Annotated in this window: 49 protein-coding genes and 1 pseudogene (2 of these 50 running past the window's edge); 24 read left to right on the forward strand and 26 right to left on the reverse strand. The window is 72.6% G+C overall.

Annotated elements, in window-relative coordinates:
* Window positions 1–1,134, reverse strand: the 5' portion of a protein-coding gene (locus Q5762_RS03560; RefSeq protein WP_315890427.1) for a hypothetical protein. 108 nt of this gene lie to the left of the window's left edge; the window shows 1,134 of its 1,242 coding nt (coding positions 1–1,134); its start codon is at window positions 1,132–1,134; its stop codon lies off the left edge, out of view.
* Window positions 1,135–1,707: 573 nt separating this feature from the next.
* On the opposite strand from Q5762_RS03560, the gene Q5762_RS03565 reads away from it, so the two are divergent.
* Window positions 1,708–3,081, forward strand: a complete 1,374-nt coding sequence (locus Q5762_RS03565; RefSeq protein ID WP_315890428.1) for an MFS transporter — start codon at window positions 1,708–1,710, stop codon at window positions 3,079–3,081.
* Window positions 3,082–3,147: 66 nt separating this feature from the next.
* Here Q5762_RS03565 and Q5762_RS03570 read toward each other — a convergent pair whose 3' ends face one another.
* From Q5762_RS03570 to lnt, 4 genes are all read right to left on the reverse strand, one after another.
* Window positions 3,148–5,037, reverse strand: a complete 1,890-nt coding sequence (locus Q5762_RS03570) for a GAF domain-containing protein (RefSeq protein WP_315890429.1) — start codon at window positions 5,035–5,037, stop codon at window positions 3,148–3,150.
* 53 nt (window positions 5,038–5,090) lie between these two features.
* The gene (locus Q5762_RS03575; protein WP_315890430.1) at window positions 5,091–5,975 is read right to left on the reverse strand and encodes a 3-hydroxybutyrate dehydrogenase; all 885 of its coding nucleotides are present in this window, start codon (window positions 5,973–5,975) and stop codon (window positions 5,091–5,093) included.
* A 55-nt stretch (window positions 5,976–6,030) separates the two neighbouring features.
* Window positions 6,031–6,513 carry an NUDIX domain-containing protein gene (locus Q5762_RS03580; RefSeq protein ID WP_315890431.1) on the reverse strand — a complete coding sequence of 161 codons (483 nt, stop codon included), beginning with the start codon at window positions 6,511–6,513 and terminating at the stop codon, window positions 6,031–6,033.
* A gap of 61 nt (window positions 6,514–6,574) precedes the next feature.
* Window positions 6,575–8,176 carry an apolipoprotein N-acyltransferase gene (gene lnt, locus Q5762_RS03585; RefSeq protein ID WP_399494343.1) on the reverse strand — a complete coding sequence of 534 codons (1,602 nt, stop codon included), beginning with the start codon at window positions 8,174–8,176 and terminating at the stop codon, window positions 6,575–6,577.
* A 517-nt stretch (window positions 8,177–8,693) separates the two neighbouring features.
* On the opposite strand from lnt, the gene Q5762_RS03590 reads away from it, so the two are divergent.
* Window positions 8,694–9,818, forward strand: coding sequence for an O-antigen ligase family protein (locus Q5762_RS03590; RefSeq protein WP_315890432.1), 1,125 nt, complete (start codon window positions 8,694–8,696; stop codon window positions 9,816–9,818).
* A 3-nt stretch (window positions 9,819–9,821) separates the two neighbouring features.
* Here Q5762_RS03590 and Q5762_RS03595 read toward each other — a convergent pair whose 3' ends face one another.
* Both Q5762_RS03595 and Q5762_RS03600 read right to left on the reverse strand, forming a co-directional pair.
* Complete coding sequence (locus tag Q5762_RS03595) at window positions 9,822–10,397, reverse strand: hypothetical protein (protein ID WP_315890433.1); 576 nt, start codon at window positions 10,395–10,397, stop codon at window positions 9,822–9,824.
* Between the two features lie 60 nt (window positions 10,398–10,457).
* Window positions 10,458–11,243, reverse strand: coding sequence for an aspartate/glutamate racemase family protein (locus Q5762_RS03600; protein WP_315890434.1), 786 nt, complete (start codon window positions 11,241–11,243; stop codon window positions 10,458–10,460).
* A gap of 58 nt (window positions 11,244–11,301) precedes the next feature.
* On the opposite strand from Q5762_RS03600, the gene Q5762_RS03605 reads away from it, so the two are divergent.
* The 5 genes from Q5762_RS03605 to Q5762_RS03625 all read left to right on the forward strand — a co-directional run bounded on the left by Q5762_RS03605 (window position 11,302) and on the right by Q5762_RS03625 (window position 17,696).
* Complete coding sequence (locus tag Q5762_RS03605; protein ID WP_315890435.1) at window positions 11,302–12,708, forward strand: glycosyltransferase; 1,407 nt, start codon at window positions 11,302–11,304, stop codon at window positions 12,706–12,708.
* A 377-nt stretch (window positions 12,709–13,085) separates the two neighbouring features.
* Window positions 13,086–13,556 carry a DUF6643 family protein gene (locus tag Q5762_RS03610; RefSeq protein ID WP_315890436.1) on the forward strand — a complete coding sequence of 157 codons (471 nt, stop codon included), beginning with the start codon at window positions 13,086–13,088 and terminating at the stop codon, window positions 13,554–13,556.
* 37 nt (window positions 13,557–13,593) lie between these two features.
* Window positions 13,594–14,418, forward strand: coding sequence for an MOSC N-terminal beta barrel domain-containing protein (locus Q5762_RS03615; protein WP_315890437.1), 825 nt, complete (start codon window positions 13,594–13,596; stop codon window positions 14,416–14,418).
* 154 nt (window positions 14,419–14,572) lie between these two features.
* Window positions 14,573–15,181, forward strand: a complete 609-nt coding sequence (locus Q5762_RS03620; protein ID WP_315890438.1) for a hypothetical protein — start codon at window positions 14,573–14,575, stop codon at window positions 15,179–15,181.
* Window positions 15,182–15,263: 82 nt separating this feature from the next.
* The gene (locus Q5762_RS03625; RefSeq protein ID WP_315890439.1) at window positions 15,264–17,696 is read left to right on the forward strand and encodes a right-handed parallel beta-helix repeat-containing protein; all 2,433 of its coding nucleotides are present in this window, start codon (window positions 15,264–15,266) and stop codon (window positions 17,694–17,696) included.
* Here Q5762_RS03625 and Q5762_RS03630 read toward each other — a convergent pair.
* On the reverse strand, window positions 17,666–20,134 hold the full coding sequence (locus Q5762_RS03630; RefSeq protein WP_315890440.1) for a hypothetical protein: 2,469 nt from the start codon (window positions 20,132–20,134) through the stop codon (window positions 17,666–17,668). The genes Q5762_RS03625 and Q5762_RS03630 overlap by 31 nt on opposite strands.
* A 185-nt stretch (window positions 20,135–20,319) precedes the next feature.
* On the opposite strand from Q5762_RS03630, the gene Q5762_RS03635 reads away from it, so the two are divergent.
* The 3 genes from Q5762_RS03635 to Q5762_RS03645 are packed head-to-tail and all read left to right on the forward strand — an operon-like array spanning window position 20,320 to window position 22,186.
* On the forward strand, window positions 20,320–21,195 hold the full coding sequence (locus tag Q5762_RS03635) for a DeoR/GlpR family DNA-binding transcription regulator (protein WP_315890441.1): 876 nt from the start codon (window positions 20,320–20,322) through the stop codon (window positions 21,193–21,195).
* A complete protein-coding gene (locus Q5762_RS03640) occupies window positions 21,192–21,629 on the forward strand; it encodes an SRPBCC family protein (RefSeq protein WP_315890442.1) in 438 nt (145 codons plus the stop codon). The genes Q5762_RS03635 and Q5762_RS03640 overlap by 4 nt, the downstream gene beginning before the upstream one ends.
* Window positions 21,630–21,685: 56 nt before the next feature.
* Window positions 21,686–22,186, forward strand: coding sequence for an SRPBCC family protein (locus Q5762_RS03645; RefSeq protein WP_315890443.1), 501 nt, complete (start codon window positions 21,686–21,688; stop codon window positions 22,184–22,186).
* On the opposite strand, the gene Q5762_RS03650 is transcribed toward Q5762_RS03645, so the two are convergent.
* Window positions 22,146–23,276, reverse strand: coding sequence for a PLP-dependent cysteine synthase family protein (locus tag Q5762_RS03650; protein ID WP_315890444.1), 1,131 nt, complete (start codon window positions 23,274–23,276; stop codon window positions 22,146–22,148). The two genes, Q5762_RS03645 and Q5762_RS03650, sit on opposite strands and share 41 nt — an antisense overlap.
* Window positions 23,277–23,496: 220 nt before the next feature.
* On the opposite strand from Q5762_RS03650, the gene Q5762_RS03655 reads away from it, so the two are divergent.
* Window positions 23,497–23,877 (forward strand): hypothetical protein, encoded by a 381-nt coding sequence (locus Q5762_RS03655; RefSeq protein WP_315890445.1) that lies wholly within the window; start codon window positions 23,497–23,499, stop codon window positions 23,875–23,877.
* 231 nt (window positions 23,878–24,108) lie between these two features.
* Window positions 24,109–24,708, forward strand: a complete 600-nt coding sequence (locus Q5762_RS03660) for an ATP-binding protein (protein ID WP_315890446.1) — start codon at window positions 24,109–24,111, stop codon at window positions 24,706–24,708.
* Window positions 24,709–24,840: 132 nt separating this feature from the next.
* Here the strand turns inward: Q5762_RS03660 and Q5762_RS03665 are convergent, their stop codons facing one another.
* From Q5762_RS03665 to Q5762_RS03675, 3 genes are read right to left on the reverse strand one after another with little or no spacing between them, the layout of a single operon-like run.
* Window positions 24,841–27,393, reverse strand: a complete 2,553-nt coding sequence (locus Q5762_RS03665; protein WP_315890447.1) for an FtsX-like permease family protein — start codon at window positions 27,391–27,393, stop codon at window positions 24,841–24,843.
* Entirely contained in the window at window positions 27,390–28,184 is a 795-nt protein-coding gene (locus Q5762_RS03670; RefSeq protein ID WP_315890448.1) for an ABC transporter ATP-binding protein, read from the reverse strand. The genes Q5762_RS03665 and Q5762_RS03670 overlap by 4 nt, the downstream gene beginning before the upstream one ends.
* Window positions 28,181–28,471 (reverse strand): SHOCT domain-containing protein, encoded by a 291-nt coding sequence (locus tag Q5762_RS03675; RefSeq protein WP_315890449.1) that lies wholly within the window; start codon window positions 28,469–28,471, stop codon window positions 28,181–28,183. Before Q5762_RS03675 ends, Q5762_RS03670 begins: the two co-directional genes overlap by 4 nt.
* A 223-nt stretch (window positions 28,472–28,694) precedes the next feature.
* On the opposite strand from Q5762_RS03675, the gene Q5762_RS03680 reads away from it, so the two are divergent.
* On the forward strand, window positions 28,695–29,267 hold the full coding sequence (locus tag Q5762_RS03680) for a TetR/AcrR family transcriptional regulator (protein ID WP_399494352.1): 573 nt from the start codon (window positions 28,695–28,697) through the stop codon (window positions 29,265–29,267).
* Window positions 29,268–29,296: 29 nt separating this feature from the next.
* Window positions 29,297–29,888, forward strand: a pseudogene (locus Q5762_RS03685) (DUF4865 family protein).
* On the opposite strand, the gene Q5762_RS03690 reads toward Q5762_RS03685, so the two are convergent.
* Both Q5762_RS03690 and Q5762_RS03695 read right to left on the reverse strand, forming a co-directional pair.
* Window positions 29,866–30,630, reverse strand: coding sequence for a class I SAM-dependent methyltransferase (locus Q5762_RS03690; RefSeq protein WP_315890451.1), 765 nt, complete (start codon window positions 30,628–30,630; stop codon window positions 29,866–29,868). The pseudogene Q5762_RS03685 and the gene Q5762_RS03690 sit on opposite strands and share 23 nt — an antisense overlap.
* Before the next feature lie 177 nt (window positions 30,631–30,807).
* Window positions 30,808–32,034 (reverse strand): ROK family protein, encoded by a 1,227-nt coding sequence (locus Q5762_RS03695; RefSeq protein WP_315890452.1) that lies wholly within the window; start codon window positions 32,032–32,034, stop codon window positions 30,808–30,810.
* Window positions 32,035–32,718: 684 nt separating this feature from the next.
* On the opposite strand from Q5762_RS03695, the gene Q5762_RS03700 reads away from it, so the two are divergent.
* The 5 genes from Q5762_RS03700 (at window position 32,719) to Q5762_RS03720 (ending at window position 38,237) form a co-directional block, all read left to right on the forward strand.
* Window positions 32,719–33,960, forward strand: a complete 1,242-nt coding sequence (locus Q5762_RS03700; protein ID WP_315890453.1) for an MFS transporter — start codon at window positions 32,719–32,721, stop codon at window positions 33,958–33,960.
* Window positions 33,961–34,085: 125 nt separating this feature from the next.
* Window positions 34,086–34,217: a hypothetical protein gene (locus Q5762_RS03705; RefSeq protein ID WP_315890454.1), complete on the forward strand. Its 132-nt coding sequence runs from the start codon at window positions 34,086–34,088 to the stop codon at window positions 34,215–34,217.
* 124 nt (window positions 34,218–34,341) lie between these two features.
* Complete coding sequence (locus tag Q5762_RS03710; RefSeq protein ID WP_315890455.1) at window positions 34,342–35,022, forward strand: hypothetical protein; 681 nt, start codon at window positions 34,342–34,344, stop codon at window positions 35,020–35,022.
* 3 nt (window positions 35,023–35,025) lie between these two features.
* Window positions 35,026–37,371: a type VII secretion system-associated protein gene (locus Q5762_RS03715; RefSeq protein ID WP_315890456.1), complete on the forward strand. Its 2,346-nt coding sequence runs from the start codon at window positions 35,026–35,028 to the stop codon at window positions 37,369–37,371.
* Between the two features lie 119 nt (window positions 37,372–37,490).
* On the forward strand, window positions 37,491–38,237 hold the full coding sequence (locus Q5762_RS03720; RefSeq protein ID WP_315890685.1) for a maleylpyruvate isomerase family mycothiol-dependent enzyme: 747 nt from the start codon (window positions 37,491–37,493) through the stop codon (window positions 38,235–38,237).
* Window positions 38,238–38,271: 34 nt separating this feature from the next.
* Here Q5762_RS03720 and Q5762_RS03725 read toward each other — a convergent pair whose 3' ends face one another.
* The 3 genes from Q5762_RS03725 to Q5762_RS03735 all read right to left on the reverse strand — a co-directional run bounded on the left by Q5762_RS03725 (window position 38,272) and on the right by Q5762_RS03735 (window position 40,976).
* Window positions 38,272–38,937 carry a response regulator transcription factor gene (locus Q5762_RS03725; protein ID WP_315890457.1) on the reverse strand — a complete coding sequence of 222 codons (666 nt, stop codon included), beginning with the start codon at window positions 38,935–38,937 and terminating at the stop codon, window positions 38,272–38,274.
* Complete coding sequence (locus tag Q5762_RS03730) at window positions 38,934–40,178, reverse strand: sensor histidine kinase (RefSeq protein WP_399494356.1); 1,245 nt, start codon at window positions 40,176–40,178, stop codon at window positions 38,934–38,936. Before Q5762_RS03730 ends, Q5762_RS03725 begins: the two co-directional genes overlap by 4 nt.
* 90 nt (window positions 40,179–40,268) lie before the next feature.
* Entirely contained in the window at window positions 40,269–40,976 is a 708-nt protein-coding gene (locus Q5762_RS03735; protein ID WP_315890458.1) for a TetR/AcrR family transcriptional regulator, read from the reverse strand.
* A gap of 127 nt (window positions 40,977–41,103) precedes the next feature.
* Here Q5762_RS03735 and Q5762_RS03740 point away from each other — a divergent pair, with 127 nt between their 5' ends.
* Complete coding sequence (locus tag Q5762_RS03740; RefSeq protein ID WP_315890459.1) at window positions 41,104–41,565, forward strand: nitroreductase family deazaflavin-dependent oxidoreductase; 462 nt, start codon at window positions 41,104–41,106, stop codon at window positions 41,563–41,565.
* A 72-nt stretch (window positions 41,566–41,637) separates the two neighbouring features.
* Here the strand turns inward: Q5762_RS03740 and Q5762_RS03745 are convergent, their stop codons facing one another.
* Complete coding sequence (locus Q5762_RS03745; protein WP_399494359.1) at window positions 41,638–43,089, reverse strand: geranylgeranyl reductase family protein; 1,452 nt, start codon at window positions 43,087–43,089, stop codon at window positions 41,638–41,640.
* A gap of 165 nt (window positions 43,090–43,254) precedes the next feature.
* On the opposite strand from Q5762_RS03745, the gene Q5762_RS03750 reads away from it, so the two are divergent.
* Entirely contained in the window at window positions 43,255–44,619 is a 1,365-nt protein-coding gene (locus Q5762_RS03750; protein ID WP_315890461.1) for a dipeptidase, read from the forward strand.
* Between the two features lie 80 nt (window positions 44,620–44,699).
* Window positions 44,700–45,380 carry an MBL fold metallo-hydrolase gene (locus tag Q5762_RS03755; protein WP_315890462.1) on the forward strand — a complete coding sequence of 227 codons (681 nt, stop codon included), beginning with the start codon at window positions 44,700–44,702 and terminating at the stop codon, window positions 45,378–45,380.
* On the opposite strand, the gene Q5762_RS03760 is transcribed toward Q5762_RS03755, so the two are convergent.
* Both Q5762_RS03760 and Q5762_RS03765 read right to left on the reverse strand, forming a co-directional pair.
* Window positions 45,377–46,414, reverse strand: coding sequence for an NUDIX domain-containing protein (locus tag Q5762_RS03760; protein ID WP_315890463.1), 1,038 nt, complete (start codon window positions 46,412–46,414; stop codon window positions 45,377–45,379). The two genes, Q5762_RS03755 and Q5762_RS03760, sit on opposite strands and share 4 nt — an antisense overlap.
* A 430-nt stretch (window positions 46,415–46,844) precedes the next feature.
* The gene (locus Q5762_RS03765; protein WP_315890464.1) at window positions 46,845–47,774 is read right to left on the reverse strand and encodes an ROK family protein; all 930 of its coding nucleotides are present in this window, start codon (window positions 47,772–47,774) and stop codon (window positions 46,845–46,847) included.
* 129 nt (window positions 47,775–47,903) lie between these two features.
* Here Q5762_RS03765 and Q5762_RS03770 point away from each other — a divergent pair, with 129 nt between their 5' ends.
* The gene (locus Q5762_RS03770) at window positions 47,904–48,938 is read left to right on the forward strand and encodes a LacI family DNA-binding transcriptional regulator (protein ID WP_315890465.1); all 1,035 of its coding nucleotides are present in this window, start codon (window positions 47,904–47,906) and stop codon (window positions 48,936–48,938) included.
* A 42-nt stretch (window positions 48,939–48,980) separates the two neighbouring features.
* Here the strand turns inward: Q5762_RS03770 and Q5762_RS03775 are convergent, their stop codons facing one another.
* From Q5762_RS03775 to Q5762_RS03800, 6 genes are all read right to left on the reverse strand, one after another.
* Complete coding sequence (locus tag Q5762_RS03775) at window positions 48,981–50,798, reverse strand: protein kinase domain-containing protein (protein ID WP_315890466.1); 1,818 nt, start codon at window positions 50,796–50,798, stop codon at window positions 48,981–48,983.
* Between the two features lie 84 nt (window positions 50,799–50,882).
* Window positions 50,883–52,172: a DUF6986 family protein gene (locus Q5762_RS03780; RefSeq protein WP_315890467.1), complete on the reverse strand. Its 1,290-nt coding sequence runs from the start codon at window positions 52,170–52,172 to the stop codon at window positions 50,883–50,885.
* A 152-nt stretch (window positions 52,173–52,324) separates the two neighbouring features.
* Complete coding sequence (locus Q5762_RS03785) at window positions 52,325–53,287, reverse strand: electron transfer flavoprotein subunit alpha/FixB family protein (RefSeq protein WP_315890468.1); 963 nt, start codon at window positions 53,285–53,287, stop codon at window positions 52,325–52,327.
* Between the two features lie 59 nt (window positions 53,288–53,346).
* Complete coding sequence (locus tag Q5762_RS03790) at window positions 53,347–54,132, reverse strand: electron transfer flavoprotein subunit beta/FixA family protein (protein ID WP_315890469.1); 786 nt, start codon at window positions 54,130–54,132, stop codon at window positions 53,347–53,349.
* A 190-nt stretch (window positions 54,133–54,322) separates the two neighbouring features.
* Window positions 54,323–54,910 carry a flavin reductase family protein gene (locus Q5762_RS03795; protein ID WP_315890470.1) on the reverse strand — a complete coding sequence of 196 codons (588 nt, stop codon included), beginning with the start codon at window positions 54,908–54,910 and terminating at the stop codon, window positions 54,323–54,325.
* 197 nt (window positions 54,911–55,107) lie between these two features.
* Window positions 55,108–55,503 carry a thioredoxin family protein gene (locus tag Q5762_RS03800; protein WP_315890471.1) on the reverse strand — a complete coding sequence of 132 codons (396 nt, stop codon included), beginning with the start codon at window positions 55,501–55,503 and terminating at the stop codon, window positions 55,108–55,110.
* 237 nt (window positions 55,504–55,740) lie between these two features.
* Between Q5762_RS03800 and Q5762_RS03805 the strand changes: the two genes are divergently transcribed.
* Window positions 55,741–56,291 carry the 5' portion of a lysophospholipid acyltransferase family protein gene (locus tag Q5762_RS03805; protein WP_315890472.1) on the forward strand. Its footprint extends 172 nt past the window's final position, so 551 of the gene's 723 nt are visible here — the first part of the coding sequence; the start codon lies at window positions 55,741–55,743; its stop codon lies off the right edge, out of view.

Consider the following 56,291-nt stretch of genomic DNA (forward strand, 5'->3'; position numbering starts at 1 on the left):
TGGCTCACGCATCTGGCGCTCACACACGACGAAGTCCGCGTAGCCGGCTGCGCAGGACAGATAGACCATGTCGATCACATCATTCGGATTCCACTTGGTGCCACGGTTGAGATGGCGTTCATGCATCATCTCCCGATAGAGGCCCCATGCAGGCAGGACGCTCATGCCCTGAACCGGTCGCGAGACGCTGCCCCACTCCTGCAGCTGCACCGCCGTCAGCCCTGCGGCATAGGACTCTTCGGCCAGCTCCTTGTGAAGGTCGCGAAAGAGCCAGGCATCGATCGCTTTGCGCTTCTTCTGGGCGTCACCGTCCTGGGTGTCCAACCAGTCACTGAATCGCTGGTTGGCCGCGGTCCAGCCGGCCTCGGGACCGCGTTCGCCAGCCTCCGAATCCAGCATGAGGTCGATGAGCGTCGTCGCTGACAAGAGGGCCCCGTACTGGAACGCCTCCCGCGGAGAGAAGTCGGCAGGCGGCTGGGATGGCACATAGCCGCGCACGGCAGAGTGAACCCCGTTCGAAGCTAGCGTCACAACCGGCGGCACTGTCCCGCCGGACTCAATCCGCTCCCGGAACATCAACCGCAGTTCATCTCTCCAGACCTGCAGCGGGTCCCGCAACTGCCAACCTCCACTGAGCTGAAGCATGGACAAGCCCAGGCAGTAGCGTCCCTCAGCGTCAGACCATTTCGTCGTCTCGTAGTAGTGACCCGCAGAAAGAGGCAGGACGATCCGCCTCTCCGCCAGCCATCCCATGAGTCGTCGAGCGGCCGCCCGATCGGCAGCTCCGCCGCCACCCTGCCCCTGCAATACATCGCTAACGAGGCGCCACTTGTTCTGATCCAGGTAGACAGCCAGCCTCCCGTCCAGCTGCTCCGCCTGGCCGAAGCCAGGAAGCTCGAACACGATGCTGTCGCCCTTGCACGTCTCCGCCACCAGTCCTTCGAAGGTGGGCGGGTAGGCAATGCGGGACAGCAAGCTACTGGGTTCAAACATGGGAGCTTTAAGCGGAAAACGCGCTTCCTTGCCGTCGGACCTCGCCAGCACGAACGTCTCGGAATCCCGGTCAACCATGACCATCACCACGGACAAGTCGCCAGCGCTCTCCATCGGACCATCATGCTCGACGCCGGCCACCAGCCCAAGCGCACGATACGGAAGACCTCCACCAAGATTCGGTTCCATACCCGAACCCGACCAGCAACCTGGCACCCCAGCCCCTGTTGCCTCATTCCACGGACACACGGCTGGCGCTGGCAGATACCCGGAGCCCCTGTCACGAGCCGAGTCATGACTCCGCGGGAAGGCCAGCAGGGCCCCCGGGCGCCACCATCCACGACCAGCGGGTCCCCCGCTGCCGGTCGGGCACCGTCCGATCTGCAACACATACCGGAGTTCTACGCAGCGTAGTCAGCACCAAGTCAGCACGGGAGGGGTGGGAACGGGTGATGACGTGGGCTTTTTGTCAGCACCAAACCAGCACGGGAGTCAGCACGACACCTCCAAATCATGCCCGAATAGTGCAACTTGGACAGCCCCCTGCGCGGCCTCGTCGAGGCCGTCGCGGAGACCCCGGCACCGCCCCCATGGTGGTCACGCGCACTCCGGCCGATAGAACTATGGTGTCCCACCACATACGCCGGTGACCTGCGTGTTTCTACGGTGTGGCGACACGAAATCGTCCCCGTCACACGCCAGGAAGTGGTGCCGATGTCCTCCCCCGCGACCGCTCCACCAGCACCGTCCAACCTCCGTCGCATCGTCGCCGCGAGTCTCATCGGCACGACCATCGAGTGGTACGACTTCTTCCTCTATGGTTCCGCCGCCGCGCTGGTGTTCAACAAGCTGTTCTTCCCTGAGTCCGACCCGCTCGTCGGCACGCTCCTCTCCTTCCTCACCTACGCGGTCGGGTTCGCCGCGCGGCCGCTCGGGGCGTTGGTGTTCGGGCATTACGGGGACCGGCTCGGGCGTAAGAAGTTGCTGGTGCTCAGTCTGTTGCTGATGGGTGGCGCCACCTTCGCGATCGGGCTGCTGCCGACGCACGCGACCGTCGGGGCCGCCGCTCCCCTGCTGCTCACCGCGCTGCGGCTGGTGCAGGGGTTCGCGCTCGGGGGTGAGTGGGGCGGGGCCGTGCTGCTCGTCTCGGAGCACGGGGACGCCAAGCGGCGCGGGTTCTGGGCCTCGTGGCCGCAGACCGGGGCGCCCGCCGGGCAGTTGCTCGCGACCGGCGTGCTCTCCGCGCTGACCGCGCTGCTCTCCGACTCCGCGTTCCTGGCATGGGGCTGGCGCATACCGTTCCTGCTCTCCGGTGTGCTGGTGATCGTCGGTCTCTGGATCCGGCTCTCCGTCGACGAGTCACCCGTCTTCAAGGCCGCGCTCGCCGCCGCCGAGGAGCGCAAGTCCGCCGCCGCCCAGGTCGAGAAGATGCCGCTGGTCGCCGTGCTCAAGCACCACTGGCGGGACGTGCTCATCGCGATGGGCGCCCGCATGGCCGAGAACATCTCCTACTACGTCATCACCGCGTTCATCCTCGTCTACGCGACGACCCAGGTGGGCCTCTCCAAGCAGACCGCGCTCAACGCCGTCCTCATCGCCTCCGCCGTGCACTTCGCCGTCATCCCCGCCTGGGGCGCGCTGTCGGACCGGATCGGCCGCCGGCCGGTCTATCTGATCGGTGCGGTCGGTGTCGGCGCCTGGATGTTCCCGTTCTTCATGCTCATCGACGCGGGTTCGTTCGGTGCACTGCTGCTCGCCGTCACCGTCGGTCTGGTCCTGCACGGGGCGATGTACGCGCCGCAGGCCGCGTTCTTCTCCGAGATGTTCGCGACCCGGATGCGCTACTCCGGCGCCTCCATCGGCGCCCAGTTCTCCTCCGTCGCCGCCGGTGCCCCCGCCCCGCTGATCGCGACCGCGCTGCTCAGCGACTACGGTTCCTCGACACCGATCTCCCTCTACGTGATCGCCGCCGCCCTCCTCACGGTCGTCGCCATCGCCTGCGCCCGCGAGACCCGCCATCGCGATCTCTCCGAGGTCGCCGAGGACGCCGCTGCCGTCCCCACCACCGCCGTTCGCGCCGACGCCTGAGCGCCGTCGCCTCACCCAGGAAGGCGCCGGTCCCCCGTTTCAGGGGGCCGGCGTCTTCCCGTGCGCTCAGCGGGCCACCGCCGCCGACATCGCGTGCAGACGCAGGGCCAGTTGGATCTCCAGCGCGCGGGCCGGGGACTGCCAGTCCGGACCGAGGAGGCGACCGATGCGGTCGACCCGCTGGGCCACGGTGTTCACATGGACGTGAAGGTCGTCCTTCGTACGGGCCGGGCTCATCCCGCTCGCGAAGTACGCGTCCATCGTGCGCACCAGGTCCGTGCCTCTTCGCCGGTCGTACGCGATGACCTGGCCGATCGTACGGTCGACGAAGCCCTCGATGTCCCGGGTGTCGGCGAGCAGGAGGCCGAGGAAGCCCAGGTCCTCGGCGGCCGCGCCCTCGCCGGAGCGGCGCAGCAGGCGGAGGGCGTCCAGGCAGCGGCGGGCCTCCTCATAGGCGGAGGCGACCTGGCCTGGGACGGCGAGCGGTGCGGAGACGGGCGACGAGGCTCCCACCGTGACCGGTTCGCGCAGGGCTCCGCCGAGGTGTTTGGCGGTCTGCCGGGCCAGTTCGGCGGCGTCCTCGCCTGGGCCGAGCGGCAGCAGCAGGACCGTACCGCCGTCGCGTGCGGAGGCCAGGCCCTGCCGGGTGGCGGCCAGATGGGAGGCGGCCGACCAGAGGCGCTGCCGGTCCGCGCTCTCCCGTACTCCCGTGTCGGTCTCTCCCCCGGCACCCGCCCGGTCGATCCGGGCGGCGAGCACCACATGGGGCGCGTCGACGTCGGTACGGAGCCGGGCGGCGCGCTCGCGCAGCAGGCGGCGGTCGCGGTCGGGGGCGTCGAGGAGGTCGTCGAGCAGTTCGCCCCGTACCCGCTGTTCGGCCTCTCCTGCCGAGCGGCGGGCGAGCAGCAGCAGCGAGGTCACCAGGGCGGCTCGCTCCAGGGTGCGCTGGTCCACGGGGTCCAGGTCGGGCTGGCCGTGGAGGGCGAGGGCGCCGAAGGACTCGCCGCCCGCCGATACGGCGGCCAGCCAGCGGTCGCCGTCGCGCAGGGCATGCCCGTCGGCGAGGCGTGCGGAGGTGTGGCCGTCCTCGATGAACTCGACACGCCCGCCCAGGACTTCGGAGACGGCGTCGGCCACGTCATGGACCCCGCCGCCGTGCAGCACCAGTTCGCTGAGCCGGTCATGGACCTCGGAGGCACGTTCGATGACGCCGCTGTGCTCGCGGATGATGTCGTTGGCCCGCTCCAGCTCGGCCAGGGCCGAGCGGGTCTCGCCGAGCAGGTTGGCGGTGTCGATGGCCACGGCGGCGTGCGCGGCGAAGGAGCCGAGCAGCGCGACCTGTTCCCTTCCGAAGACCCGGGCCCGCCGGTCCGCGGCGAAGAGGACACCGATGACCTGGCTGCCCAGGGTCAGCGGGACACCGAGGATGGCGACGAGCCCTTCGTCACCGACGGCCGAGTCGATGGTGCGGGTGTGCTGGAAGCGGGCGTCGTCGAAGTAGTTCTCCGTGACGTACGGGCGGGCGGTCTGGGCGACGAGTCCGCCGAGGCCCTCCCCCATGCCGAGCCGGAGCTGCTGGAAGTGCGCCGAGACCGAGCCCTCGGTGACGCGCATGTACGTGTCGCCCGCGGACGGGTCGTTGAGGCTGAGGTAGGCGACCTCGGTGCCGAGCAGCGAGCGGGCGCGCTGGACGATGGCGCGGAGCACCGCGTCCAGGTCGCGCAGCCCCGCGAGGTCGTGGGCGGTCTCGAAGAGGGCGGAGAGCTCCGCCTCGCGGCGCCTTCTGCCCTCCAGCTCGGCCCGGACGCGCAGGGCGAGCTGCTTGGCCCGCTCCAGCTCGGCCAACGCCTCGGAGCCCGCGCCGCTCGCACGGGCGAGCAGCACGGGCCGGTCGTACGCCTCCACCGCGGCGCCTCGTGCGAGGAGCTCCAGGTAGGAGACCGGTTCTTGCGACATGGACACAGGGATACCTGCCGTACGGGTCGGAGCACCACCCCTGTGGATAACCGTCAGTGCGCGGTCCAGCCGCCGTCGAGGGTCAGGGAGGCGCCGGTGATGAAGGAGGCCTGGGGCGCGCAGAGGTAGAGCACCGCTTCCGCGACGTCCTCCGGTTCGATGAGCCGCTTGAGCGCCGAGTCCTTGAGCAGGACCTCGGTGAGGACCCGCTCCGCGGGGATGCCGTGGGCCGCCGCCTGGTCGGCGATCTGCCGCTCGACCAGGGGCGTGCGCACATAGCCGGGGTTGACGCAGTTCGAGGTGACGCCGTGCGGGGCGCCTTCGAGGGCGGCGGTCTTGGAGAGCCCTTCGAGACCGTGTTTGGCGGCCACATAGGCGGACTTGAAGGCGGAGGCCCGTAGCCCATGGACGGAGGAGACGTTGACGATCCGGCCCCAGCCCTGGCCGTACATGTGTGGCAGAGCGCCCCTGATCAGCCGGAACGGTGCCTCCAGCATCACGGTCAGAACTGTGTGGAAGACGTCCGGCGGGAACTCCTCGATGGGGCGGACCAGCTGCAGTCCGGCGTTGTTGACGAGGATGTCGGCGCCGGCCGCCGCCTGCTCGGCGGCGTCGAGGTCGGTCAGGTCCAGGGTCTGCGGCTCGACGGTGCCCGGCAGTCCGTCCGCGGCCTCGGCGAGCGCCGCCAGTCCGTCGGCGGCCCGGTCGACGGCTCTGACCCGGGCCCCCGCCGCGGCCAGCCGCAGCGCGCAGGCACGGCCGATGCCGCCGGCCGCGCCGGTGACGAGCGCCGTGCGGCCGGCGAGGTCGAGCTGGACGGAGCCGGGCGCCGGAACGGCTCCGGGGACCGCCGCGAGGGCCTGGGCGGCCGCTTGGGCCTGGACAGGTGGTGCCGGTACCTGCGCCGGTACGGGACCTGATGTGGTGGGGGCGCTCATGCTCCGCACTGTATGAAGGGCCCCACCCTCAACCGATGTGTGCTGAAGCCATACTTCAGCTGCTGGGCATGGGGTCGAACCATGTGGGTTCGTCGGCGAGCGCCTGTTCGATCCGGAAGTGCGAGAACCGCTTCATCTCCGGCAGGTCGTCCACCGCGAACCAGCCGACCTCCGTCGACTCCTCGTCGTTGACGCGGGCCTCGCCGCCGACCGCGCGGCAGCGGAAGGTGACGTCCATGAACTGGCACGTATCGCCGTTGGGGTAGACGACGGGCTTGCGCAGGGTCTGGACGATCACGACGCGCTCGGGCTCACAGCGCACGGCGGTCTCCTCGTACACCTCGCGGACGGCGCAGGCGGCCGGCTGCTCCCCCGGTTCGACGATGCCTCCGATGATGGACCAGAGACCGTTGTCCGCCCGCCGGCCGAGCAGCACCCTGCCCCGGTCGTCGAAGACGACCGCGCTCACGCCCGGCAGGAAGAGCAACTGGTGGCCGGCGCTGGCCCGGATCTCGCGGATGAAGTCAGGGGTACCCATGCCTCGACCCTATGCCCCGGTGGATCAAGCACCGTCGAGAGACGAAGCCCTCCCCGCGCTCTCAGGCCGACCGGCTCCGACGTGCCCGTACGGACCGCAGCACCGACCAGCCGAGCCCTGCCGCCGCGACCGCCACCAGGAGCGCCTCGGGCAGTGTGCCCATGCGCGTGGCCGGGGTCAGCGAGGAGCGCAGCGGCACCTTCTCGACCAGGACGTCCGGCGTGAACATCTTCGTCTGTTCCACGATCCGGCCGTCCGGCGCGATGATCGCGCTGACGCCGCTGGTGACCGGGACGACGACGGAGCGGCTGTGTTCGACCGCCCGCACGCGGGACATCGCGAGCTGCTGGTAGGTCATCTCGCTGCGGCCGAAGGTGGCGTTGTTGCTCGGGACCGTGATCAGTTGCGCGCCGTGGGTGACGGTGTCGCGCACGGCCCAGTCGAAGGCCGCCTCGTAGCAGGTGGCGAGGCCGACCTTGGTGCCGGCGAGGTCGAACACGCCGACCTTGTCGCCCGGCCCGAAGTCCCGGCTGACCCGGTCCACGTTGCTGTTGAAGATCCGTACGAAGGACCGCATCGGGATGTACTCGCCGAAGGGCTGGACGTGCCGCTTGTCGTAGGTGGCGACGGGGCCCTTCTCCGGGTCCCACTCGATGAGGGTGTTGCGCAGCTTGCCGGTCGGCGGGGAGACGACGGCGCCGATCACGGTCGGCGCGCCGATCTTCTGCACGGCCCGGTCGATGGCGTCCGCCGCGTCGGGATTGGCGTACGGGTCGATGTCCGAGGAGTTCTCCGGCCACAGGACGAAGTCGGGCTGCGGCTCCTTCTTCGCCGCGACGGCCTCGGCGAGCTCCTCGGTGCGCGCGACGTGGTTGTCGAGGACCGCCCGCCGCTGGGAGTTGAAGTCGAGTCCGAGGCGCGGAACGTTTCCCTGTACGGCGGCGACGGTCGCCGTGCCGTCCTCGGCGCGGTCGTCGACCAGCGGCAGGGCGGCCACGGCGCCGGTGACCGGTACGAGGACGGTGAGCGCGGCCGCCGCGAGCGGGCCACGGGGGACGGACCCGGTCGCGCGGTAGGCGCGGGCCTGGCGGATCACCTCGTACAGCCCGAAGCCGCAGAGGGCGACGGCGAAGCCGAGCAGCGGCGTTCCGCCGACGGCCGCCAGCGGCAGGAAGACGCTGTCGGCCTGCCCGAAGGCGATCTTGCCCCAGGGGAAGCCGCCGAACGGGACACGCGCGCGTGCCGCCTCGGCGAGGATCCACACCGCCGCGGCGAACACCGGCCAGCCGGGGAGCCGCGAGACGACCGCGATACCCGCGCCGGCGGCCGCGATGAACAGCGCCTCGACGGCGGAGAGGGCGATCCACGGGAACTGTCCGACCTCGGACCCGGTCCAGATCAGCAGCGGCAGCAGGAAACCGAGCCCGGCGAGGTAGCCGAGGCCGAACCCGGCGCGCGCCCGTCGGCCGTACAGCGTCCAGCCGAGCAGCGCGAAGCCCGGCAGCACGAGCCACCACAGCGGGCGGGGCGGGAAGCTCAGGAAGAGCATGGCCCCGGACAGCAAGGCCGCGCCGGGCCGTACCAGGCGTCGCAGCCCGGCCGGACCGGGCTCGGGGGCGGCGGCGGGGCCGGAGGCGTCGACGGGGGTGATGGTGGTGCTCACCTTGCGGAGTCTACGGTGTGGATCTGTGGCCCCGAGCAGGGCGGTGGCAGCGGCTGCGGTCCGCGATCTCCGACGACCTGCGCACCGCCTGCTGATCACTCACGGACGACGATCCCGGCCGTCCGGGCGCGGCGGTCTCGGCCACCCGCGTTCAGCGGTCCCAGCCACCCGAGCAGGGTGTACCCGGACCACCCGCGCACACCCTTCCGGGACCACCGCGCACGCCCCCAGGACCACCCGCGCACGGCCCCCGGCCACTCGCGCACAGCCTTCCCGGACCACCGCGCACGCCCCCGGACCACCCGCGCCCGACTACCCCGGACCACCCGCGCCCGACTACCCCGGACCACCCGCGCCCGGCTGCCCCGGATCGCCTGCGCGCCGCCCCGCCCCAGCACGCGCTCGCCGGCCCCCGTCACCCTTCCTTCACCTCTGCCACAACGTTTCTGCTCATCCGCTCCCCAAATCCCTGCAGCCCCGTTACGGTGTCGGCCAGACGGAGCGGGGGTCGACGGGGATGGCTGCACATGCGGCGCGGGGAGCCGTCGTGCGCGAGCGCGGCAGCCGGGCCGCGGACGTGGCCGGCGTACTGATCCTCGGCGGCTGTGTGCTGTGGTCGCTCGTCACCGCCGCCGGCCGCGAGGCGCGCCCCGAGGGGGTCCTGCTGGCCGTGCTCGCGCTCACCGCCGGGTACGCCTGCGGCCGGATCTCCGGTTCGCTGCTGCCGGTGGCCGCCGCCGTGCTGACCGCGCTCGCCGCCCTCGGCCTCGCGCTGCCCTCCGGGCCCGGGATCCCGGGCGCCACCCCCGTCGGATCCGTACCCACCGGTCCTACGGGAGCGGCGGCCGCGCTGCTCGTGCTCGCCGCCGGGGCGGCCTGCTGCGGGGCGTCGGCGGCCGGTTCGCGGCCCGGACGGCTCGTGCTGCGGGCGCTCGCCCTGGCCGTGGCGGGCGCGGCCCTTGCGCTGGGTTCGGTGGGGGGTTTCGTCGCGGCGACGGGCGTGCTGCTCTGCTCGCTGGCGGCGGTGCGGATGCGGCGCCGGCTCCTCGGTCTCGCGGGGCTCGCCCTGGCGACGGGGCTGGTGGTGGGCGCGTCGTGGGCCGTGGCGGAGGAGCGGCTGCCCGAGGGGCTTGCGGTCTCCCTGGAGGGCCAGCTGACCCGGCACCGCGTGCTGCTCTGGCAGGACGCGGTCGCACTCGCGAAGGAGAACCCCGTGCTCGGGGTCGGTCCCGACCGGTTCGGCGCGCTGAGCCCCACGGCCCGGGAGACGTTCGCGGCGGACGGCAAGTCGCACTCGGCGGCGCTCCAGCAGGCGGCGGAGCAGGGGGTGCCGGGGGTCGTCCTGCTGGGTGCGGCGTACGGCTGGCTGCTCTGGGGCCTGTGGTCCTCGCCGCGCTCTACGGCCGTCGTGCTCACTTCGGGGGCCGCCCTGACGGCGCTGGCCGCCCTGGCGACGGTCGGCAACGCGCTGAGCTTCACCCCGGTGACCGCGTGCGCCGGCCTGCTCGCCGGACTGGCGACGGCACGCACGGGCACGGCCCGGACCGTTGGAGCGGATGGAGCGGATGGAGCGGATCGAGCGGTGATGGACAGCCATCGCCCGTCGGAGACCGACCGAACGGGCCACCTGTCGGGCTCGTGACGCTCAGGCGCCCGTCGACTCCGTCGGGGTGGCCGGGCGGAGGCGGTCGCGGATGACCCGTACGCCGTACTCCGCGTCGTCGACCGTGACCGTGAAAGTACGCCCGTCGTCCAGTCGCAGGAGCAGCGCCTCGCCCCGCCGGACGATGACGGCCTTGCCCTTCTCCGGGCGCCAGCGGTAGCCCCAGCCGCCCCACTCGTGCGGGGTGACCCTCGGGACGTAGTCGGCGCCGACCACGTTCGCGAGGAGGATCCGGCAGCGGGGTACGCCGATGTGGCCGCAGCGGACCTCCATCGCCCGGTCGTCCACCTTCACCTCGACGTGGACGAACGCGAGCGTGCCGAACAGCACCAGCAGCCCCGCCGCCACACAGCCGATCACGGCCATCAGCAGCGGCGCGATGCCGGACGTCCACGGCGACTCGACCGCCAGGGTGATACCGAGGGCCATGCAACCCGCGCCGGCGACCGCGGCGACCCACTGCAGACGGTTGGTGGCGCGGCCCGTCCACACCTTGGGCACCGGGGCGTCCGTGCCCAGGGGGCGGGGATGGCGGGGGTGACGGGAATGGTCCCTCATGCGTGGCAGCCTACTCACGTTCCGCTCGTGCGGCGCCTTGTCGAAGGCGTCCGCGAACCGTCAGTGCGCGGCGGCAGCGGCCCGGAGCAGCCGGCCTTCGGCGTACCCCAGGGCGGCGGCCGGCAGCTCCCCGGTCCGACCGCTGAGGAGGACGGTCAGGCCGCCGGACGGGGTCGCGGCGGGCGCGGGCTCCGCGCCGATGCGGCGCAGTGCCTGAGCTGCGACTGCCCCGGCGGAGCCGTGGAAAACCACCGGCGGAAGGTCGGCGGACTGGACGGCGGCGCGGATCCGGTCGGCGACGAGTTCGTAGTGCGTGCAGCCGAGGACCAGGGCCCGTACATCACGCGGGGTGAGCTCCGCGGCGGCGGCCACGGCTCGCTGCACGGCGTCGGCGTCCGCGTGCTCCACCGCGTCGGCGAGTCCGGGGCAGGGCACCTCGGTGACCTCGGCGCCGTCGGCGAAGTCGCGGATCAGTCCGCGCTGGTACGGGCTGCCGGTGGTGGCCGGGGTCGCCCAGATGGCGACCTTGCCGCCACCCGAGGCGGCGGGCTTGATCGCCGGGACGGTACCGATGACCGGGATACGGGGCTCCAGCGCGGCCCGCAGGGCGGGCAGGGCGTGCACGGTGGCCGTGTTGCAGCCGACGATCAGCGCGTCCGGCTCCAGGGCCGCGGCGGCCCGGGCGACGGCCAGGGCGCGCTCGGTGAGGTCCTCGGGGGTACGCGGACCCCAGGGCATGCCGTCGGGGTCGCTGGACAGGACCAGATCCGCGTCCGGCCGCAGTCGGCGAACCGCGGCTGCTGCCGGGAGCAGGCCGATTCCGGAGTCCATGAGCGCGATCTTCACCCGGTCACCCTAGCCGACCACCCTTGCGTCGCCGCCGATCTGGGGCAGACTGCGGCGAATGAGCGCCATTGCCTGGATCGCACTGGGTTCGCTGGCCGCCTGGGGGTGGCTACTGCTGGGTCAGGGGCTCTTCTGGCGTACCGATCAACGCCTGCCGACCGGCCACGCGCGCGTGGAGCCGGAGACCTGGCCGCGGGTCACCGTCGTCGTACCGGCGCGGGACGAGGCCGAGGTACTGCCGCTGAGCCTGCCGTCGCTGCTCGTGCAGGACTATCCGGGCGAGGCGGAGATCGTGCTCGTCGACGACGGCAGCTCCGACGGCACCGGGAAGCTGGCCGGTGACCTCGCCGCGCGGTACGGGGGGCTGCCGCTGACGGTCACGTCCCCGGGCGAGCCCGAGCCGGGCTGGACGGGCAAGCTGTGGGCGCTCCGCCACGGCATCGCCCTGGCACGCGCGCGTGGCGGCGAACCCGGTCGCCCCGGGGCCGCGCACCACCCGGCATCCCCCGACCGCCCCCTGGGCCCCGACCACCCGGCATCCCCCGACCGCCCCTCGCGCCCCGACCACCCCGCGTCCCCCGACCGCCCCTCGCGCCCCGACCACCCCGCGTCCCCCGACCGCCCCCCGGGCCCCGACCACCCCTCGCCCCCCGACCGCCCCCACACCCCCTCCCCCTCGCTCTCCCCCGAGTTCCTGCTCCTCACGGACGCCGACATCGCGCACGAGCCCGACAGTCTGCGGCTGCTGGTGGCCGCCGCGGTCGGGAACGAGCTCGACCTCGTGTCGCAGATGGCCCGGCTGCGGGTGGCGAGCGGCTGGGAGCGGCTGATCGTGCCCGCCTTCGTCTACTTCTTCGCCCAGCTCTATCCCTTCCGCTGGATCAACCGGCGCCGTCACCCGCGAACGACCGCCGCGGCCGGCGGCTGTGTGCTGCTGCGGACCGAGACGGCCGAACGGGCGGGGGTGCCGGAATCGATCCGGCAGGCGGTGATCGACGACGTGTCGCTCGCCCGGGCGGTACGACGGGCGGGGGGACGGATCTGGCTGGGCCTCGCCGACCGGGTGGACTCCGTCCGCCCGTACCCGCACCTCGGCGACCTGTGGCGGATGGTCTCCCGCAGCGCGTACGCCCAGCTGCGCCACAACCCCCTCGTCCTGGCCGGGACGGTCGCCGGCCTCGCCGTCGTCTATCTCGCTCCGCCGGTGGCCCTCGCGGCCGGCCTGTTCGGCGGGGACGCGGTGGCCGGCTGGGCGGGCGGGCTCGCGTGGGCGGTGATGGCGGGAACGTATCTGCCGATGCTCCGCTACTACCGGCAGTCCCTCCTGCTCGCGCCGACACTCCCCTTCACCGCGCTGCTCTACCTGCTCATGACGGTGGACTCGGCGGTGCAGCACTACCGGGGCCGGGGCGCCGCCTGGAAGGGCCGGACGTACGCCCGTCCGGAGGCGGCGCCGGACCGATGACCCGGAGCGCGTCGACATCCGGCGCGTCGGCGCTTGAACTCCTGCCCAATTCCACCCGCACACGGCGTGCCGGCGCCGGAACATTGACCCCTATAAGCATGAACATGCTCACGCCCGACGTGGCTCCGCATGACGGCTCCAGGTATCAAGATTTCTTTACGTCAACCCGATATCGGACGCGCCACCCAGGCGAGGGAGACCCGCGGGTAACCCCCTCCCCAGCTCGCCTTTTCAAGATCAGCGCCCCTTCGACGCCTCTGAGCACGACCGTTTTTGTCACGTTCGATCGCATTGTGGATCGACGGTCACTCAGAACCCGTCAAACAACCCTCTTATCGGGCTCCCCAACCAGCACATCGTGGGCTTAACTTATGGCCATGACCTCCCCCCGCTCCACCTACGGCGGCGGTTACTACACCGCGCCGTCGTTCCCCGACACCCCGATCTACGACTCCCTGGTCGCGGAGCGGGGCACGCCTCAGATCGCCCCGATCCGAGTGCCTTCCGCGTACGACACCGGCAACAGCTATCTGCCGGCGCTGCCCGCGGCCCTGCCCGCCCTCCCGGCGGGACCCAGTCACACCCCCTCCTACGGCGGCGGCGCCTCGTACGGCTACCCGCAGCCCGCGCAGCAGATGGCCCCCGTGCCGCTGCAGCACGCCCCGGCCCCGTACATCCCGCAGCAGCCCGCCGGACCGCGCGGCTACCCAGGGGTCCAGCACCCGCAGCCGCAGCGTCCGGCGGCCACGGGTTACGAGGCGATGCGCCCGGCCGCGGCCCGGCCCGCCCCGGCGCCCGCGTCGTACCAGGACCCGTACAACCGCCCCTACCAGGGTCAGGGGTACTGACCGACACGAGGCGCGGAGTAATTGGCAGGATGGCGGCATGCAGATTCCTCGCCTGTACTCCGTCCATGTCCACCCGGTCAAGGCGCTGCGCGGACACGCGCCCGCCGAGGCGGAGGTCGAGTCCTGGGGACTGGCCGGCGACCGCCGTTGGACCGTCGTGGACGCGTCGGGCAAGGTCGTGACCCAACGCCGTCATCCGCGGATGGCGTTGGCCTCGGCCGAACCGCTGCCCGGCGGTGGCATCAGACTGTCCGCCGCCGGCCGGCCCGCGCTGTCGGTCGAGGTGCCGCGGCCGTCGTCCACGATGCGGGTGGAGGTCTTCGACACCCCGGTGGAGGCGGTCCCGGCCGGACCGGCGGCCGACGCGTGGTTCAGCGCGTTCCTGGAGACGGAGGCCCGGCTCGTCCACATGGACGACCCGGCGCGCAGGCGTCCGATCGATCCGGCGTACGCGCTGCCGGGCGAGACGGTGAGCTTCGCGGACGGCTATCCGCTCCTGGCCACCTGTACGTCCTCCCTCGACGCCCTCAACGCGCTCATCGCCCAGGGGGATCACGCCGACGAGGGCCCACTGCCGATGAACCGCTTCCGGCCGAACGTGGTCATCGAGGGGACCCTGCCGTGGGCGGAGGACGGCTGGTCCCGGCTGGCCATCGGGGAGGTCATGTTCCGGGTGGCCAGGGCCTGCGGCCGCTGCGTCGTGACCACCACCGACCAACTCACGGCCGCGCGCGGCAAGGAGCCGCTGCGCACCCTCGGCGCGCACCGGCGGCAGGGCAACAAGGTGATCTTCGGCCAGAACCTGGTCCCGGAGCACCGCGGCACCATCCGGGTCGGCGACGAGGTCAAGATCCTCGACTGACGGATGGAGTGACGGACAGCCGGACGGCCCGGCTCCGGGCCGTCCCTCCGGCCACGCACGCGATCGCGTCACACTTCGCGTCCCGACAGGCGGGGAACCCGCCCCCGGGGCAGACTCGTTGGGAGAACCACGGACGACGAGGGGGTGTGGGCCCGTGCGCGCAGCCACCGGAGTCTGGCGCTGGCGGCACAATCCGCTGCGCCGGACCACGGACCTGATCGAGGCGTGGGTCGCCCTCACCGCGGTCGTGCTGCTCGCGCTGGCCGTCCCCGCGGCCGGCTGGATCGCCGGCACCGGGACGGACGCCTCCCTCCAGCACGCGGTCCGCGCCCAGAGCCTCCAGCGGCTGCCCACGACGGCCCGGGTGATCCGGCTCGCCGACGCCCCGGCCCCCGGCCTGCAGAGCCCCGAGTCCGCGGCCGAGCAGCCGTCCCGGCGGGCGGTCGTGGCCCGTTGGCAGGCCCCGGACGGCACGTCCCGTACGGGCACGGTGGCCACCCGCCCCGAGCTCTCCGATCCGGGCGACACCTTCGCGATGTGGACCGACCGCAATGGGCGTCCGGTCCCCCCACCGATGCGGCCCGATACGGCCCACGCGCACGCCGTCGCCGTCGGGCTGCTCGCGGCGACCCTCGCGGCGGTCTTCGTGGAGGCGGCCAGGAGACTCGTCGTACGCCGACTGGTACACGGGCGGTACCGGCGACTCGACCGCGCGTGGGCCAAGGCCGGTCCCGACTGGGGCCGTACGGGCGCGGGCAGCTGACCCGTCAACCCGGTGCCGTCGCGCGCGCTACGGTGGGGCATCGGATCAGCAGCGACGCATGAGGCGGGGGCAGAGCACACCCATGGCACAGGGCACGGTCCAGGTGACGCACACCGGCACATCGCGGTGGCGGCGCCGCACGGGTGAGTACGCCTCCCTCGCCGCGGCTCTGGAGGCCGCCGGGGACGGCGACGTCCTCACCGTCGCCCCCGGCACGTACCGGGAGAACCTCGTCATCCAACGCGCCGTCACCCTGCGCGGCCCCGAAGGCGGGATCGGCTCGGTCCGGATCGCCCCCGTGGACGGCGTACCGCTGACCGTGCGCGCCTCGGCGACCGTCCAGGACCTGCACGTGGAGGGACAGGACTCCGCCGCGCCCGCGCTGCTCGTCGAGGACGGCACCCCCGAGCTGCTCGATCTGCGGATCGTGACGCGGTCGGCGGCCGGCCTGGAGGTGCGTGGCGCGGCCCGTCCCACGGTCCGTCGGATCACCGTCGACAATCCGGCGGGCGTCGGCATCGCCGTACTCGACGGCGCGGGCGGGGTGTTCGAGGAGTGCGAGATCGTCGCGGCCGGTCAGTCCGGGGTTTCGGTGCGCGGGGGCGCGCACCCGCGGCTTGAGCGCTGCCGGGTGCATCATGCCTCCGGCGCGGGGATCTCCGTCACCGGCGAGGGCAGTGGCCTGGAGGGCGTCGGCTGCGAGGTGTACGAGATCAAGGGCGCCGGTCTGCAGATCGCGGCCCGCGCCACCGTCCATCTGACCGACTCCTCCGTCCATCGCACCTCGGCCGACGGGATCACCCTCGACACGGACGCGGTCCTCACCCTCTCCGACTGCGACATCCACGACATCCCCGAGAACGCGGTGGACCTGCGGTCCCGTTCGGTGCTGACGCTCACCCGTTCGACCGTGCGCCGCTTCGGCCGCAACGGTCTGTCGGTGTGGGACCCGGGCACGCGCGTGGACGCCAACCAGTGCGAGATCCACGACAGTACGGGCGACTATCCGGCGGTCTGGATCAGCGACGGGGCGACCGCCGTTCTCGACGCGTGCCGGGTGCACGACGTGCCGGACGCGCTGTTCGTGCTCGACCGGGGCTCGCGCGTGGACGTCGTCGACAGCGATCTGTCGCAGGTGCGGAACACGGCGGTGTCGGTGAGCGACGGGGCGACCGCGCAGCTGGACGACTGCCGGATCCGGGAGGCCTCCACCGGTGCCTGGTTCCGGGACCACGGCAGCGGCGGCACGCTCGGCGGGTGCACGATCGACGCCGTGCAGACCGGGGTGATCGTCACCAAGGGCGCCGACCCGACGATCGAGCGGTGCACGGTCACCTCGCCCGCCGAGGCCGGGTTCTACGTGTCGGCGGAGGGGCGCGGCTCGTTCCACGGCTGCCGGGTGACCGGGAGCGGGGGGTACGGCTTCCATGTGATGGACGGCTGCCGTACCAGCCTGCGCAAGTGCCGTACGGAGCGGTGTGCGCGCGGTGGGTACGAGTTCCCGGAGGACGGTCCGGTCGCGGAGGACTGCACCAGCGACGAGAGCGCGGTCCGGGGCGCCCCGGGCGCCGATCCGGGGACGGTCCTGACGGCGACGGCCGACCGGGGGCAGTCGGCGGGTCTCCTTGGCACGGTTCCCACACCGCGCTCCCCCGTCGCCACCGCGCCCGTGCCGGCGCCTGAGCCCGTGCCGGAGCCCGCCGCACGCCCCTCGGGGGACGTGCTCGGTGAACTGGACGGCCTTGTCGGCCTGGAGAGCGTGAAGCACGAGGTGCGGACGCTCACCAACATGATCGAGGTCGGCCGCAAGCGGCAGGAGGCGGGCCTCAAGGCGGCCTCCGTCCGCCGCCACCTGGTCTTCACCGGCAACCCGGGCACGGGCAAGACGACGGTGGCCCGGCTGTACGGCGAGATCCTCGCCTCGCTCGGCGTCCTGGAGCGCGGCCACTTGGTCGAGGTCTCCCGGGTCGACCTGGTGGGCGAGCACATCGGCTCGACCGCGATCCGTACGCAGGAGGCCTTCGACCGGGCCCGTGGCGGGGTGTTGTTCGTCGACGAGGCGTACGCGCTGTCCCCGGAGGACTCGGGCCGCGACTTCGGGCGTGAGGCGATCGACACGCTGGTGAAGCTGATGGAGGACCACCGGGACGCCGTGGTGGTGATCGTCGCCGGGTACACCCACGAGATGGAACGCTTCCTGACGGTCAACCCCGGTGTGGCGTCGCGTTTCTCACGGACCATCAGCTTCAGCGACTACGTGCCGGACGAGCTGGTGCGGATCGTGGAACAGCAGGCGGACGAGCACGAGTACCGGCTCGCGGACGGCACGGTCGAGGCGCTGGGGAAGTTCTTCACGGAGCTGCCGAAGGGACCGGCGTTCGGCAACGGCCGTACGGCGCGGCAGACGTTCGAGTCGATGGTGGAGCGGCACGCGGGCCGGGTCGCCGTGCTCGCCGACGCGAGCACGGACGACCTGACGCTGCTCTATCCGGAGGACCTGCCCGAACTCCCCTGACCCGTGGGCCTGTCGGCCCCGCCGTCCCTGGGGCGCGGCAGGGCGGGCGGCAACCGGTCGAGGAGTACGGACCGTTCGGCCGCGAACGCCGGGTCGGCCTGGTAGTCGGAATGGCCGAGGATCGGTTCGGGCAGCGGGTGTTCGGGGGTGCGGCCGTAGACGACCGGGTCGAGCAGTGCGGTCCGGTCCACGGCCGGTTTGTCGCCGACGGCGGGCACCCGTACGGGCCCGCCTATCGGGTCGGTGGGCCGGTGGAGGTTGCTCCAGCAGTGCACCGTGCCGTAGAGGGCGCGCAGGGGGCCGGGCCCGAAGTAGGCGGGGAACCAGCGCCCGTAGAGCCGCTCCAGGGGGGATCCGTACGTCAGCAGCGCGACGCGGCCCCGGGTCGCGGGCGGCAGCTGCCAGACGGCGGCCGCGGCGAGCACGCTGCCCTGCGAGTGGCCGGAGATGACGAGCCGGCCGCCGGTGTGCCGGGTCCAGGAGCTCATCCGCCAGGTGAGGTCGGGTACGGCCCGTTCGGCGTAGCAGGGCGGGGCGAAGGGGTGCGCGGCGCGCGGCCAGAACGTGCCGACGTCCCAGAGGATACCGATCGTACGGCGGGCGGACGCGTCCTTGTAGGCGCGGCGGCCCCAGGTGACGAAGAGCAGGAAGCCGAAGCCGATCATCCAGGAGCCGAGCGACTGGGCGGTGGCGGCGACGGACGCGATCGCCGGGTGGGCGCCGTCGAAGGCCCGGCCGGGGACGTTGCCGCTGGCCCAGGCGCCGGCCACGGAGGCGGCGCCGAGCAGCAGGGTGGATCCGGAGATCGTGCCGACGAGCGCGGGGGCGGCGTCGGTGAGGGAGGCCGTGGCGCGGGCGGCGGAGATCCGTCCGGTACGGACCGGATCCGGGTCCTCCGTACGGTAGTCGGCCTCGACGGCGGGTCCGAGGCGGCGGGCGGCGCGGGCGGTCCGTACGACGAGGACGACGGCCGGTCCGAGCAGCATCAGGAGCAGGATCGGGATGACGGACGCCTGCCAGCTGAGCAGCACGGGCGGGGCGATGGCCGAGCCCGCGCCCATGCCGGGCGTCCCGGGCCCGTCCAGCCAGTCGGCGACCCGCTGGGCCACGCCGCCGGACATCACGCCGCCGAGCGCGCAGGCGAGCATCGCGACGGAGGGACCGCCGAGGCCGTGGAGTGCGGTGCGTGGAGCGCGGGCCGGGCGGTGAAGGAGGAGGGCGACGACTCCGAGGGCCACGACGATGCCGCCCTGGGCGAGTGTGAGGACGCCGAAGGTGGCGTCGCCGGGGAGCGTACCGGCGGACGTCCAGCCGGGGCGGGACCAGCCGGCGTGCAGGACGGCGAGGGCGAGGAGGATCAGGGAGGTGCCGGGGAGCCAGGAGACCAGAGCCCGTTCGAGGCGCAGGTCGAGGCGCCTCTCGCTGCGGCCCCGGCGGCACACGACCCAGAGGACGACGACGGCGAGAACGACGTAGGCCGCCTGGAGGGACCGGCCGAGGGCGTCGAGGAGGACGCCCTGGGCATCCCGGTCGTGGCGGGCCGCGGCTCCTGTGACGGCCGCGGCGACGGTCAGGAACCCGGCGGCGGTGTGCGCTGCCCGCAGTCGGGCGACGAGCCGCCGTCCGAACCAGAACCCGGGCCGCCCCAGGGCGGGGCGGACTTCGGTGGCGGTCGGGGAGCCGGGGCTCTCGGGGCTCCCGGGGCGCTCGGCGTCGGCGTCGACCTCGGTGGCGGCCTCCGCGCCGACATCGGGCTTTGTCACGGTGGCGGGGCGGGCGGGCTCGTCGGGCGCGTCCTCGTCGTACCCCGTGGGCGGGCGCTGGGCCTCGTACGCGCTCCACGTCCGGTTGGAGAGGTACCAGAGCAGCCCGACGAGCGCAGCCGGGACAACGGCGGCGAGCGCGAGCCGCCGGCCCGGCTGGGACCACCAGCCGCCGCGCTCCGCCGAGAGGAAGCCGAGCCACGCGCGGTCCTCCGCGCAGACGGCCGAGCCCGCGCACTGCCAGGCCGTCAGGTCGAGCGCGACCTCGCAGGCGGCGGCGGTGAGCAGCACCGTGAGGGTGAGGGCCACGAGCCGCACCAGCGTCCCGTACAGCCGGACGAGCCGCGGGTGTCCCTTGCCCGGCGGGCGCATCCAGTGGGCGAGGTTGGCGACCATGAAGGGCAGGAGCAGCAGCCACAGGGCGCGGGCGCCGTTGCCCGAGGTGAGGTTGGACCAGACGTACGCCTCCGGGACCGGCCGCTCGGCGTAGCGCTCGGGGTGGCCCTCCGCGTCGGCGTCGGCGGCGCGCCGGTGCACGGCGGCGGTCGTGTCGCCGGTGATCCGTACCGTACGGGGGTCGCCCAGCATGTCCTGGGGGGTGGCTCCGCCGACGCCGTGGACGAGGAGTTCGAGCGCCGCGCCGCCGCTCTTGGGGGCGCGAGAGGCAGGGGGCACGTCGGTGCCTCACTCTCTGGGTGGGAGGATTCGACAGCAGGCGATCAGGATCAGGACCAGGCAAGCAGGATCAGGCAATTCAGGATCGGGCAATCAGGATCGCGGAAACCCGGGGGCCGGTGCAGGGGCTCTCACGGAATCCGCCCTCCATCCCCCAGTTCCCTTCGGAAGGATCGGCCCCGGTGGTGAGCGACCATCAGAATCTCCTCGCGGAGCAGCGGCGCGCCCTCATTCTGGACGAGGTACGACGGCGTGGCGGTGTACGGGTCAACGAGCTGACGCGGCGGCTCAACGTCTCGGACATGACGATCCGCCGGGACCTGGACGCGCTGGCGCGCCAGGGTGCCGTCGAGAAGGTGCACGGCGGCGCGGTGCCGGTGGGCGGGACGAGTGCGCACGAGCCGGGCTTCGAGGCCAAGTCCGCGCTGGAACTGGGTGCGAAGGACGAGATCGCCCGGACGGCGGCGCGGATGGTGGCGCCGGGGTCGGCGATCGCGCTGTCGGGCGGTACGACCACGTTCGCGCTGGCCGGGTATCTTCTGGACGTACCGGATCTGACGGTGGTGACGAACTCGGTCCGGGTGGCCGATGTCTTCCACACCGCCCAGGGGGCCGGTACGGCGGCAGGCACGTCGGGTCGGGCGCCCGCGGCCGGCACGGCGGGCCGGCCGACGGGCGAGGCGCGGCCGGGCGCGGCCACGGTGGTGCTGACGGGCGGGGTGCGGACGCCGTCGGACGCGCTGGTGGGGCCGGTGGCCGATCAGGCGATCGGTTCGCTCCACTTCGACGTGCTGTTCCTGGGGGTGCACGGGATCTCTGTGGAGGCCGGGCTCTCGACGCCGAACCTGGCGGAGGCGGAGACGAACCGGCGGCTGATGCGCTCGGCCCGCCGGGTGGTGGTGGTCGCCGACCACACCAAGTGGGGGACGGTGGGGCTGAGTTCGTTCGCGCGGCTCGAAGAGGTGGACACCTTGGTGACGGACGCGGGCCTGTCCCCGGAGACCCGGGCGGAGCTGGCGGACCACCTGCCGGGCCTGGTGGTGGCGGGCGAGGAGGAGTGAGCCTCTTCCGCGTCGAGCGCCGCTCCGGGCTGCCGGCCGAGGAAGTGTGGCGGCGGCTCACCGACTTCCGCGCGCACGGCCGCCTGGTCCCGCTCACCCGGACCCGGCTGCTCACGCCCGGGCCCACGCGGACGGGGACCCGGTTCGTGGCCCGGACCGGGATCGGGCGGTTCGCCTTCGACGACCTCATGGAGGTGGTGGTCTGGGAGCCGCCCGCGCCCGGGCGGCCGGGGCGCTGCCGGCTGGAGAAGCGCGGGCGGGTGGTGCTCGGCCACGCGGTGATCGAGGTGTACGAGCTTCGGGACGGCGGCGCCCGCGCGGTGTGGGTGGAGGAGCTGCGGCTACGCGGCGTGCCCGGTGTCTTCGATCCCGTACTGGCCCTGGCGGGACGGAGGTTGTTCGGCCGGGCGATGGAAGGACTGCTGGGCATCTGACTGTACGTCAGCTAGGGTGGGCGGTCCTCAGCTCCACACCTCGGGAGGACCGTTCCATGGCTCGCCGACTCAGGCTCGTGGAGCTCGACTTCGCCGCGTCCGCGCCCGTACGGCTGGTGTTCACGGCCGAGTTGGCTGCGCCGCCGTCCGCCGTGTTCCGGTCCATCGCGGTGGAACTGGGCTCCATGCCCTCCTGGTTCACCGCGGTCACCTCCGCGGCGCCGACCGGTGACGGCGCGGGGCGCACGGTCCGGCTGCGTGGTGGGGTCGTGTTCCAGGAGACGATCCTCGCCCACGACCCCGACACCCGCTACGCGTACCGCATCGACGAGACCAACGCGCCGGGGATCGGCGCCATGGTCGAGGACTGGACCCTCTCCCCCGCCGGGTCGGGGACGCGGGTCCGCTGGACGATGGCGGTCGACGGCGCCGCGCCATGCCTGCTCGCGATGCGGCTGGCCCGGCCGGGGGTGGGCAAGTCCTTCCGTGACGCGATGCGCCGGCTGGACCGGCGGCTCACTCCGGCCAGACACCCGTCGCCAGGAACCGGTCGATAGCGGCCGCGTACGGCGTGATGTCGAGGCCCTGTTCGGCCAGCCAGGCGTCGGAGTAGTACTTGTCGAGGTAGCGGTCGCCAGGGTCGCAGAGCAGGGTCACGACGCTGCCGGTGCGGCCCTGTTCGACCATCTCGGCGACGATCTTCAGGGCGCTCCACAGCCCCGTCCCGGTGGAGCCGCCCGCCTTGCGGCCGATCGCCCCTTCCAGGGCGCGGACGGCGGCCACGCTCGCAGCGTCCGGGACCTTCATCATCCGGTCGATGGCGCCGGGCACGAAGCTGGGCTCCATCCGGGGGCGGCCGATGCCCTCGATGCGCGAGCCGCAGTCTGCGGTCGCGTTCGGGTCGTTGTGCGTCCAGCCGTCGAAGAAGCAGGAGTTCTCGGGGTCGGCGACGCAGATCCGGGTGTCGTGCTGCATGTAGTGGACGTAGCGGGCGATCGTCGCGGACGTGCCGCCGGTACCGGCGGTGGCGACGATCCACGTGGGCTCGGGGTACCGCTCCAACTTGAGCTGCTGGTACATCGATTCGGCGATGTTGTTGTTGCCCCGCCAGTCGGTGGCCCGCTCGGCGTAGGTGAACTGGTCCATGTAGTGCCCGCCGGTGCGCTCGGCGAGCGCCGCCGACTCCTCGTACAGCGTGCGGGAGTCGTCCACGAAGTGGCACTGACCGCCGTGGAACTCGATCAGCCGGCACTTCTCGGCGCTCGTGGTCCGCGGCATCACCGCGATGAACGGCACGCCGATCAGCTTGGCGAAGTACGCCTCGGAGACGGCGGTCGAACCGCTGGAGGCCTCGATCACCGGTTTGCCCGGCCGGATCCAGCCGTTGCACAGGCCGTAGAGGAAGAGGGAGCGGGCGAGGCGGTGCTTCAGGCTGCCGGTGGGGTGGGTCGACTCGTCCTTGAGGTAGAGGTCGATCCCCCAGGACTCGGGGAGCGGGAAGCGCAGCAGATGGGTGTCGGCCGAGCGGTTGGCGTCGGCCTGCACCTTGCGGACGGCCTCCTTCAGCCAGCTGCGGTACGCCGGGTCGCTGTGGTCGACGTCGACGGTCGCGACCGCGGCTCGCGCCGTGTTCTCGGTGGTGCTCATACGTCCTTCTCCTCGTCCGGCCCAGCAGGTCCCCCACTGGTCCCTCAATGCCGACGATAACTCGCTCACCTGCACAAACGTTCGCTTTGGGGGTCCATAGGAGTCCCTTGGGACTCCTTCGTGCGGGCCTGCGCGGCCGATGGCGGCGGGGGCCTCTGGTGCGGTCGCGGCCCGCCCGGCACACTGGACGGAGCAACCGGTGCGAAGGGGGCGGAGCGAGATGGCGGAGTCCGAGGCAGTACGGCCCGGGGCGGCGGAGCCCGGGGAGGAGCCGCAGTTCACGGCCACGGGTGTACGGATCGAACGCTGGCCGCGGTCGTTGACGCGGGCGGGCGAGGTCCGGATCGAGGACGGCCGGCTGTCGCTGCTCACCAGTTACGGCCGGGAGATCGACAGCGCCCCCGTGGGCGCGGTCCGGGCCGGACGGCCCTGGTTCGCGAAGCCGGACGAGACGGTCGCGACGGTGAACGGGACGCGGTACCGGCTGACCATGGACGGGCCCGCGCGCGGCCCGAAGGACCGGGCCTCGGGGCCGGGAGGCTTCCTCGAAGCCCTGAAGCGGGCCACGAAGGGCCGAAACCAGGGCACGTCGCACCGATGAGACACGCGGAACGCGTGCGACGCATGTGATGTATGTGTGACACATGTGACGCCGGTGACCTGCGACGGGTCGCCGCGAGTTGCGGGTCCGTCACCATTGGTTCAGGCTGGAACCACCTCACCGAGGGTTTACCGGCGGTGACGCTGTGATCCAGCCCGCCGCCCTGCTGTACCGCATGACAGATCCGAATCTTCGTCTTCTTCCGGACCTCAACTTCGGGGAGTCGCAGCCGTGATCAGCGAGCCAAGCAGGCACTGCACGGTGGAGCTCCAGGCCCTGCCGTCGCGGATCGGTCAGGTCCGCAGAATCGTATCGGCGCATCTGCGCTACTGGCATCTCGATGCCTTGATCGACCATGCGGCGCTCGGTGTCACCGAGCTGCTGACCAATGTTCACCGGCACGCACAGCCGGACAAGATGTGCACCGTCGAGATCGAGCTGCTGCTCGATCGCCTCACCGTCTCGGTCCACGACCATGACCCGCGGATACCGGACATCGACGGGTGGGCCGGGTCGAGGAACCTCGACGCCATCGACGAGTTCGCCACCTCGGGCCGCGGTCTGGCCATCATCGAGGCCGTCAGCGAGAGCTGGGGCATCCGCCCGCACGACGCCGGGAAGGTCATCTGGTTCACCCTGCCGGCGCCCACGCCCGCGGTGGCCGTCCCGTCGCGCGCGCACGCCGTGTACGGCGCGACCACGGACGGCCCCTTCGCCGGCAACACCCGCTTCAACGGCGCGCACGGCACGAGCCTTGAGGGCGTCCCCTTCGGCACCCCCAAGGAGCCGACCCACGCCCCGGCGGTCGCCCGCTCGGTCCTGGCGGGCTGAGCGGACGCCGGCGGGGTCGGCGCCTCTACGCGCCCGTTCGCGCGCATCGGATACCGGATCCATCAGATTGGATCCAATAGATCGGATCCAATATCCGGGATCCGATCTATGGACGTCATCCTGCACCGCGCGTCACTCCGTGGCGATCGCCCGTAGGACGTCCAGGCGGGCCGCCCTCCTTGCCGGGCGCCAGGCCGCCACCGCGCCCGCCGCGAGGCCGACCAGGGCGACGACCGTGAGCTGGAGCGGCGGGACGGTGAAGGCGAACGCGCTGTCGCTCGCGCCGTCGGACGCCTTGACCAGGACCCAGCCGAGGAAGCCGCCGAGCGCGAGACCGCCGACCGTGCCGAAGGCCGCGACCAGGACGGACTCCCATCGGACCATGGCCTTCGACTGCGCCCGGGTCTGTCCGACCGCGCGCAGCAGGCCGAGTTCGCGGGTGCGCTCGTGGACCGCCAGGGTCAGCGTGTTGGCGATCCCGAGCAGCGCGATCAGGACGGCCAGCGCCAGCAGCGCGTAGACGAGCGTGAGCATCGTGTCGATGCCGCCCGCCGAGGACTCGGCGTACTCGTCGCGCGTCTGCACGTCCGGGTTGCCGTATGCCGCCGTGACGTCCTCCACCGCCGCCTTGCCCGCGTCCGCGGGGACGCCGTCCGCGAAGCTCACGGCGACGAGCCGGTCGGAGTCCTGGGCTTGGTGCGGGGCCCAGGCCTCGCGGGTGACGACGTAGTCCCCGGCCAGTTCGGACTGTTCGTAGACGGCCTTGACGGTGAAGGTGTGCCGGCTGCCGTCGGTGAAAGCGAGTTCGGTCGTGCTGCCGGGCTTGAGGCCCGACTTGTCCGCCTCCGTGTCGGCGACGGCGATGCCGTCGGTGCCGAGACCCGCCAGCCAGCCCTGGACGGCGCCGAGGTCGAAGGACCTGGCGAGTGCCGCCGGGTCGGTGACGGTCAGGGCCCGTCCCTCGCCGTCGATCTCCGCCACACCCTGGCCGAGGCCGACGGCCGTCTCCACCTCGGGCAGTTCGGCGAGCGCCGGGGCGAGCCGCGGGCTGAGCCCGCTGCCTCCGGCGCCGAACGCCGGCGTACTGACGGCCACGTCACCGGCGAACGACCGCGCGACCGTCTGGTCCATGGTCGCCTTCAGCGAGGCGCCGAAGACCGTGAAGAGCGAGACGACGGCGACGCCGATCATCAGCGCGGTGGCGGTCGCCGCGGTCCGCTTCGGGCTGCGCAGGGCGTTGCGCCGGGCGAGCCCCCGGTTGGCGCCGCGCAGCGGTCCGCCGAGGACCCGTACGGCGTACGAGGAGGCCACCGGGCCGAGTACGACGAAGGCGGCGAGAGCGAGCACCGCCCCTGCGGAGGCGAGCCACAGCGACGGCGTCGCGAGGACTCCGGTGAGCACCACGGCCACGGCGGCGAGCAGCAGCCCGATGCCGATGAAGGCCCGGCTGCGCGAGGCACCCGAGTCGTCCACGGCGGTCTCGCGCAGCGCGGCGAGCGGCGCGGTCCGGCCCGCCTTCACGGCGGGCAGCAGGGCCGAGCCGACGCAGACCAGCAGGCCGACGGCGAAGGGCAGCGCCATCGACAGGCCGCTGATCACCAGTTCCCCTTCGGGGAAGGGGAAGCCGATCGCCGGGAAGAGCGCCTGCAGCCCGGCCGCCACGCCGATGCCGCCGAGCAGCCCGGCCGCCGAGGCGACCAGACCGACGGCCACCGACTCGACGAGCGTCGAGCCGACGATCTGGCGCCGGGAGGCGCCCAGCGCGCGCAGGAGGGCGTTCTCGCGGGTCCGCTGGGCGACCACGATGGCGAAGGTGTTGTGGATGGAGAAGACGGAGACGAGCAGCGCGACCCCGCTGAACACCAGCAGGAAGGTGGTGAAGAGGGTCAGGAACTGCCCGGAGATCATGTCGGTGTTCTCCTGCGCCGACTGCTCGCCGGTGATCGCCTCGACACCTTCGGGGAGTACGGGGGTGAGTGCGGCGACGACTTCCTGCTGCGAGGTGCCCGGGCCGGCCCTGACGAGGATGCCCGCCGCGTCGCCCGGCTTCGGGGTCAGGTACTTCTCGGCGTCGGCGCGGGTCATCCCGGTGTAGGTGACCTGGGCCATGCCGCCCTCGCCGCCGAAGGTGGCGAGGCCCACGACGGTGACCTTCACCGGGTCGGGGGTGCGCAGCACGGTGGTGTCGCCGAGCGCCAGGTCGCCCGTTTCCGCGGCGCCCCGGTTGACGACGACCTCACCGGACCGCTCGGGCGCGCGGCCTTCCGCGAGGGCGTACGGATTGAGTGCGGTGTCCTGGATCCAATATCCAGCGAGGGTGGGCGGGCCCTGGCCGCCGATGGGCTCACCGTCGGCGCCGATGAGCTGGCCCGCGCCCTCGATCCGGGGCACAGCCGCGGCGACGCCGGGCACCTGGGCGATGTCGTCGGCGAGGGAGGCCGCGACGCTGCTGCGAGTGCCCTGGCTCTCCCCCTCGACGGTGACCACGCTCGTACTGCGGACGACGGCGTCCGTGCCGCTGGTGGCGTTGCCGAAGAGCGAGTCGAAGCTCGCGCGCAGGGTGTCACCCATGACGAGGGTGCCGGTCAGGAAGGCGACCCCGAGCAGGATCGCGGTGAGCGTGCCGACGAAGCGCCGCTTGTGGGCGCGCAGGCCGGAGAGGCTGAGCTTCAGGGAGGCGTTCATGACGGCACCCCTGGGCCAGAAGCGGGCGTCCTGCCGTCGAAGGCCTTCATACGGTCGAGGACGCGTTCGGCGGTCGGCCCCGCCATGCGGTCGACGAGCCGCCCGTCGGCGAGAAAGACCACCTCGTCGGCGTGGGCGGCGGCGACCGGGTCGTGGGTGACCATCACGACCGTACGGCCGGTCTGCCGGACGGTACGGCCGAGCAGCCGCAGCACCTCCTCGCCCGAGCGCGAGTCGAGGTTGCCGGTCGGTTCGTCGGCGAAGACGACGTCGGGGGTGCCGGCGAAGGCCCGGGCCACGGCGACGCGCTGCTGCTGGCCCCCGGAGAGCTGGCTCGGCCGGTGGTGGAGCCGGTCGCGGAGGCCGACGGTGTCGACGAGGGCGTCCAGCCAGGCCCGGTCGGGGGTGGTTCCGGCGAGGTCGAGGGGGAGGGTGATGTTCTCGGCGACGGTGAGAGTGGGCAGCAGGTTGTACGCCTGGAAGACGAACCCGATCCGCTCGCGCCGCAGCAGCGTGAGCCGCCGGTCGTCGAGCGTGGAGAGGTCGGTGTCGCCGATGATCGCGGACCCGGACGTGAGGGTGTCGAGGCCGGCGGCGCAGTGCATGAGGGTGGACTTGCCGGAGCCCGAGGGGCCCATGATCGCGGTGAAGCGGCCGACCGGGAAGTCGACGCTCACCCCGTCGAGGGCCCTGACCTGGGTGTCTCCGCCGCCGTAGACCTTGACCGCGTCCACGACCCGGGCGGCGGTACGGGCCGTACGTGGGACGGTGTCGGGGGCGGTGCGCGTCATGCCGCACGCCCCTTGGGTCCGGCGGTCCGGCCGAACTGCTCCTCCAGGACCGTCAGCCGACGCCAGTACTCGTCCTCGTCGATCTCGCCGGCCGCGAACCGGTGGCCGAGGAGCGCGATCGGGGACTGCTCGTCGTAGGCGGGGCGGGGACCGGGGCCGCGCCTGCCGCCCGGGCCGCGCCATCCGGTACGGCGCAGCACGGTGATCACGGTGACGATCACGGCCGCCCAGATGAGCGGGAAGAACAGGACCCAGGCGCCGGGCCCGGAGTGGGCGAGTGTGTTCATGGCTCTCAGCTCCTCGTACGCGGTTCGTGTGTGTCGCGTGTGTCGATGCTTCGAGACTCGCTCGTGGAGGGGGTCCGGGTCGTCGTACGGCCAGCGGCTTCGCGTGTACGCCGTGGGGAGTACGGCGGCCCGCGAGGGCTACATCGGATATCAGATATTGGATATCGGGTATCGGATATTGGATCCACCAGCCTCTGTACCTACTAGTATGTACACTTCCCCCATGACGACCTCCGAGCGACTGATCGAGGCGACCCGGGAGCTGCTCTGGGAGCGCGGCTACGTGGGGACGAGCCCCAAGGCGATCCAGCAGGCCGCCGGGGCCGGGCAGGGCAGCATGTATCACCACTTCGCCGGGAAGCCGGATCTGGCGCTGGCCGCGATCCGGCGGACTGCCGAGGAGATGCGGGCAACGGCCGAGGCGGTCCTCAGTGGTGAGGGATCCGCGCACGCGCGCGTGGAGGCGTATCTGCTGCGCGAGCGCGAGGTGTTGCGCGGCTGTCCGGTCGGACGGCTGACGATGGACCCGGACGTCATGGCGAGCGAGGAGCTGCGCGCGCCGGTCGACGAGACCCTCGAATGGCTGCGTGGCCGACTCGCCGGGGTCCTCCAGGAGGGTCTGGACAGCGGCGAGTTGGCGGGTCCGACGGATCCGGCCGAACTGGCGGCCACGATCGTGGCGACCGTACAGGGTGGCTACGTCCTGGCCCGCGCCTCCGGCTCCCCTGCCGCTTTCGACACCGCCGTCCGCGGCCTGCTCGGCCTGCTGGCCCACCTGTCGACCCGTACCGCCTGAGCATCCGGACCAGAAGCGGAGACCGCCCGATGTACGCCATGCAGTACGAGATCACTCTCCCCGCCGATTACCACATGGGAATCATCCGCGAGCGGGTCGCGACCAGGGGACATCTGCTCGACGACTTCCCCGGGCTCGGCCTCAAGGCGTACCTGATGCGGGAGCGCGCGGACGGATCGCCGGTGAACCAGTACGCGCCGTTCTACCTCTGGAACACCCCGGAAGGCATGAACTCCTTCCTCTGGGGCCCCGGCTTCCAGGGGATCGTGAACGACTTCGGCCGGCCGGTGGTGCAGCACTGGACGGGTCTGGCGTACGAGGAGGGTCCGGCGGCCGCCGCCCCGCCCCCGGACCGCGACCCGACGGACGTCCCCGGTATCGGGGGACATCGCGCCGGGTCACGTGGTGGCGGAGGCGGTCACGGCGCACGGGCACGACTCCCGGCGCGCCGGCGTGGTCGCGAGCGCGCTCGCGATCGATCCCCGGCACTGGGAGCTGCTGTCCTTCACCCTCTGGGCGGAGGGCGCCGTGATCCCCGAGGAAGCGGGCGACCGCTACCAGGTCCTTCATCTGTCCGTGCCGGAGCGGGACTTGCTGGTCAGCCGACGGGGACGAGGGTGAGATAGGCAATGCCGAGGACGTTGCGGTAGCCGTTCAGCCAGGTCGAGCGCTGGCGGTCGACGCGCTCGCGGGTCTCGCCGGCGAGCGGGTGGTCGGGGTGGGCGGCGAGCCAGAGTTCGGTGTCGTGACGGTAACCGGACTCGAACTCCTCCCACTCCTCCCGGCTTCCCGTCTCGATCAGCGCGGGCCGGAAGCCCGCCTCGATCGCCAGGTCCACGAGCGCGCCGAGGCGCAGGTGGTCCCCGATGTTCGCGCCGGGCCACATCCCGGCGAGTTCCTCGTCCGTCGGGGTGCGCTCCCAGAAGCCCTCGCCGAGGACGACCCGGCCGCCGGGCCGGACCAGGCGCCGCAACTCCCGCAGGGCGGCGGCCGGATCGTGGGGCTGCTCGGGGTCGCAGAGGGCCTGGCTGGAGCCGAGGCAGAGGATGGCGTCGACCGGGCCACGGGTGGTGCCGAGCGCCGACTCCTCCACGAACTCGACCCGTTCGGCCAGCCCGCGTTCCTTGGCGAGGACCCGGCCCCTGGCCAGGTCCTCGGCGTTGATGTCGAGGCCGACACCGGTCGCCCCGGGTGCGGCGTCGAGCACGCGGAGCAGCAACTCGCCCCAGCCGCAGCCGATGTCGAGCACGGTGGCGGGCGAGGTCTCGGCGATCCGCCGGATCATGCGGGTGGCACGAGCCTCGGAGAGCGGCCCGTGGAAGGTCAGGCTGCCGAGGCGTGGGGGAAGATCGAAATCGGTCATGAGGAGGAACGTTAGTTCGCCTACGGCCGCCGCGCCGATCCATTTCTGGATCCAATGCGGATTGGATCCAGATGGGACTGCAGATTGGATACCGGAGTTCGGAGACTGAATATTGGATTTTGGATTTTGGATGTTGGATGTTGGATGTTGGATCCAATGACCGATCCAGGTGGCTGGTCAGGCCGCCGGGCGCCCCAGCGCGGCCAGCGGGTCGTCCAGTACCGGCTGCCAGGCCAACTCCGCCGCGCCCACCAGGCTGTTGTGGTCGAGCGTGCAGGCGAGGATCGGTACTCCGCCGCTGCGTCCCCACAGGCTGCGGTCGGCGACGACGGCGCGGAGGCGTTCGGGGTCGGCGTCGAGGAGTTCGCGGTGGAGGCCGCCGAGGATGATCCGGTCCGGGTTGAGGATGTTCACCAGGCCCGCGAGGCCGAGGCCCAGACGGTCGATCAGTTCCTCGGTCGCGGCCCGCACCCCCGGGTCGCGGCGGCTGTTGCGGAGCAGGTCGCGGGCCTGCTGGAGCAGCGACACCTCCGGGCCCGGGTCGCGGCCCGCCACGGTGAGGAAGGCGAGCGGGTCGGTCTCGACGTCGAGGCAGCCGCGGCTGCCGCAGTGGCAGGGGCGCCCCTCGGGGTTGACCGTGAGGTGCCCGACCTCCAGGGCGAGGCCCGAACTGCCGGTGTGCAGACGCCCGTCGAGGACGAGGGCGCCGCCGACGCCCCGGTGACCGGTGGCCACGCACAGCAGGTCCTTGGCGCCGCGTCCGGCGCCGTGGCGGTGTTCGGCGAGGGCGGCGAGGTTGACGTCGTTGCCGGTGAAGGCGGGGCCCTCGATACCGGCCGCGCGGATGCGTTCGGCGAAAATCTCCCGTACCGGCGCGCCGGCCGGCCAGGCCAGGTGGAGCGGGTTGAGGGCGGTGCCCTCGGGTTCGGCGACCGCCGACGGGGCGGCGAGACCGGCCCCGACGCAGCGGCGCCCGCTCTCGTGGAGCAGGGCGGCGCCGGCGTCCACGACGGCACCGAGGACCTGGGCGGGGTCGGCGGAGACGGTGACGCAGCCGGGCGCGGTGGCGACGATCGTGCCGCCGAGGCCGACGAGCGCGGCGCGGAAGCCGTCGGAGTGGACCTGGGCGGCCAGGGCGACCGGACCCTTCTCGTCGACGGCGAGGCGGTGCGAGGGGCGGCCCTGGGATCCGGCGGCGGCGCCGGGGTTGGAGTCGACTCGGATCAGGCCGAGCGCCTCCAGTTCGGCGGCGACGGCGCCGGCGGTGGCGCGGGTGACGCCCAGTTCGGCGGTGAGTACGGCACGGGTCGGCGCGCGGCCCGTGTGCACCAGTTCCAGCGCGGGCCCGAGCGCGCCGCGCCCTCTGTCCAGCCGAGTCTTGGTCGTGGTCGCCTTGCCGTTCATGGCTGCGAGTCTCCCATGATCGGGCGGCGACCCGGATTTCGCGGTCCGAGTACGGGTAGTGGCGCGGCGAAAACGGGGGCGCTACGGAAGGCACTACGGGGGCGGACGCAGGCGTAACGGGAGGTGCCGTGACGCGCTCCGGCGCGTCGGCCGGTTACGGGAGCGGCGTGACGCGCTCCGGGACGTAGGCCCCGTTACGGGCTCCCCTGGCGCAGGACGGTTCCTGGACGTACGCCCGGGAGGCGGGCATCCGCCTGAAAGACCCCGCAGCCATTACGCCTCTCCTGTCCCGCCCGTCCGCTGAGCGCCAGGATCCGCGCGGCCACGGCCGTCGCCATGTTGGTGATCTGCGCCGCATACGGGAGGCGGCGCACGCCGACGCGACGGCGCTGCACGCGGCCCTCCAGGAGATGCCAGGCATCGGTCCGGTGGGCGCGGACGTCTTCCTCCGCGCGGCCCACGGAATCTGGCCGGAACAGGCCCCCACCTCGACGAACGCGCCCTGGAGCGCGCCCCGCCGCGCAGGTCCACCCACCGATCCCGGCGCCCTCGCCCGGCCGGTGCCCCGCCCCGAGCTCCCGGCCCCGGCGGCGTCCCTGGTCCAGGCCCCGACGGGCAGCGGACCGCCCCCGGGGCCACCAGGGCAGGTTGAAATCAGGACGGCCTCGCCCCTATCCTGAGTTTGTGCCGCTACTAAACAAAGTACGGACGGCCGTTCCGGGGGGCCCTGGCGGAGACACCGCTCCCTCCCTGTCCCGCCTCCGCACCGCCCTGACCCTCTTCTTCGCCCTCGACGGCTTCCTGTTCGCCGGCTGGGTGGTCCGGATCCCCGCCATCAAGCAGCAGACCGGCGCCTCCGCCAGCGACCTCGGGCTCGCGCTGCTCGGAGTGTCGGCCAGCGCCGTGGTCACCATGACGCTGACCGGACGGCTCTGCCGACGCCACGGCAGCCACGCCGTCACCGTCGTCACCGCCGTGCTGCTCTCGCTCTCCATCGCGCTGCCCGCCCTCACCCGCTCCCCGCTCGCCCTGGGCCTCGTCCTGCTCGTCTTCGGCGCGGCGTACGGCGGGATCAACGTGGCGATGAACAGCGCCGCCGTCGACCTCGTCGCCGCTCTGCGCCGACCCGTGATGCCGTCCTTCCACGCCGCGTTCAGCCTCGGCGGGATGCTCGGCGCGGGGCTCGGCGGGCTCGTCGCAGGAAGCGTGTCGCCCACGACGCACCTCCTCGGCCTGACGGTCGCCGGCCTTCTCCTGACGGCTGCCGCCGGTCCCGTACTGCTCCGGCAGCCCTCCCCCGCCCCGCCGGAAGCGACCCCGGCAGGCACCACGGCCGCGGACGGGAACGGGGACCGGCCCCGAGGCAGGGCCCGTACGCGCGGACCCGTCGTCGTCTTCGGGGTGATCGCGCTCTGCACCGCGTACGGCGAAGGCGCCCTGGCCGACTGGGGCGCCCTCCACCTGGAACAGGATCTCCACGCCCACCCCGGGGTCGCCGCCGCCGGCTACTCGCTCTTCGCGCTCACGATGACCGTCGGCCGGCTGTCGGGAACGGCCCTGCTCGAACGGCTCGGCCAGACCCGTACCCTCGTCGCGGGCGGCACCACGGCCGCCGCCGGCATGCTGCTCGGCGCCCTCGCCCCGAACGTATGGGCGGCCCTGCTGGGCTTCGCCGTGACCGGTCTCGGACTCGCCAACATCTTCCCCGTCGCCGTGGCCCGGGCCGGCGCGCTGGCCGGTCCGAGCGGAGTGGCCACCGCCTCCACCCTCGGCTACGGCGGCATGCTGCTCGGCCCGCCGTCCATCGGCTTCCTCGCCGACTGGTTCTCCCTGCCCGTGGCCCTGACCACCGTCGCCGTCCTCGCGGCGGGCGCCGCCGCGATCGGCTACGCGGCCCGGAACGCGCACGTCCCCAGGACGGGTTGAGCAGCCGTACTCAGGTGGCGCGCCTCGCCCCGCCGCACGATGGAACGCGACATCGACGCGGCGGGGCCGACCCGTCGCGCCAACATCGACGCGGGGGGGGACCCGTCGCCGCAGGAAGAGGGGCCATGCGCCACCATCGCCTTCACACGTTCATCCGGCGCACCTTCGCCAACCCCGCCCAGCTGGCCTACCTGGGCCTGACGGCGGCAACGGGGCTCTTCATCCTCTTCGCCTGGGCGACGGAGGACGTCGGCTGACCGTCTCCCAGGCATCCCGTCGCCCCCGGAGTCCGCACTCATCTCCGAACTACTCATTTCCGCGAGACCCGGATACCGTCGTGTCACTTCCTCACCCGTCATCGCGCTTCTCGGGGGGCTTGGTATGCGCGGTCGGTCCGGATTCGTTCGCGTAGCCGTCGCCACGGCCGGTCTCGGCGGCGTCACCCTGTTGCTGCTCGCGGTACCCGACAGGACTCTGGCCTGGACCGGGGCGGTCCTGACGGCCGCCGCCGCCGCGCTGGGGCAACGGGTGTGGGACTTCGCCGACGAAGCGATCAAGGGGCGCCGCGCGGCACATGAGTTGGAGTCCGCCGACCCGTTCACCACGGACGTGCGGGTCAGGAACATCGACTACGTCGCGCTCACCGAGGGCGACCGCGTCGAGGACGTCCCGGCCAGCGGCCACACCGTTCAACTGACTGTCACCGGTGCGCTGGCGGCGCCCGTTCTGCTCACGGACCTCCGGGCGGAGGTGATCTCGCGATCCGATCGATCCGGGGACCTGTCCCGGCACGCGGCCGAGGTTCCCAGGCGCCGTTTCGAAGTGCTCCTCGACGCTCACCCGCCACGCGTTCGAGCGCTCGGCGACAGCGACTTCCCCTACGAGATCACGCCACACGAGTCCGAGGCCTTCGACCTCAAGATCAGCACCGACTCCGGGGACGTCCGATGGGTGCTCTGGCTGGACTGGAGGTCCGGCAGCCGATCGGGCAGCGTGCAGGTCGACCTCGGCGGACAGCCCTTCCGGACAGCCGGGCGAGACGCCCGTCGATCAAGGACGTGACCCGTGCGCCCCGTGTTCGGCTCGACCACGAAGGTCTACATGATGGTGCATCCGGTCAGGACCGTCCCGCGGTCCGGACCGGTCGAGGGGGTGCCGTACACGGTCCGAGTGTCCGCCCGCAGCCATGTGAACGTCGTCCTCGCCCCCAGCTCCGCCACCGGACCGACGGCGGTGCAGGTCCCGCTCACCGGGCACAACCTGCTGTTCGAGATATCCGCCGACGCGGGTGAAGCCGTCGTCGTGGAGCGCTTCACCCTGGGGCCGACGAGCCACTCCGCACTCGACGCCGACGGCATCAGTGTGATCCAGAGCCAGTACATGCCACCGTTCAGCGCGGACTTCGTGGACGCGGTCCAACGGTCGCTGGCCGCCTATGAGCCGATGAAGGCACCGGACCGGGAGATCGATCTGGACGCCGGGACCTTACGCCGGCTAGCTGACGACGTCCCGTCGCTGCCGCTGCGCGTCCCGGCGAACGGAACCGGGACGATCGTGTTCGCGCCGGTCACCGAAGCGCGCGACCTGGTGCGCTGGACGTTGCTCGCCGAGGTCTCCTGCGCAGGTCGGACGCAAGAACACAGCTGGGAGATGACCCTCACGGCGGAGACGTGCATGCGGGAGATGGCGGGCCCCGCCCCAGGGCGACGGCTACCGGTCCATGAGTGGTATCCGGACCATTGGCACCCGGGCGCGTCCAGAGGGGACATCGCTTCGGGTGTGCTTCCCGGAAGCCTCCCGATTCCCCTCGCACACACCAGTTCCGACGGTTCGGGGACGCTGCGCCTCCCCCCGCTGGACACCGAGCCGGAATCCAAGAAGGCCACGAGACTGCGGACGCGCGGCAACCGGCACGCCGCCCGGGGCCGGATGGACCGGGCACGGGCCGCCTACGCGGCCGCCGCCGAGGAGGGAAGCGCCGAAGCCGCGTACTGGCTGGGCTACTTGGCCGACGCCGGCGGCGACCTGGACGCGGCGCTGCGCTGGTACACGCAGGCGGCGGAACGGCGATTCTTCCCGGCGTTCAACGACCTGGCGGTGCTGCACCACCGGCGCGGCGAGCTCGACCGGGCGGAGCTCTGGTTCCGCCGGGGCATGGACGCCGGCGACTGGACCGCCGCCGCGGGGCTGGGCGCGCTGCTGTGGCGTCGCGGTGACGCCGAGGCCGAAGCGGTGCTCCGCATGGTCAAGGACACCCCGGCGGGCGACGGTGCGGTGGCCGTCATCGGTGACAGTCTGGCGCTGTCGGACCGGAGTGCGGCCGCGTCGGCCGCCGATATGTTGGCCGAACTCCTCCACGAACAGGGCAGAACCGACGAGGCTGTCGAGGTGTGGGAGCAAGCCGCCGCCAACGGTCGTCCACACGCCGCCTTCTCACTCGGCAGACTCTGCCACGACCGCGGCGACCGGGCGGGGGCCGAACGATGGTGGCGCGAGTCGGCGGAAGCCGGCTTCCCCCTCGGCGCCTACCGCCTCGGCGCGCTGTGCCACGAGGACGGTCGCACCGACGAGGCCGAACGGTGGTGGCGAAAGGCGGCCGAGGTGCTGGAACAGACCCTGGCCCAAGGCGCATCCACGAGGGAGACCGGAACCGGCCGCACCATCATGATCGGTCGCCTCGAGGAATCGGGTGAGGTGCGGGCCGCGTACGAACTCGGGATGAGCCTCCTCGACCGGGGCCGGAGCGCCGAGGCGGAAGCCGAGGCCGAGCATTGGCTGACGCTGGCGGCACGGGGCGGACACCGTGCGGCCCTGTACGAGATCGCGGAAGACTCCGACGGCTCCCTCGGTCCCAGGGACTCGATCCCCGCCACGGGCACCCCTGGGGACTGGGAGGAGCCGATGGCGAGGGCGATCCGGCAGGACGGCTGGCTCGTCCTGCCCAAGCCGGGCTGGAACCCCGGCGTGCCGTCGGACACCCTGCCCGTCGATGCGATGGTCGGCGGCTGGCAGCTCGACGACGAGGGGCGGCCAGGACCGTTTCAACCCAACCCCCACCACGTACCTGACGACAGGTCGTCGCCGACCGACCCCGTGCACGAGCTGCTGCGCCTGGTCGGGTCCGGTCAGGAGGACGGCGTCGCCGAACGTCTCCTGTCGACGCTTCGGAACGCCGTTGTGGAGATCGCGTGCGACGGGCCGGATCGCCTCTTGGTGGGGCCGTCGCCGGACGGCGTGCCGTGCGTGGCGGTCGCCACCGCCGCGATACACAAGCGGCGGCTACGGGAGGCGAACTGGGTGCCTGTCCTGGGAAGCACGCTGCCCGACATCCTCCCCGCCGATGTGGACATCCTGATCAACCCGGGTGACGTCGCGCAGTTCCGGCTCCTGACCGAGGCCTTGCGGGCCTGAACCCGCGCTCGGTCTGAACCCGCGCTCGGTCTGAACCCGCGCTCGGCCTGACTCCGCCCTCGGCCTGAATCCGTCCCCGGCCGGAGGCCGCCCCTGGCAGAATCCGCCGTATGGCGATCATGACATTGGACAATCACATCGATGCCCTGGACGTGGCGGGCAAGGCGTTGGCGGACGTCGCCGTCGTGGTCGGGGCGGACGCCGAAGTGCCGACCTGTCCCGGCTGGCGGGTACGGGACCTGCTGCGCCACACGACGATGGTGCACCGCTGGGCGACGGGGTTCGTCGCCGAGGGGTACGCCTCCTTCCACCCCGCCGACCCCGAGCCCGATCTCGACGGCGAGGAACTGCTCGCCTACTTCCGCGAGGGCCACACCCGCCTGGTGAGCGCCCTCCGTGCGGCGCCCGCGTCTCTGGAGTGCTGGACGTTCATGCCCGGCGCCTCCCCCCTGGCCTTCTGGGCGCGCCGGCAGGCGCACGAGACGACGGTCCATCGTGCGGACGTCGAGTCCGCGCTCCCCTCGCACGATCCCGGCCCCGTGGACCCGGTGCTCGCCACCGACGGGATCGACGAGCTGCTGCGCTCCTTCCACGCCCGTGAGCGCAGCCGGGTGCGGACGCCGGAGCCCCGGATCCTGCGGGTCCGTGCCACGGACACCGGTGACGTGTGGACCGTACGACTGTCACCGGAGCCGCCCCGCACGGACCACGGCACGGTCGGCGAGCAGGTCCCGGCGGACTGCGAGCTGAGCGGCCCCGCCGACCGGCTCTACCTGACGCTCTGGAACCGGCTGCCCGAGGACGCGGTGTCCGTGGCGGGCGACGCTTCCCTCGCCCGGCTCTGGCGGGAGAACTCGGGGGTCTGATGGTCGTAGGTCCGGCCGGTCGCGCTCGCCGCCGTCAGCCCAGCCATCCCGGGCGAACCAGGCCCGACTCGTAGGCCAGGACGACCAGTTGGGCGCGGTCGCGGGCGCCGAGCTTCACCATGGTGCGGCTCACATGCGTCTTGGCCGTCAGCGGGCTGACGACCAGGCGCCGGGCGATCTCCTCGTTGGACAGGCCGATGCCGACGAGGGCCATCACCTCCCGTTCCCGCTCGGTCAGTTCGTCCAGACCGGACACGGCGGCCGGGGGCTTCGAGCGGGCCGCGAACTCCTCGATGAGCCGTCGTGTCACGCCAGGCGAGAGCAGGGCGTCGCCGTGGACGACGGCACGCACGGCCCGTACGAGCTCCTCCGGTTCGGTGTCCTTCACGAGGAAGCCCGAGGCCCCGGAACGGATCGCTTCAAACACGTACTCGTCGAGCTCGAACGTGGTCAGCATGACCACCTTCACCGCGCCGAGCGCGGGGTCCTCGGTGATCCTGCGCGTCGCGGCGAGGCCGTCGAGCAGCGGCATCCGGATGTCCATGAGGACGACGTCCGGGCCCAGTTCGCGGGCCTTCGCCGCCGCCTCTTCCCCGTCGGCGGCCTCGCCCGCGACCTCGATGTCGGGCTGGGCGTCCAGGAGCGCGCGGAAGCCGGCCCGTACGAGCGACTGGTCGTCGGCGAGCAGCACACGGATCACGGGGTCTCCTTCGGGCGGAGGGGAAGCACGGCGCGCACCCGGAAGCCGCCGTCCGGGCGGGTGCGCGCCTCGATCGTGCCACCGAGCGCGGTGGCCCGCTCCCGCATTCCGGCGAGCCCGTTGCCACTGCCGCCGGCGTCGTCGCCGGTGGCGGGGCCGTCGTCGTCCACGCGGAGCTCCACCCGGCCCCGGCCGGGCGGGTAGCCGATGACGACCCTGGCGGTACGGGACCCGGAGTGGCGTACCACGTTGGTCAGCGCCTCCTGGACGATCCGGAAGGCGGCGAGGTCCGTGCCCGGCGGAAGGGGTACGGGCTCCCCCTCCGTAGAGGTCCGTACGGTGAGTCCGGCGGCCGCCGCCTGTTCGACCAGTTCGGGGAGCCGGTCGAGGCCGGGCGCCGGGGTGCGCGGGGCCTCGCCGGGCGCGCGCAGGGTTTGGAGCACCTGCCGGACCTCGCCGAGCGCCTCCTTGCTCGCGGCCTTGATGGTGGTCAGGGCGGTGCGGGCCTGCTCGGGGTCGGTGTCGAGGAGGGCGAGGCCTACGCCCGCCTGGACGTTGATGACGGAGATCGAGTGGGCGAGTACGTCGTGCAGCTCGCGGGCGATCCGCAGGCGTTCCTCGTCGGCGCGGCGCCGCTCGGCCGCCGCACGTTCGGCGCGCTGCGCGGCCCACTGTTCGCGGCGGACCCGGACCAGTTCGGAGGCGGCGAGGATCGCGACGACGAAGCCGAAGACGGGGATCTCCTGGCCCCAGGGCGCGACTGAGTCGCCGTCCGGTGGCAGGTGGGGGTAGAGCCAGTGGGCGATCAGCAGGTGGCCCGCCCAGAGCAGACCGAGCGCCCACCAGGCCGCGCGCCGGTGGCCCTGGACGACGGCCGCGAAGCAGGCGACGGCGACGAGGAGGAAGACCGGGCCGTACGCGTAACCGGCGCCGAAGTAGACGAGGGTGACGGCGGCGGTGGCGAAGACCACGGGTACCGGATGCCGGTGGCGCAGCAGGAGGAGCGCGGAGCCGAGGAGCAGCAGCGCGCGGCCCAGGGCGTCCAGCGACTCGCGGTCCGGTTGGTTCCTGGCCGCGAAGCCCGAGCCCACCATGACGAAGACGGCGAGCAGGAGGGTGGATCGCCAGGGCAGTCGGTCGCCGGGCTCGCGGTCGGCCCAGCGCAGCGGCCACGGCGGCCCGCCGGGCGCACCGCGCGCCCAGGGCGGCCCGCCGTACCCGTGTCCGCGCTGTTCGTCCATGGTCGCCACGCTAGACGCGGCAGGGTCGTGAGGGCGTCAGCCCGGCGTGGCGATCCCGCGTACTCCCAGCGGAGTACGCGGCCCTCGGAGTTACGGGCGGGGCAGGAGGCCGATCTCGCGGCCGAGGCGGGTGGCGGCCGTGGTGAAGAACGTCTCCCGGTCCTCGACGACCCGGTTGAACTGGCCGAACACCTCGAAGGAGACAAGGCCGAAGAGCTGCGACCAGGCGGCGACCATGGCGACGGCGAGGGCGGGCGGCAGATCGGGGGCGAAGTCGGCGGACATCCGCTCCGCCTCGGGGCGCATGGCGACGGGGACGGGAGGCGGGGCGATGCCGTCGGTGGTGAAGGCGTCGCGGGCGATGCCGATCAGGACCAGGGCGACGCGGGAGGCGGGGCCGACGGTGTCCTGCGGGGCGGAGTAGCCGGGGACCGGGGAACCGTAGATGAGGGCGTACTCGTGCGGGTGCGCGACGGCCCAGGCGCGGACGGCGCGGCAGACCGCCGTCCAGCGGGCCAGGTGGTCGTTGGCGGCCGTGGCGGGGCGGGACGCGGCGAGGGCCTGTTCGGCGGCGGCGCCGACCGCGTCGTACGCGTCGACGATGAGGGCGGTGAGGAGGTCGTCGCGGCTGGGGAAGTACCGGTAGAGCGCGGACGACACCATGCCGACCTCGCGGGCGACGGCGCGCAGGGAGAGCTTGGCGGCGCCTTCGGCGGCGAGCTGGGCGCGGGCCTCGTCCTTGATGGCGGCGGTGATCTCGATCCGGGCGCGGGCGCGGGCTCCTTGGACGCTGGTCATGGAGAGCAGTGTGCCACCTTTCAGAGCACCGCACTGAATCGAGAGCAGCGCTCTTGCTTTGGGGTACCGATCCGTGCACACTGATCTCAAGAGAGAGCAGTGCTCACACTTCGCCTCGGAGGCTCCCATGTCCGGTCAGCCCAGCGCCCACGTCATGAAGCCCGGCTGGTTCACCGTGAACATCCTGAACAAGACCGTCGCATGGTTCACCCGGCGGGGCCTGAGCGTCTGGGGCTCCCGCGTTCTCGCGGTGCGCGGCCGCAAGACCGGCGAGTGGCGCCGTACCCCCGTCAACCTGCTGACCTTGGACGGCGCCCAGTACCTGGTGGCACCGCGCGGCCACGTCCAGTGGACGTACAACATGCGCGTGGCCGGCGGCGGTGAGCTGCACCTGGGCAAGCACGTGCAGCCGTTCACCGCCGTCGAGCTGGCCGACGACGAGAAGCCCGCCCTGCTCCGCGCCTACCTCAAGCGCTGGAAGGCCGAGGTCGGCGTCTTCTTCGGCGGGGTCGGCCCGGACTCCACGGACGCGGAGCTGCGCGCGATCGCCCCCAAGCACCCGGTCTTCCGGATCACTCCGACCGCGTGAGCCCGGCTCCGGACCCCGGACCCCGGACCCCGGACCCGGCCCCGAGACCCCGGACCCGACCAACCGACCGTTCTACGAACCCGACGTGCCCGACGAGCCCGAAGTGCCCGACGCATCCGCAGGCCCGGCCGTGTCCGGAGCGGTCGCGGCGGTCGCAGCCGACTCGTCCGCCCCTGCCGACTCCCCTGTCGACTCCCCCGACGCCGACGCCGACGCCGACACCTCCGCCGACTCCGCAACCTCCTCCGCCTGCGCGGCCACACCCCTGAGCGTCGTCCCGCCCGTCGGTTCCATCCGGCGGTCCAGGACGTCCAGCGCCCGCCGCGCGATCCCGTTCGAGCGGACGAGCCCGGCCAGCGTCGTCGAGCCCCGGGTGATGTCCGTGAACGCCGTCCAGGCCGGACGCAGACCGGTGATCGTCGCGTGCAGCAGCCCCGGCCGGCGCTCGAACAGGGCGAGCATCCGCCGCCCGACCGCCATCTCCACACCGAGCCCCGCCTTGATGGCGAAGGCGTAGTTCAGGGCCTGGCGGCGCGCGTCCACCGCGTCGTTCGCCTCGGCGATCCGTACCGCCCACTCCCCCGCGAGGCGGCCCGAGCGCAGCGCGAAGGAGATGCCCTCCCGCGTCCACGGCTCCAGGAGGCCCGCCGCGTCACCGCAGACCAGCACCCGGCCGCGCGACAGCGGCGAGTCGTCGCTCCGACAGCGGGTCAGATGCCCCGAAGAGACGGCCGGCTCGAAGCCCGCGAGCCCGAGGCGGGCGATGAAGTCCTCCAGATAGCGCTTGGTCGCCGCGCCCTCGCCTCGCGCCGAGATGACGCCGACGGTGAGCGTGTCGCCCTTGGGGAAGACCCAGCCGTAGCTGCCCGGCATCGGGCCCCAGTCGATGAGGACCCTTCCCTTCCAGTCCTCGGCCACCGACGCCGGAACCGGGATCTCCGCCTCCAGGCCGAGGTCCACCTGGTCGAGCTTCACCCCGACATGGGCCCCTATCCGGCCCGCGCTGCCGTCGGCGCCGACGACCGCACGCGCAAGCACCGTCTCGCCGTCCGCGAGGACGACGGCGACCGTGCGCCGGTCGGGCACGGCCGGGCCGTGCTGCTCCACCCGGGAGACGGTGACGCCCGTACGGAGCTCCGCGCCCGCCTTCTGTGCCTGCTCGACGAGCCCGGCGTCGAACTCGGGCCGGTTGATGAGCCCGAACAGCATCCGGCGCGAGCGGCGTGTCCGCGCGAAGCGCCCGTTCAGGGAGAAGGTGACGGCGTGCACCCGGTCCTGCAGGGGCAGTTCGAAGCCCGGCGGGAGCGCGTCCCGCGAGGGGCCGATGATGCCGCCGCCGCACGTCTTGTACCGGGGCAGCTCGGCCTTCTCCAGGAGCAGCACCCGGCGACCGGCGACCGCGGCCGCGTAGGCCGCCGAGGCGCCCGCGGGACCGGCCCCGACGACGACCACGTCCCAGACCGTCGCGGCGGCCTGCGGCTCTTCCGCGCGTACCTCTTCGGCGTCTGCGTTCTCGCTGCTCACGATGTGCTTCTGCTCCTGATCCGACGATGATCCAAGCTCTCCGGGCATCCTACGGGGCGGCCCTCAGGAGCCCGCGCCGTAGGATCGGCAATACGTTCGCCGTACAGCGGTACAACCGGCATACGGCGACATCCTGACAACGTCGCACCCACCAGGAGCGTGCCCATGACCGCGAATCCGATCGCCGAGACCGTCGCCGGCCTGTTGCCCCGTGCCAAGACGGAGCTCACGGAGCTCGTGGCCTTCGAATCGGTGGCGGACGAGGCGGTGGCCCCCCGGAGCGAGTGCGAGGGCGCGGCGAACTGGGTGGCGGACGCGCTGCGCGCCGAGTCCTTCCAGGACGTGGCGCTGCTCGACACCCCCGACGGTTCGCAGTCGGTCTACGGCGTGCTGCCCGGCCCGGCCGGTGCCCCGACCGTCCTCCTCTACGCGCACTACGACGTGCAGCCGAAGCTGGACGAGTCGGCGTGGGTCACGCCGCCGTTCGAGCTGACCGAGCGCGACGGACGCTGGTACGGGCGTGGCGCCGCCGACTGCAAGGGCGGGTTCATCATGCACCTGCTCGCGCTGCGCGCCCTGCAGGCGAACGGCGGAGTGCCCGTCACGGTCAAGATGATCGTGGAGGGTTCGGAGGAGCAGGGCACCGGCGGTCTTGAGCGGTACGCGGAGGCGCACCCCGAACTGCTGGCATCCGACGCCATCGTGATCGGCGACACCGGCAACTTCCGGCTCGGGCTGCCGACCGTCACCGCGACCCTGCGCGGCATGACGATGATCCGGGTGCAGATCGACACGCTCGAAGGCAACCTGCACTCCGGCATGTTCGGCGGCGCCGCGCCCGACGCGCTGGCCGCGCTGATCCGGGTCCTGGACACGCTGCGCGCCGAGGACGGGTCGACGGTCATCGACGGTCTGCCGGCGGACGCGGTGTGGGAGGGCCTGCAGTACCCGGAGGACGACTTCCGCACCGACGCGAAGGTGCTGGCGGGCGTCGGCCTCCCGGGCAACGGCACGGTGGCCGACCGCCTCTGGGCCCGTCCGGCCGTCACCGTCATCGGCATCGACTGCCACCCGGTGGCGGGCGCCACGCCGTCGATCCCGTCGACCGCGCGGGCGCAGATCAGCCTGCGGGTACCGCCGGGCCAGGACGCGACCGAGGCGACGAAGCTGCTGTACGCGCACATCGAGAAGCGCGTGCCGTGGAACGCGCGGGTGTCGTTCGAGCAGGTCGGCCAGGGCCAGGCCTTCCGGGCCGACGTGACCAGCCCGGCGTACGTCTCGATGGCCGAGGCCATGCGGATCGCCTACCCCGGGCAGGAGATGCAGACCTCCGGCATGGGCGGCTCGATCCCGCTCTGCAACACGCTGGCCTCGCTCTACCCCGAGGCGGAGATCCTGCTCATCGGTCTGAGCGAGCCGGAGGCGCAGATCCACGCGGTGAACGAGTCGGTGTCGCCGGAGGAGTTGGAGCGGCTCGCGGTGGCGGAGGCGCACTTCCTGCTGAACTACGCCCGTTCGAAGCAGGGCTGACGGAGAGTTACGCGTTCGGCGAAGCTCGCCGAGAGCGTAGAAACGTACGGCGGACCTGCGCGGATGCGTAGGTTCGCCGTATGGAACTCACTCGGATCACAGCGCGACTGCACATGCTGCACTTCTCCATCGGCCAGGCCTATCTGTGGCAGGACGACGAGGAGTTGACCCTTATCGACGCCGGCTGGGTGGGCTCGGCGGACGAGATCGAGACGGCGCTACGGGGAGTGGGCCTTGACCCGGCCCGTATCCGCCGGATCGTGCTCACCCACTGCCACCGCGACCACGTGGGCTCCGCACAGGAGTTGGCGGACCGGTTCGACGCGCGGATCCTGGCCCACCGCCTCGACGCGCCGGTGATCCGGGGCGAGGCCCCGGTCCCCGAACCCGACCTGCTCGACTGGGAGATCCCGCTCTACGAGCACGGTATGACCGTCCCCGAAGCGCCGCCCACCCGGGTCGACCGGGAGGTGGAGGACGGCGAGGAGCTGGGCTTCGGCGACGGGGCGGTGGCGGTGCACACCCCGGGGCACACGCCCGGTTCGATGGCGGTCCATCTGCCGGAGCACGGCGTCCTGTTCACCGGCGACACGGTGGCCGCGGTGCAGGGGGTGACGTTCGGGGTGTTCCATGTGGACCGCGAGCGCGCCATGGAGTCGATGCGGCGCCTGGCCGACCTGAAGCCCTCGGTCCTGTGCTGCGGCCACGGGGACCCGGTGACGAGCGACACGGCCCGTCAGCTGGCGGACGCGGCCCGCTAGCCGACGGGTACGCCGGCCTCCAGGTTGAGGACGGTGCCTCGTTCGCGGGCCCGCAGGGCCCAGCGGAGGCGGCAGTAGCGGACCGGGGGGAGCATTTCGGCTGCCTCGTCCTCCGTGACGAAGCGCCAGCCACGCAGTTCGGAGCCGGGCAGCAGGACCCGGTCCGCCTCCGCCGCGGAGAGCCGGCCGCCGTCGAAGAGGAGGCGCAGGCCTCCGTAGCCGGGGGGCTGCGGGCGTTCCCAGTCGACCAGCAACAGCCGGGGTACGGCGTCGAGTTCGATCCCTATCTCCTCGGCCACCTCGCGCATGCCCGCGCGGGCCGGCGGCTCACCGGGTTCGACCACTCCGCCGGGGAACTCCCAGCCCGGCTTGTAGGTGGGATCGACGAGCAGGAAACGATCCTGCTCGTCGAAGAGCAGGACCCCGGCGGCCAGCGTCTCACCGGTGGGTTCGGGCGTCTGGACGATGCCGCAGGGAGCGGCGAGGCCGTCCTGCATGGCCTCCAGGACGGCGGTGGCCGTCTCGGCCGGCGTGAGCGCCGAGTTGTCGATGGCGTACGCGTCGGCGGCGATCCAGCCGAGCGCGGTACGGAAGGGCTCGACGCGGTCCTGGCACCACTGACGGGCCTGTTCGGCGCGCTCCGTGTCGTCCTCGCCCGCGGCCCGGCCGTCGATCCGGGCCCGCAGGATCGTTTCCTCGGGGGCGAGCACCACGTGCCGCACCTCGATCCGGCGCGCCGCGAGGCCGCCGAAAATCTCGTCGCGGTACTCCTGGCGCATCAGCGTCATGGGGACGACGAGGACTCCGCCGACCTCGGCGACGAGCGCGGCGGCGGTGTCGACCACCATGCGGCGCCACATCGGCAGGTCCTGGAAGTCGTCCACCTCGTCGAGCCGCTTCTTCGGGAGCAGCAGGTCCAGGACGCCGCCGATGACCTCGGGGTCGTACAGCGTGCTGTTCGGGATCAGATCGACCAGCTCACGCGCGGTGCTGGACTTCCCCGCGCCGAACGTACCGTTGATCCAGACGATCACGATTCCCCCTCATTCGGTAGCCCCCAGTGGCTTGCCCGCAACACCCTGCCATGGAAACCACGTTGACGCCCCGGGCGTTGCCGCCCGCCCAGACCGCACGAACGCCCGCCGGGACGAGGGGCTCCCGGCGGAGGTCGTGATGGACCTGGAGTCCGACGCGTTCCTGGTCGTGGACGGGCGGCACGATCGCGTTCCCGCGCGGACGTGACGGCGGCGATCCGACCGCGCGTCGAGCCGCGCCTGCGTCACGAGCACCCGCGCTCCGACGTCACGCACCCTCGCGCGCCGCCGCCGTGCCGAAGCCGGAGCCGGAACCGTTCCGCGTCACGCGCCCTCGCGCGCCACCGCCGTGCCGGAGCCGGAACCGTTCCGCGTCACGCACCCTCGCGCGCCACCGCCGTGCCGAAGCCGGAGCCGGAACCGTTCCGCATCACGCACCCTCGCGCGCCGCCGCGGCCGCGCCGAGGAGGCCCGCGTCCGTGCCGGTGAGCGCCGGGACGACGGTGAGGCCCCGGACGAACGACAGCGTCGCGTACTCCCGCAGGCTGCGCCGCAGCGGCTCGAAGAGCACGTCCCCCGCGCCCGCCACGCCCCCGCCCACGACGGCTATGTCGACCTCGACCAGCGTCGCGGTGGCGGCGATCCCGGCGGCGAGGGCCCGCGCCGCACGCTCGTAGGAGGCCACGGCGACCGGATCGCCCGCCCGGGCCGCCGCCGCTACCGCCGCCGCCGAGGTGTCGCCGTCGGGGCCCGGCCGCCAGCCGCCGTCGAGGGCGCGGCGGGCGATCTGCGGGCCGCTGGCGATGCGCTCTACGCAGCCGCGCCCGCCGCAGGCGCACAGGTCGCCGTCCAGGTCCACGCTGATGTGACCGATGTGACCGGCGTTGCCGGTGGGGCCCGGGTGGAGCCGCCCGTCGAGGACGAGACCGCCGCCGACGCCCGTCGACACGACGAGGCACAGGGCGTTGTCATGACCCCTGGCGGCGCCCTGCCAGTGCTCGGCGGCCGTCATGGCCACGCCGTCGCCGACGAGCGTGACGGGCCGTCCGCCGGTCGCCTTCCGGACCCGCTCGACCAGCGGGAAGCCGCGCCAGCCGGGGACGTTGACCGGGCTGACCGTACCGGCCGAGGCGTCCACCGGGCCCGCGCTGCCGACACCGACGGCGCGCGCCGACTCCCACAGGGGCGAGGCCGCCAGGTCCGCGAGGACCGCCTCGACCGCCCGCATCACCGTCTCGCCGTCCTCCCGCGCGGGAGTGGGCCGCTGGGCCCGTACGAGAATGCCGCCGGCGCCGTCCACCAGCGCACCGGCGATCTTGGTGCCGCCGAAATCCAGGGCGGCAACGAGGTCAGTCTGCATGTGCGCGGTGTCTCCAGAGAGGGCGGCAGGGGTAGATCACTGTGACGTACAGTCTCTCCTGCCCTGACAACGTTGTCCAGGGCCTATGCTCGGACGAGACAGAGACGAGACCGAGGAGATTCGCGCACTGTGGCCGACACCGCCCGCCGCCCCGAGCACCGTTACGGCAACCGGCCGACGATGAAGGACGTCGCCGCCCTGGCCGGGGTCGGGCTCAAGACGGTCTCCCGCGTCGTCAACGGCGAGCCGGGCGTCACCCCCGACACCGAACGCCGCGTCCAGGAGGCCATCGACACGCTCGGCTTCCGGCGCAACGACAGCGCGCGGGTGCTGCGCAAGGGGCGTACCGCGTCGGTGGGCCTGGTCCTGGAGGACCTCGCCGACCCGTTCTACGGCCCGCTGAGCCGCGCCGTGGAGGAGGTCGCCCGGGCACACGGGGCGCTGCTCATCAACGGGTCCAGCGCGGAGGACCCCGAGCGCGAGCAGGAGTTGGCGCTCGCGCTGTGCGCCCGGCGGGTCGACGGACTGATCGTCATCCCGGCCGGTTCCGACCACCGTTACCTCGAACCGGAGATCAAGGCCGGTGTCGCCACGGTCTTCGTGGACCGCCCGGCGGGCCGGATCGACGCGGACGTCGTCCTGTCGGACAGCTTCGGCGGCGCACGCGCCGGCGTGGCCCATCTGATCGCGCACGGCCACCGCCGGATCGGGTTCGTCGGTGACCAGCCCCGGATCCACACGGCGACGGAGCGCCTGCGCGGCTACCGGGCGGCGATGGAGGAGGCGGGGCTCGTGGTGGACCCGGCGTGGGAGTCGCTCGGCCCGACGGCCCCCGACCGCGTACGGGAGGCGCTGAGCGGCATGCTGTCCGGCCCTGAGCCGGTCACGGCGCTCCTCGCGGGCAACAACCGGGTCACCGTCACGGCGGTCCGCGCGCTCGCCGGCCGCGCGCACCCGGTGGCCCTCGTCGGCTTCGACGACATCGAACTGGCCGACCTGCTCGGCATCACCGTCATCGCCCAGGACGCTGCGGCCCTGGGCCGCACGGCGGCCGAGCGGCTCTTCCGCCGCCTGGACGGCTTCGACGATGCGCCGGCCCGGGTGGTCCTGGAGACCCGGCTGATCCCCCGAGGGTCGGGCGAGATCCCGCCGCCTTCGGCGTAGCCGGACCGGCCGACGGCACAGCGGGACGGACGCGGCCCCCTCTCAGCAGGTCGGCAGGCCGGGCAGCGGCGCGTCGTTGTCGCCGCCCTTGATGTACACGACGCTGAAGTACACGTCCCTGTTGCCGCTGTCGTCGTCGGTCTTCGCCCACCAGACGTTCGTCCAGCTGCCGGACGTCTCGCGGCGGCCCAGGTCGGCCTGGCAGTAGAAGTAGTTGGTGCCGGCGTTGAGGACGCCCGCCGAGGCGCCGTCGTGTCGGTACGTCTTCTCCGTACGCCACACCTCGCAGTCGTACTTCCCGCCGCCGCGCGAATGGCAGACGGGCGCGGGCTGCGGGGCCGATCCGCCGCCGCCGGTCGTGGTCGAACCCGCGCTCGTGCCACGGCTCGCGCCGCCGGTTCCGCTCGTGCCGCCGTTCGTTCCGCCGCCACCGGTCGTCGTACCGCCGCCCGAGGCGTTTCCGCCGGTCGTGGCCCCGCCGTCCGCACCGCCGCCGCCGGGCAGCGGAGCTTTCGACGCTCCCGACGGAGACGGCGTGGCGGACTTCTTCCCAGCCGCCTTCGACGGGCCGGCGGACGGGGTCCCCGAGCCCACGCCGCCCGGTTCGATGACCCGGCCGGGGCTGGCCCCCGGGCTGCTCGGCGAGGCCTGGTCCCCGGCAAGTCGCTGCCGTTCCGTGCCGTCGCCTCCCCGGCCGACCAGGGAGTACGTCACGCCTCCGCCCACCAGCACGACGGCGGCGACCGCGGCGGCGACCGGCACCATGGACCGCTTCCGCCCGACCGCCCGCGAGGGGGAGGCCGGAGCCGGCGGCACCACGGGACCGAAGCCGTCGGCGGGGTGCGGCAGCGCGGGGCCGAAGCCCTCCGGGCGGTGCGGCACCACGTTGGGCTCGGTCGGTACGGGTCCGGCCACCGGGACTCCCCCGGAGGTCGGCACGGGTCCGGCCACCGGGACGCCCCCGGAGGTCGGTACCGGTCCGGCCACCGGGACAGGCCCGGACGCGGCGGTCCCGTCCGCGCCCTCGCCCTGAGCCACGGCCGTGAGGAGCCGGGCCGCCGTCCTGGCGTCCGGGCGGCGCGCCGGGTCCTTGTCCATCAGCTGCCGCAGTACGGGAGCCAGGGCGCCGGCCCTGCGCGGCTCCGGAAGCGGCTCCACGACGATGGCGTTCAGCGTCGACCAGGTCGACGTGCGGCGGAACGGAGAGGCGCCCTCCACGGCCGCGTACAGCGTCGCGCCGAGCGCCCACACGTCGGAGGCGGGTCCCGGCTGCTGCCCCTGGGCGCGCTCGGGCGCCAGGTAGTCCAGCGAGCCGACGATCTCGCCGCTGCGGGTCAGACGGGTCGTGGAACCGTCGCCGGGGTCGTCCATCGCGGCGATCCCGAAGTCGGTCAGGACGACGCGCCCGCTCCGGTCGAGAAGCACGTTGCCGGGCTTCACGTCGCGGTGCAGCACGCCGACGTCGTGCGCGGCGGCCAGCGCCTCCAGGACGGCGGCGCCGATCCCCGCCGCCTCGCGCGGGTCGAGGACGCCGCGCTCGCTCAGGACGCCGTCGAGCGAGGGACCGTCGACCAGCTCCATGACGATGACGGGACGGCCCTGATGCTCGGTCACGTCGTGGACGGCGATGACCCCGGGATGCCGTACGCGGGCCGCCGCGCGTGCCTCGCGCTGCATCCGCAGGCGCAGGTCCGCCAGTTCCGGCCCGGACGAGTCGTTGTACGTGCGCAGTTCCTTGACGGCCACTTCACGGCCGAGGACCTCGTCGACGGCGCACCAGACCACGCCCATGCCACCGCGCCCCAGTTGGCGCACGACGCGGTAGCGGCCGGCCAGCCGCTCGTTCTCCCCCGAAGACACCGATGCCCCGTTCTCTGTCGGCTGCTCGAACGCGTACAGAGTACGGGGCCCGGTGGTGACCTCCGTGCGGGTGGCTCCGGCCCGTTACTGGGCCGTGGCCGTCAGGTCGCCACGGCGCGGGGACGCGAAGCGGTCCAGGTCGGCGCGAGTGAGGCCGGTGAGGGCGTCGACCTCGGCGGTGTCGAGGGCGCCGCAGTCGATGCCGCGCAGCAGGTACGAGCTGAGGGCCTTGGCGGTGGCCGGCTCGTCCATGACGTCGCCGCCCGCGTGGTTGGCGTAGGCCGACAGGCGCTTGGCGGCGGTCTCGAAGCCCTCGCGGTAGAAGGCGAAGACGGCGGCGTAGCGGGTCGGGATGTGGCCCGGGTGCATGTCCCAGCCCTGGTAGTAGGCGCGGGCGAGGGCGCGGCGGGTGAGGCCGTAGTGCAGCCGCCAGGCCTCGTGGACGTGCTCGGTGGAGCCGACGGGCAGGACGTTCGTGGAGCCGTCGGAGACCCGTACGCCCGTGCCCGCCGCCGCGACCTGCATGATCGCCTTGGCGTGGTCGGCGGCCGGGTGGTCGCTGGCCTGGTAGGCGGCGGAGACGCCCAGGCAGGCGCTGTAGTCGAAGGTGCCGTAGTGCAGTCCGGTCGCGCGGCCCTCGGCGGCGCCGATCATGCGGGCGACGGCGGCGGTGCCGTCGGTGGCGAGGATGGACTGGCTGGTCTCGATCTGGATCTCGAAGCCGAGGCGGCCGGCGTCCAGGCCGTGGGCCTTCTCGAAGGCCTCCAGGAGGCGTACGAAGGCGGAGACCTGCTCGGGGTAGGTGACCTTGGGGAGGGTGAGGACGAGCCCGTCGGGCAGGCCGCCGTTCTCCAGCAGGCCGGTGAGGAAGACGTCGGTGGTGCGGATGCCGCGGTCGCGTACGGCGGCCTCCATGCACTTCATCCGGATGCCCATGTACGGGGCGGCGGTGCGGTTCTCGTACGCCGCCGAGATCAGCCGGGCGGCGCGGGCGGCGTCCTGGTCCTCGTCCTGGCCCGCGTAGCCGTCCTCGAAGTCGACCCGGAGGTCCTCGATCGGCTCGCGCTCCAGCTTGGCCCGTACGCGGCCGTAGACGTCCTCGGCGAGGTCGTCGGAGAGGCCGAGGACGGCGGCGAAGGAGGCGGCGTCCGGGGCGTGCTCGTCGAGGGCGGCGAGGGCCTGGTCGCCCCAGGAGCGGATGGTTCCGGCGTCGAAGACGTTGCCGGGGACGTAGACGGTGTGGACGGGCTGGCGGGTGCCCGGGTCACCCGGGTAGCGGCGGTCGAGCTCGGCGTCCACCGTGGCGAGGGAGGCGCTGATGCCCTCGCTGACCGCGCCGGCGAGGCTCGTCGACACCTTCTCCTGCTGACCCATCCCACATCCTCCTGTTTTCCGCTTCACGGAATCAACAATCCGTATAGCGAAGTTAGTAGCCGGTCAGGACCCGCGTCAATGGGTGTCCGAAACGGCCGGGGGCCGCGCGGTGATCAACACCACGCGGCCCCCGGACCGAAAAGAACCGCAGGTCAGCCCTTACGGGTCTGGATCTCCTCGGTCAGCTGCGGGACGACGTCGAAGAGGTCGCCGACCACGCCGTAGTCGACGAGGTCGAAGATCGGGGCCTCGGCGTCCTTGTTGATGGCCACGATGGTCTTCGAGGTCTGCATACCCGCGCGGTGCTGGATCGCACCGGAGATGCCGGACGCGATGTACAGCTGCGGCGAGACCGACTTACCGGTCTGGCCGACCTGGTTGGAGTGCGGGTACCAGCCGGCGTCGACGGCGGCACGCGAGGCGCCGACGGCCGCGCCGAGCGAGTCGGCGAGCGCCTCGATGATGGCGAAGTTCTCCGCGCCGTTGACGCCACGGCCGCCGGACACGACGATCGCGGCCTCGGTCAGCTCCGGGCGGCCGGTCGACTCGCGCGGGGTGCGGGAGACGACCTTCGTGCCGTGGGCCTTCTCCGAGAAGGAGACGGCGAGCGCCTCGACGGCGCCGGCGGCCGGGGCGGCCTCGACGGGGGCCGAGTTCGGCTTGACCGTGATGACCGGGGTGCCCTTGGAGACACGGGACTTGGTGGTGAAGGAGGCGGCGAACGCGGACTGCGTCGCGACCGGGCCCTCGGCACCGGCCTCCAGGTCCACGGCGTCGGTGATGATGCCGGAGCCGATGCGGACGGCGAGGCGGGCCGCGATCTCCTTGGCCTCGGCGGAGGACGGGAGGAGCACGGCGGCCGGGGAGACGGCCTCGTACGCGGCCTGCAGCGCCTCGACCTTGGGGACGACGAGGTACTCGGCGAACTCGGGGGCGTCGGCGGTGAGGACCTTCACGGCGCCGTGCTCGGCGAGGGCGGCGGCCGTGTCGGCGGCACCGTTGCCCAGCGCGACGGCGACGGGCTCGCCGAGGCGGCGGGCCAGCGTCAGCAGCTCCAGGGTGGGCTTGCGGACGGCTCCGTCGACGTGGTCGACGTAGACGAGAATCTCAGCCATGGGGATTCAATCTCCTGCGAACGAAAAGGGGGCGGACGTCAGCGGCTCACGCGAGCCCTCTAGATGAACTTCTGGCTCGCGAGGTACTCGGCCAGCTGCTTGCCGCCCTCGCCCTCGTCCTTGACGATCGTGCCGGCGGTGCGGGCCGGACGCTCGGCGGCGGAGTCGACCGCGGTCCAGGAACCCTCAAGACCGACCTCGTCGGCCTCGATGTCCAGGTCCTCGAGGTCCAGGGACTCCACCGGCTTCTTCTTGGCGGCCATGATGCCCTTGAAGGACGGGTAGCGGGCCTCGCCCGACTGGTCCGTCACCGACACGACGGCGGGGAGGGACGCCTCCAGCTGCTCGGAGGCGGTGTCGCCGTCACGGCGGCCCTTCACGACGCCGTCCTCGACGGAGACCTCGGAGAGCAGCGTGACCTGCGGGACGCCCAGGCGCTCGGCCAGGATCGCCGGGAGGACACCCATGGTGCCGTCGGTGGAGGCCATACCGGCGATGACGAGGTCGTAGCCGGTCTTCTCGATCGCCTTGGCCAGCACGAGCGAGGTGCCCATGACGTCGGAGCCGTGGAGGTCGTCGTCCTCGACGTGGACGGCCTTGTCGGCACCCATGGAGAGCGCCTTGCGCAGCGCGTCCTTGGCGTCCTCGGGGCCGACCGTGATCACGGTGACCTCGGCGTCGTCGGCCTCTTCCGCGATCTGCAGCGCCTGCTCGACCGCGTACTCGTCGAGCTCCGACAGCAGGCCGTCGACGTCGTCGCGGTCGACGGTCAGGTCATCGGCGAAGTGCCGGTCGCCGGTGGCGTCGGGCACGTACTTCACACAGACAACGATCCTCAAGCTCACGCCGGCTCTCCTACTGCATCGTCATAACTTGGCTGCCTTGTTGCTCGCAGCATAGGCGCCTGAAGGGCGGGTTTCCGGTCGGGGCGGCCGACCGCTCCGACCGGGATATTACTCGTCAGTACACCCGTTCCGTTACCGGTGAGCAAGCGCTCAGGTGTGTGACCTTGCCAACTTCGAGGTTAGGGAACCCTCAGTCACGCAGAGCGTTGAAGCGGCCCTGGTGATAGAGGAGCGGCCGGCCCACTCCGGTGGGGTCTGCCGCGACCACCTCGGCGATCACGATCCGATGGTCCCCGGCGGGGACGCGGGCCACCACCCGGCACACCAGCCAGGCGAGGACGCCGTCCAGGATCGGTACGCCCTCCGGGCCCACGCTCCACCGGGTCGGGGCGCCGAACCGGTCGGCGCCGCTGCGGGCGAACGTTTCCGCGAGCTCCCGTTGGTGGTCGCCGAGGACGTGGACGCCTATGTGCTCGGCCTCGGAGAGGACCGGCCAACTGGAGGAGGAGGTGCCGACGCCGAACGAGATCAGGGGCGGGTCCGCGGAGACGGAGTTGAGCGAGGTCGCGGTGAAACCGACGGGGCGCTCTCCGTGGGCGGTGATGACCGCGACCCCGGCCGCGTGCCGCCGGAAGGCGGAGCGGAGGAGGTCGGGAGACGCCTCACGGGCGGTCGCGGTCGCGGTCGCGGAATTGTCGGGAGAGGCCTGCGGGGCAGGAGCAGCCTGAGGGGCCTGACGAGGGGCGCCGATCGTACGGAGTTCGGGCGAGACCGTCATGGAGTTGTCCTTCTGCGGGGGCGACGTGCGGGGGTTCCTGGGGTTCTCAGACACCCGGACAGCGCGCGCTCGCGTGACGGGCCAGGTCGACGTGGACCCGCCCGTGGAGAAGGAGTTCGTAAGGCACCAGGTCAGCCTGACGATCGATGGCCGATGCAGTCAAGCGCGTACCGGCATGTGGGAGAAGTGTCACCGCGTCAGACCGCCCGGCCCAGGGCGGCGATGACGTCCGCGCGGCGGGGCTGCCCGGAGGCGCGGACGACGACGCGTCCGGCGCGGTCGAGGACGAGCACGGTGGGGGTGCGGACGACGTCGTACTTCCGTACGAGGTCGAGGCGCTCCTCGGCGTCGATCTCGACGTGGCCCACACCCTCGACCATTCCGGCGACTTCGGCCAGCGTGCGGCGCGTGGCGCGGCAGGGCTGGCAGAACGCCGTGGAGAACTGGACGAGGGTGGCCCGCTCCCCCAGCTCGACGCCGGCCTCGGTCCCGAGTCCGGCGTCGAGGCCGTCCCCGGGTCCGTCCCCGGGTCCGTCCCCGCTCGGCCGCGCCCCGAGGCCGTCCCCGCCCGGCCGCTCGGACTGTTCCGCCATGTCTCCGTCTCCTCGTCGCGCCTTGTCGCCCACCTGTCCCCCCCGTGCAGCGCCGCACGTCACCGATCGATTCCCGTCACGGCCACCCGGCGTGACGATTATCTCTCCGTACGGAGCCGTCAGGACTGGTCACCGGGGCGCACATGGGGCACGATCTGCCCAAAGCCGAAAACCTACGGCTGCGTAACTTCCGCCGGGAGAACCCTCCCCAGGCCCAGAAGAAGGGGTTCGTCCCAGATGGCAGAACTCGTGTATCGGCCGGTCATCGGCGCCGCACTGACCCTGTTCAAGGCGCTGGACCTCAAGATCGACACGCAGGGTTCGGAGCACATCCCGCGTACCGGCGGAGCGGTGCTCGTCAGCAACCACATCAGCTATCTGGACTTCATCTTCACGGGCCTGGCCGCGCTGCCGCAGAAGCGCCTGGTGCGCTTCATGGCCAAGGACTCGGTGTTCCGGCACAAGGTGTCGGGCCCGCTGATGCGCGGCATGAAGCACATCCCGGTGGACCGCTCGCAGGGCGAGCACGCCTACCAGCACGCGCTGGAGTCGCTGCGGGCCGGGGAGATCATCGGCGTCTTCCCCGAGGCGACCATCTCGCAGTCCTTCACGCTGAAGAGCTTCAAGTCGGGTGCGGCGCGACTCGCCCAGGAGGCCGGGGTTCCGCTGATCCCGATGGCGCTCTGGGGCACGCAGCGCGTCTGGACCAAGGGTCGGCCGCGGAACTTCAAGCGCAGCCACATCCCGGTCACGATCCGGGTCGGCGAGCCGATGGAGGCCTCCCCGGA

The sequence above is a fragment of the Streptomyces sp. P9(2023) genome, assembly GCF_032436795.1.
Classification (GTDB): domain Bacteria; phylum Actinomycetota; class Actinomycetes; order Streptomycetales; family Streptomycetaceae; genus Streptomyces.

What these genes read in the sequence shown, in the direction of transcription:
- Q5762_RS03615 (WP_315890437.1), top strand. Translation starts at nt 13,594, where the DNA reads ATGCAGATTCCTCGCCTGTACTCCGTCCATGTCCACCCGGTCAAGGCG.
- Q5762_RS03765 (WP_315890464.1), bottom strand. Translation starts at nt 47,774, where the DNA reads ATGCAGACTGACCTCGTTGCCGCCCTGGATTTCGGCGGCACCAAGATC.
- Q5762_RS03800 (WP_315890471.1), bottom strand. Translation starts at nt 55,503, where the DNA reads ATGGCGGAACAGTCCGAGCGGCCGGGCGGGGACGGCCTCGGGGCGCGG.
- Q5762_RS03590 (WP_315890432.1), top strand. Translation starts at nt 8,694, where the DNA reads ATGGCTGCACATGCGGCGCGGGGAGCCGTCGTGCGCGAGCGCGGCAGC.
- Q5762_RS03655 (WP_315890445.1), top strand. Translation starts at nt 23,497, where the DNA reads ATGGCGGAGTCCGAGGCAGTACGGCCCGGGGCGGCGGAGCCCGGGGAG.
- Q5762_RS03735 (WP_315890458.1), bottom strand. Translation starts at nt 40,976, where the DNA reads ATGACCAGCGTCCAAGGAGCCCGCGCCCGCGCCCGGATCGAGATCACC.
- Q5762_RS03755 (WP_315890462.1), top strand. Translation starts at nt 44,700, where the DNA reads ATGGAACTCACTCGGATCACAGCGCGACTGCACATGCTGCACTTCTCC.
- Q5762_RS03610 (WP_315890436.1), top strand. Translation starts at nt 13,086, where the DNA reads ATGACCTCCCCCCGCTCCACCTACGGCGGCGGTTACTACACCGCGCCG.
- Q5762_RS03650 (WP_315890444.1), bottom strand. Translation starts at nt 23,276, where the DNA reads ATGAGCACCACCGAGAACACGGCGCGAGCCGCGGTCGCGACCGTCGAC.
- Q5762_RS03710 (WP_315890455.1), top strand. Translation starts at nt 34,342, where the DNA reads ATGCGCGGTCGGTCCGGATTCGTTCGCGTAGCCGTCGCCACGGCCGGT.
- Q5762_RS03740 (WP_315890459.1), top strand. Translation starts at nt 41,104, where the DNA reads ATGTCCGGTCAGCCCAGCGCCCACGTCATGAAGCCCGGCTGGTTCACC.
- Q5762_RS03570 (WP_315890429.1), bottom strand. Translation starts at nt 5,037, where the DNA reads ATGTCGCAAGAACCGGTCTCCTACCTGGAGCTCCTCGCACGAGGCGCC.
- Q5762_RS03575 (WP_315890430.1), bottom strand. Translation starts at nt 5,975, where the DNA reads ATGAGCGCCCCCACCACATCAGGTCCCGTACCGGCGCAGGTACCGGCA.
- Q5762_RS03705 (WP_315890454.1), top strand. Translation starts at nt 34,086, where the DNA reads ATGCGCCACCATCGCCTTCACACGTTCATCCGGCGCACCTTCGCCAAC.
- Q5762_RS03750 (WP_315890461.1), top strand. Translation starts at nt 43,255, where the DNA reads ATGACCGCGAATCCGATCGCCGAGACCGTCGCCGGCCTGTTGCCCCGT.
- Q5762_RS03645 (WP_315890443.1), top strand. Translation starts at nt 21,686, where the DNA reads ATGGCTCGCCGACTCAGGCTCGTGGAGCTCGACTTCGCCGCGTCCGCG.
- Q5762_RS03680 (WP_399494352.1), top strand. Translation starts at nt 28,695, where the DNA reads ATGACGACCTCCGAGCGACTGATCGAGGCGACCCGGGAGCTGCTCTGG.
- Q5762_RS03595 (WP_315890433.1), bottom strand. Translation starts at nt 10,397, where the DNA reads ATGAGGGACCATTCCCGTCACCCCCGCCATCCCCGCCCCCTGGGCACG.
- Q5762_RS03690 (WP_315890451.1), bottom strand. Translation starts at nt 30,630, where the DNA reads ATGACCGATTTCGATCTTCCCCCACGCCTCGGCAGCCTGACCTTCCAC.
- Q5762_RS03565 (WP_315890428.1), top strand. Translation starts at nt 1,708, where the DNA reads ATGTCCTCCCCCGCGACCGCTCCACCAGCACCGTCCAACCTCCGTCGC.
- Q5762_RS03665 (WP_315890447.1), bottom strand. Translation starts at nt 27,393, where the DNA reads ATGAACGCCTCCCTGAAGCTCAGCCTCTCCGGCCTGCGCGCCCACAAG.
- Q5762_RS03580 (WP_315890431.1), bottom strand. Translation starts at nt 6,513, where the DNA reads ATGGGTACCCCTGACTTCATCCGCGAGATCCGGGCCAGCGCCGGCCAC.
- Q5762_RS03695 (WP_315890452.1), bottom strand. Translation starts at nt 32,034, where the DNA reads ATGAACGGCAAGGCGACCACGACCAAGACTCGGCTGGACAGAGGGCGC.
- Q5762_RS03730 (WP_399494356.1), bottom strand. Translation starts at nt 40,178, where the DNA reads ATGGACGAACAGCGCGGACACGGGTACGGCGGGCCGCCCTGGGCGCGC.
- Q5762_RS03670 (WP_315890448.1), bottom strand. Translation starts at nt 28,184, where the DNA reads ATGACGCGCACCGCCCCCGACACCGTCCCACGTACGGCCCGTACCGCC.
- Q5762_RS03780 (WP_315890467.1), bottom strand. Translation starts at nt 52,172, where the DNA reads ATGGGTCAGCAGGAGAAGGTGTCGACGAGCCTCGCCGGCGCGGTCAGC.
- Q5762_RS03785 (WP_315890468.1), bottom strand. Translation starts at nt 53,287, where the DNA reads ATGGCTGAGATTCTCGTCTACGTCGACCACGTCGACGGAGCCGTCCGC.
- Q5762_RS03605 (WP_315890435.1), top strand. Translation starts at nt 11,302, where the DNA reads ATGAGCGCCATTGCCTGGATCGCACTGGGTTCGCTGGCCGCCTGGGGG.
- Q5762_RS03795 (WP_315890470.1), bottom strand. Translation starts at nt 54,910, where the DNA reads ATGACGGTCTCGCCCGAACTCCGTACGATCGGCGCCCCTCGTCAGGCC.
- Q5762_RS03675 (WP_315890449.1), bottom strand. Translation starts at nt 28,471, where the DNA reads ATGAACACACTCGCCCACTCCGGGCCCGGCGCCTGGGTCCTGTTCTTC.
- Q5762_RS03625 (WP_315890439.1), top strand. Translation starts at nt 15,264, where the DNA reads ATGGCACAGGGCACGGTCCAGGTGACGCACACCGGCACATCGCGGTGG.
- Q5762_RS03720 (WP_315890685.1), top strand. Translation starts at nt 37,491, where the DNA reads ATGACATTGGACAATCACATCGATGCCCTGGACGTGGCGGGCAAGGCG.